The organism is Bradyrhizobium cosmicum (genome assembly GCF_032290525.1).
Lineage (GTDB): Bacteria > Pseudomonadota > Alphaproteobacteria > Rhizobiales > Xanthobacteraceae > Bradyrhizobium > Bradyrhizobium cosmicum_A.
This window is the reverse complement of record NZ_JASXTA010000022.1, coordinates 1-57671: the sequence shown is the minus strand read 5'-3', so window position 1 is coordinate 57671 and position 57671 is coordinate 1. Positions and strand designations below refer to the sequence as shown.

Here is a 57671-nt window from a genome sequence, read left to right as displayed (position 1 = left end):
GCTGATCCTGCCCTATATCGTTGGCGAGAATGCCCGCCATGAGGCGAGCCCCCGCGCTACAGGCTCGAGGATTTGACATCCGAGGAATCAGACCGCCAACGGTGCCGGCGCCCGCACGCAACTCGGGACCATCAATCACTCTCTGCTGTCGATAGAGGCCTTACGAAAGCGCCAGATCGAACTTCTTGGGATCGCATTCATCGGGGAAAGAAATTCTGAAACTGAGAGCGCAGTTTGTGTGACATCACGCGGGTGCGTTGGTTAGGACGGCTTCCCTGGATTTCTCCTCTGACGGCAGACAGCCTGCAGGCTGTCTTCAAGAGCTCGTTTATCCCCGGCGATTTCTAGCCTTGATGCCAAACAAGAGGTAGCCAATTTGGCATCCATTCACGCAGCATGCTCTTGACAACGAAATGACCAAAATTGTGCGTGGCGACGGTGCTTATCTCTACACTGCGCCCATCGAATCACAAATGCAATCTCATCCTGGTGGGTCGTCACCCACGGCCATCGCCATCCGCAAATCGTGAGCGCGATTCAGAAGAACAGGCCGGCAAGCTGAACCAAATTATTTTCGCCGGCCACACGCACGATCCGGCTGAAGAGGTCGCTCGGCTCCTTTTGAACCTCGCACCTCCGCGGCGTCGAACATGTTTTCTACTCGCATAGTAGCTCAGCCAGCGTGGAAGTCGCCTTTGAAGATGGCACTCGGCTATTGGCAAAATACAGGCGAACAGCGAACACGCATCGTTGTCATTCAACACTCCTATCGGGGCGACACCTTGCGATCTCAGTTGGGGCCCGCGGTGTCTTCAACGCGGCGTACGGCCCTTTCCCGTTCGACGTGACCTCAATCCCGTTCTCTGCGAGCGGTCGTGAGCGAGCGACGCTTGATGCGCTTGAGTCAGCATGTCGGAATGAAAATCCCGCGGCCTTTATCGTCGAGCCTCTGGTATCAGGGGCAGGCGGAATGTTGATGTACCAGGCTTTGAAGCTAAGAGAGATGAAGCGGATCTGCGAGGCGTCGGACAGCTGTTGATTGCCGATGAGGCCGGGCTTAGGCCGCACCGGAATATTCGTCGCCTGTGAGCACGCCAATGACGTGCCAGATATAGCGTGCTATTCGAAAGGTCTCACGGGAGGCGCGCTGCCGCTCGCCGTGACACTCTGCCGGGCAGAGATTTTCGATGCTCATTATTCAAATGACCGTACACGCACATTCTTTCACTCGAGTTCGTATAGGCAAAGCCGGTCGCCCATGCCCCCGCCAAGGCTAACCTGTCGTTTGTGGAAAGACCAGGAAAGTCACCGCGCATCGCTGCGTTCGCAACCATCAGAGAGCTGGCAATAAGGCATTCCGCGCCGATCCGCGCTTTGCAAATGTTCGCCGTGCGGCACAATCACAGCACTCGATCTGGAGACGAGAGAGAGACCGGCCATCTCGCAGGCCTCGGTCCGAAGCTTCACGCCGTTAATCTCTTGATGCGTCCATTCGGTAATACGATTTACATGATGCCGCCGTATTGCGTAATAGCAGGAGACCTGGCCGAAATATATGAGGCGTCTGCGACGCTGGCGATCCGCTGACCTGAAGACGCGCGCGGGAGGGCAAGATCCAGGAGTCTGAGCTGCCGTGCGCCTCTCGAACGACTGAGAGAGCCTTGCCATAGACCGCCTACGAAATGGACGATTGTTGCCTCGCACCCTGCAATGGGTGCGGCCGGCCGGGAGACCGCGGGCTTCGCCGGCCGGTCCACAGCGTGGCCGTGTGTTCGTTTTCAATCCGATCGCGTCATGGCGATCGGGTACCGGTTGATCAGTATGGACGCCTGCGCGAAGTTGCCAGGAGGTGATGAAGTTATGCGTCCAATGGTGGCGGCCTGTTGCAAAAGGCCGTTCGTCATTTCGATTGGAGGAGATCGGCCTGGACGGCGGTCCTTATCAAGAGGCGACGCACGCGAAGATGGTGGACACGTCATCCGCGTTCTCGAGTGTGCGGCAACCTTGCGAGCGCTATTGCATCTTTTTATTTCGCTCGCCTGGATCACGGTCGCTTAGGAATGTGCCCGCAGTCCGCCGCAGCCGCGGTTTTGGCGCCATAAGCCAATCAGCAGCCATACGAAATGGACATGCCGCCTTAACGTGGGCTTTGACACGTAGATCGGAGCTTTACAAGGACGTTCACTGTTGCCGCGTGCGTGCATCGTCTCCAGGCCGCCGTTTTGAGTCGCAGAATGTTTGGAGGGTGGAGTGCCAGAACCACATCGCAGAGGAACGTCTTGAAAGAGTTTTTGTTTGCTGATCGCGCAATCATTGAAATTTTGTGCTTTCCAACTTCGCGGTGACGTGCCTTTTCGGCCTCCCTATTGACAGAGACCATTTACTCTTCCAGGGGAAAGCCATTTCCACAGACATGCAGGCCGGGTCAGATCGAACATGAGTCACATTTCGCAGCTGTCAGTTGAGCGCGTCACGATTCCAATTCTGCAACGATTCAAAGAGGAAAGGCGCGCCATCGTCATGACCACGGCTTATGATGCGGTAACGGCACGCATCGCCGATCCTGTGGTCGACGCCATTCTTGTTGGCGATAGCGTCGGCAACGTATGCCTTGGGTTTGATGACACTTTACCGGTCAGCATGGCGATGATGAATCACCACCTGGAGGCGGTCGCGCGGACAAGGCCTCGGGCCATGCTTGTAGCGGACATGCCGTTTCTCAGCTTTCATCTCAGTCCCGACGACACGATACGCAACGCTGGAGGCTTCCTGCAGCGTGGCGCCGACGCCGTCAAGCTTGAGGGAGGGGGGAAGCGTGTCGAGATGATCCGAGCCTTGGTGAATTGCGAAATTCCCGTGATGGGCCATCTTGGTCTCACGCCCCAAAGCGTCAACGCAATGGGTGGCTTCAAGGTGCAAGGTCGGAACGCGGACGATGCCCTACGTCTGCTTGACGATGCGCACCAGCTACAGCAGGCCGGATGCTTTGCTCTTGTCCTCGAAGGTATCCCGGCTGAGCTCGCTGCCCGAGCGACTGAATCTCTGACCATACCAACGATTGGGATCGGAGCGGGTCCAAGTTGCTCAGGCCAGGTTCTCGTATTCCACGACGTGTTGGGGCTCGCAGGAAGCCATTATCCAAAATTTGTGCGTGTCTACGTAGAGGGCCATCAGCTGCTGCAGGAGGGCCTCTCGCGCTGGGCAGCTGATGTCCGTAGCGGAGCATTCCCTGCGGCGCAGGAGTCATATCGGGTTCCGGACGGCTTGCGCGGGGCGATCGCGAACTGGACGCCTCCCAAGTCAAGCTAGTGCAAGGTCCGACATGCAAACGAGCAAGGACGGTCGGGGAACTGCGCGGCGCCCTTGCAGAGGAGCGCCAGTCCGATAACGAGGCGGGATCCGCTGCGACGATAGGTTGGCCGCACAATCGTCATCTAGCCCTGGCCGAAAGCTCGACGACTTCCGTTATCACCGTTAGTGAGCACTTTCCTCGCACCCCGCCTCAGTTGAGACCAAACGAGGATCTCGGCAGATGGTCTCGTGACTTCCCAAACGGTGAGAAGCCGTGCCGCGAAGCGGGCGGGTTCGCCTCTGCGCCAGATGACGGGAGACTTGTCCGGCTTTATTTGAGACCTCCTCGAACCGGCGAACCCGCGAAGCCTCTGCATGCTTGCACTTTCGCGGCGGCGCAAAGTAAGTGTGCAAGCTGTTCCATCGTGCAGCCATTGTCGCATGCATCGGACAAAAGGGATCAACAATCGCGGTCGTGCGCCGCCTGGTCGTGAATCTAATCTTCCCCTTGTCGCCGTTCCGAGACGTGAGAAGCCGACAGGCTCGCGATGAGCCATCGGATCGCCATCTCATCGAACAAGAACGGCCTGGTGGTTGCCGAGGGCCTTTTACTTCGGGCAGCTGCGGGTCTAGGCGGAGATTCGAACGACTGGGCGGTCTCGGGTTCAGTACGGCAGTCGAAGAACCATCTTGCTGAGTGTGAATGGATTGGCTCGATCTGGGTCGAAAACTGGCGGCTAGACGACTGGTACAGCGAAGCTAATCTCACGACACTCGACCGTATTTGGATGGACGGCAATGGGCTGAGTTCGCCGGTCCCATACAACCGAGAGCAATACACGCTCGATGGTGTTGCTCTTATGCCGATCATCGCCTCGACGGCGGCACGCCGCCGATCTGGGCTCGAAAGCTATTCACGGTGTCACAAGTCGATGCTATCGGCACCCTGCCGTACCCAAACGATCAAATGGATACAGCTAGTTCATTGCAGGTTTGGCTTGCGGGCGACCTGAGCGTGCTGGCATTCCAAGGACGAGCTGAGACAGATATGGAACGCCTCGAACGATCGAGCGGATCGTTAGGGCGATCGCAATGATCGCGGCCCCGAGCACACCCGCGATGGTCAACCGAGTCGTGAGATCCCAGAGTTCTCCGAATTGTATGAAATCCATGAGACGGAACACGGTACCCTGGACCAGGTAGAGCAGCAGCGTGGTCTGGCCCAATTCCACAGCGATAAAGCGGGCCATTCGATTTGAATAGCCAAAGCGCCAGCATTGCAGCAGGAGTTCGATAGCGATTGCTGACGCAGCTGCAGAGCCAACAAACATCAGAAGCACGTCTTGAGTTGACCGAAAGTCGTGAATTAACGCAAGATTGTTGTAGACATAGGTGCTCTTGCCCCAAGCTAGAAAGCATACGCAGGTCACTATTAAGAGAAATAAAATCAGGACCGGCTTGTGATGTCGCAATGCACTCGTCCATCGTTCTCTCGATTGAGCAAGCAAGAAGCCGACGCAGAAGAACGGGTAAGTGAATCTGATCAGCGGTGATATGGAGAATGTCGCAGGCGCGAGCACAACCAGTATGGCTGAGCCAATTATGACCGACGATCGGCGGGTCAGCATGGTAGAAATCTTGAGGAGAAGGTAGGAAATAAACGTGGCCCAGATGAACCAGTATGTGCCAGCGAGACCGTTTACCAATTCCAAAAGTCCGCTCGTTAGGTTGGTCGCGCGCCACAACGCCGCTAACTTAGCTGTCTCCATTATTGCCCACCAAAACAGCATCGGCAGCAAGAGCTGCTTCGCACGGTCGCTAGCGGCTCGAGTGAACGGCTTTTGCAGCAGCGACCGAGCAGAAACATATCCGCTAATCGCCATAAAGAGTGGCATGTGAAACATATAGATCGATTTGTAGTACGGCGAATACCAAAACCCGTCGTCTCGGTAGATGACATGCTGGATCAGGTGCCCAACAATCACCAAAACAATGAGTGCACCTTTCGCGAAATCTAAACTGAGGTCTCGATCGTATGCCTCTGTCGTGCGCGAACTGGGGACGATCGTTCCAGTGACGGGTAGCAATGTATCAAACATCTAAATATCTGTTGTTGACGAGCCGGCGGCCCGTTGTCCGCTTCTTCTGCCTCATTTTTGTTCCAAACGAAAGGGGAAGGGGAATAGGCCCAGCTTGTTAGGCCTTCCGAGAACTAGCTGTGGGCCGCGCATGTCTGAATGACTCGGGGAACTTTGTCGCAAAGTCAAGATATCTAATTTGAGACACGGCTGTAGCGGCACGGGCGCGGCATGCTACTTGCAGACGCGTTTGTGGGAGGAAGACTGTCACGCTCAGTCTCCCACTCGGCCCGACGCATGTCAGACCCGGCAGATGCGTCGGGCTTCCTCGGTTGGGCTAGCATAGTTGAGATTTGGTCCGTCACTTTCGTTTGACGCCGAGGTGCTCACGCCAATGGGAGCTTCTGATAACTGAACTCGAGCACGCCAACATTGGGGTTACGGCAGCGTGCTGCGGACGCACGCCGATAAGTGCTCTGCAGTTTTTGAGCAAAAGCCGAGGACCGACCTTTCTGATTGGGAGGCTTGTTCGGTATCGTGTAACTGACGCCGTCAACCGCGCGTGCCTTGACGACTTTCGTCGCGCCATCTGTTAGTGCAGCTCGTGGCTTGCTGTGCTGTGCATCCGCGAGGGCCTTAGTTGGATTGTACTCGCAGGATGACTGATAGCGAACCAGCTCGACCAGAGTCGCTCGCGATTGCGAGGTTTCTATGGTCAAAGGTGCTGCTCGCACCCAGTGTTGTGGACCAAGGAGGGCAGCAGGCGTTCTTCGCGCATCAGCCGACTCGGCGGATCACAGACAGCATTGGCGTTCAGGCGCCACCTCCATAATCATGGCTCGAAAATTCTTAACGTTTCGGCGACAAGAAGGGACTCGCGCCAGTGACTTGTGCGGCGATGCTGTCGTGCAACAGTTCCTCTCGTGTGACTACAAATTTAGCTTCCTCGGGCGGAATTCAACGTTTCGGTCAACGACTCCTCGAATATGTCTAGGCCTTGTCCCAACGTGTCTTGGTCGATCGTAAGTGCGGGCAAGAACTTCACAACCTGATCCCTTGGTCCGCATCGCTCGATAATCAAGCCCTTCGCAAAAGCTTTATGTGACGTCGCCTCTGCGATCTCGGTCGTTTTGCAATCGAAGCCGCATGCCATACCCCGTCCACGAACAGCAAACTTGTTTCCGTGCTGATGCGCGATAGCATCGAGTCGACGCCGCATAAATGCGCCCAAGCGTTGGACCTGTTGCGAGAAAGTCTGGTTACTCCAATAAAGGGTCAAGGCCGCCTTGCCAGAAACGAGTGCAAGGTTGTTTCCTCGAAACGTTCCATTGTGCTCGCCTGGTTCCCATGCGTCGATCGCTTCTTTGATCAAGAGCATCGACAACGGCAAGCCGTACCCACTCAGCGATTTCGACATCACAACAATGTCTGGCGACAAGGCAGCGAACTCAAAACTGAAGAACTCGCCTGTGCGACCACAGCCCATTTGGATATCGTCAACTATGAAAATAGCTCCGACCTCTTTTGCCAAAGCCTGAATTGACTGCAACCATTCCTTACCGGCGACGTTAATGCCTCCCTCTCCTTGCACGGTTTCGACGAGAATGGCGGCGGGAAGGTCAATACCACTGCTCTCGTCCATTAATACCTTTCGCACGTAATCCGCGGGACTGTCAGCGGAGTCAAGATACCCATCATACGGCATGAAAGTTGTGCCGGATAAGGGAATGCTGCTGGCTTTGCGGTAAAAGCGGTTACCGCTCGCAGCTAGCGCTCCCAAGCTGTGGCCGTGATATCCATTCGTGAAAGAAATGACGTTGTGACGCCCTGTGATCTTACGCGAGAGCTTTAAGGCTGCTTCAACAGCGTTAGCTCCCGTAGGCCCCGTAAATTGAAAGCGGTAGGAAAGGTTCCGCTCACGAAGGATGACAGAGCTAAAGGTCTCCATGAATTCGACCTTTGCTGGAGTGGCCATGTCCAAGCCGTGGACGACGCCGTCCGACTCCAGATACTTGCTGATTGCTGCTTTGATCTCCTGATTGTTGTGGCCATAGTTTAGCGCTCCAGCGCCGGACAGAAAGTCAATGACCTTTCGGCCACCCTCAGTCAACATAATCGAGCCGCGCGCCCGACTGAAGACAGCAGGAAAGGAACGTGAGTACGAGCGCACATTCGACTCTAGCGTTTCGACTGTTTTCATTCTGTGCGGCCCGTGTACTCCAGCCATGTGGTCGTCTCCTCGACAAGAAAATCTGCCCGACGAACATGCGCGCGGCCAACATCGTACAAGAGAGTCAAACCGTCGTCTCTCGACGTCCTTTGGGTTGCGCGTAGCGCGTCTGAAAATCAGCTCCAACGATTTACCTGAGAATCGTACGGAACAAAGCTACTATGTCTAGTAGTATCTCCGCATCCAGCGAACGCCACTGGCTAAGGTCGTCTTTCGCGGACAGGCTTGCTTAGCCGCGCCGTGCGGTTAGCTTGCGTTTGGACGAATCTGGAAGGAGAAAGAATGGAAGTAACTTTCATGGTGACCCAAAAGGGTCCGACGCGCTCCCCTCGGTAGCGAAGGCGGGCTTGAGATCGCATCGATCAGGAGCATCAGTGTTACGGCTGCAAGGGATGCGTAAGTTTCGGGTGCTTCAGCCCGCCGAAGGATACGGGGGTGGAACGCTCGAATCTCGCGGTGAAAACTGCGGATCGCTCGCACGTTCAACATGGCCTGCCGCCTTTTGTGAATGCAGCAATCGTCTTGAAGGGCTGCGTGATTTCGCTGTAATTGGCGCGTCATCCTCCCACAGTCCGGGGGCCGGACTTCTCTGGAGCACTCGCAAAAGCCTCGGGTAAATCCTTCTCGGCTATGTCCTGCCTGGCAAGCCGCTGCCGTGGTACTTTCGACCTAAGCTCAGCATCGCCGTTGGTGCGCAGCTTTGTTAGGGCGAGGGGGGCTCGCCTTGTCTGATTACGCGATCATGCCAGTGGCGTGTTTGTCAGGAGCCTTTGCAAGTGCTTCGATGAGAGGCCGAAGGTACTACAATAGCGACAGGAATGCGGCAAGGTGGAAAGGCTATGGTCGCCACCGGCACGAGGTCAGCAGTGGCGGCGGCACGTTGATCGATATCGTAAGTGGAGGGCGCGCGGTGGGGTCGAGACTGCTGCTTTCCCGTCTTTTTACGCGTCCGTTCCGCCACGATGCTCGCGCAGCGCTTCATCGAGGCACGTTATCAACTCCAGACCGACAAAGGGTTTCGCGAAAAAGCCAGCTACACCGGCGCTCAACGCGCGGGCTCGCGTACGATCATCCGCGAAGGCAGTAATCAAGATGAATGGCGCGGCGTGACCCTGGGCCCGCATCTGTTCCAAAAGTTCAAAGCCGCTCATCGAGGGCATCTGCACGTCTGCAATGACACAGGACGTGTTCTTCAATTGAGACGACCGCAAGAAGTCCTCAGCCGACGCAAACGTATGAACGACGTGGCCCTGCGATTTCAAAAGGTTGTTCAGTGCGGCACGAATCGAAGGATCGTCGTCGACAACGGAAACAGTTGAATACCTGGACAAGACGACCCATTTTAGTTGGACGAAGGCGGTGGCAGAAGCATGACGGCCAACTGAAGGGTGCGCGTGTTCGATGAAATTGTAAAATCATACTTAGGTTTGTACCCTGCAACGGTCGGTGCCAATTCCCAGCCTCTCACTCATCCTGATCAAATCGGCTAGCGATCGAGCGCCCATCTTCTTCATCACGTGCCCGCGATAGATTTTTACTGTAATCTCGGCTAGCCCGAGTTCCGCGGCTACCTGTTTGTTCAACAGGCCGGCGGCGACCAGTTTCAAGACATCCTGCTCTCGTGGACTTAGGGCCTCAAACAAGGACTGCAGTCTCCCGATCACCTTGTCTAAACCCCGCCTCTTCCGATCCTGTTCGATAGCTGCGACTACACCATCGAGCAGTTCCTGATCGCGAAACGGCTTGCTGAGAAAATCGATTGCTCCACTCTTCATGGCTTTGACGGTCATCGGAATATCGCCATGAGCGGTGATAAAAATGATGGGAATGTGAATCTTCAGTTTGGCTAACTCACTCTGGAGCTCAAGCCCGCTCGATCCCGGCAGCCTGATGTCAAGCACGAGGCAGCTAGGAACATCAGGAAGCTCGCTCTGGAGCAGTTCCTGGGCCGTTCCGTAAGCAACGACATCTAGACCGATCGAACGAAATAGGTTGACCAGGGATTCTCGCATTGAGAGGTCATCGTCGACGACGAGGACGCTTGGCCTCACCTCCGGCCCTACGACATTTGCGGCTTCCTTCCGCGGTTCAGAGCGCTTGGTCACGATAAGAGCCTCGTTTGTACGATTTACAGTAGAATTGTCCCGTAACAACCATCTTTGATTGGGTGCGCAGCCTTTCGCGCAGGCAAATCTTTGAGATTTCGAGGTGCGTGATTGGTTAGCCATTCGCGCCAGCGTGACCCATTACAGGAAAGTCTAGCAAAAACCGCCCGAGTGGTCGAGAACTGCCTTTCGCGTCTATCCCCCGGCGCGTTGGACCGGCCCCGCGGCATCGATCACATCGATGAACAGCCGATCGAGAAGCACCGAATCCAGGACTTGAGGCGCTTGCTTAGCACGGCGGCGCGTGTCGCCTGGCCTTCGCGAGTGGGGCTGCAGCGGACGACTCATTTTGGGGCTGAAGGATCAGAATGCCCGGCGCCTTGGTAGTTGAACGCAGGCGCGCGAATTGGCGCGATTGTGCTTGTGCACGCGCCGATCCCGTCGGCGTTGCAATCGGCAAGCGGCGTAGACTATCGTACACGTACTAAGGAAAATAGAAACCAGAACGAGTAGTAGCGGCATCAGCACATGAACACTTCTTTTCCGTCGTCAGAGCGCCTGTGAGTTGGGTCTTGGCGAGCTCGGGGAAAGTACCTTGCATCGGCTTCGTACAACCTGACGCAAGGTGCGATTCAAGTCCTTTCCGTCATCATGTTTGTAGGAAATTATGCTCGAGCTCAAGCTGCCGGAGAAACGCTCACATTCGTTCGTCTCGTTGCTTCCTTCACCAGCAAAAGGCCGCTGCATTTGCTCTCCTGCATCAGCCAGACAATCGCTGATCCAGCCAAGAAACATTCTCCTACCAGAATTGGCGGACATCAGGGGGCCGTACCGGGTAGCCTGGAGTTGAAGATTAGCTCTTTGACCTACATAGGAACGGCAAAACTCGCCCCGAGCGGTCAACCTGAAGCCGTTGTCGGACCTGCCAGCTCATCGATACGCTAAGGGCATAAAGCCTCCAGGCCGGGTCATTAAAGGCGGCCCGACGCACTCCGTCGAGAACAAGTGCGTCGGGTTCGCCCACATCGCCAGTACATCCGTGGTGATGCAGCCTCCAATGAAGCAACCAGCGTGGCAAAACTGAGGCTCGCTCAGCAAGGCAGAGTAGTAGTGAGTCCCTGCTTCTTCGTACCTAGCGTCACGTTGTACGATCCTGGTGTAGATCTATCGAATTGGCAATCCGGCAAAGTTCTCGTTGGCAGAGGTTGGATAAATGTTGTCACAGTGCGCGTGGCGACAAGAGGCGTTCCGCTGTTCTTCATCTTAATTGCAATAATCTTCCACCGCTTTTGGGATAGTTTACGCTTTGCTTGAAGCGATTTTAGCAGCGAGATATCTCTCGGATCTATCAGCTTCGCATGGGCGGCGGTCGCCCTCCTGCGAACCGCAGCGAGCGACATTCCGATCAATGATGCCTGTACGGGCGCTTTGTTCGCATCAGGAGTGTCTTTGTCGCGGATCGGTTACTCCATCAATGAGAGCAGAATGATGAGAATAGTTATGGGCGCGGTTTCGCTCACAATGGCTCGTAGATCTGCCCTTGATGCTGTGGTTCAGAGTTGATGACTGCGCGGCGCCTTCCAAAAATGGCGCCAGGACTGAACATCGATCTCGAAAACAGCACTGCGCGTGTCAGCGGGATTTCTAGCCTGTCCCCTGCCAAATGTACCGAGGAGCTCTCTGACAAACGTCGCTGAGAGCATCGTGAATCCTGTACGCGGTTCTCGATGCGATTGCGGCTCCCGCGCTTGTCCCGTTGGTATGGGCTTCGCTGCCTTCCACTCCGCCAAAGCCGGAGGCGCTGCAACCCTCAGACTGCGGATTCCGACGAAGCCGGCATGCATTCCAATTCGAAGCCGGCCGGGTATTCCGATCTGAAGCCGGCCACCCGTGGCGTCGTTCGCATGGGTCTATTTCATGTTGTCGTTGAGGGCTGGGAAGGTCAAGAGACCGGTTGATCTTGAGCGGTTTGCTTCTGCTTTCTGAGGCTCTCTCCTTTGAGTTCGATGCGGTAGGCATTGTGGACGAGGCGATCGAGGATCGCGTCGGCGATGGGCTGCGCGCGGGATTGGGCTGGATCGACACGATCAGGCTGTGACGTATTGGGTGTGTAAGTCGCATCTTGGTTGCCGCGGTCCCGTCATTGGCGGCCTTGATCGGTACTAGCGCACTTCGTGAAGTCCCTTCACAAGCTCGCCCCATATGTGTCAGATTTTGGCTCATCCTTATTGACTGGGCTGGCAAATGCCGCGGGACCCCCTCAGCCGAACTCTGTTCGGCTCAAATGTCGACAGTGACATCCAGGACATCCAGCCCCTGTGGGAGGACGGTGATCGCGCGTTCTGCCGTGCGTGGCGCCAGCAAATCCACGGCAGCAGGGCTGTCGTGCTTGTCGTGCGGCCCATAGCGGAACACCCACCGACGCTCGACCGCCTCGCCCATGAATGTGAGCTGAGGGAGGAGCTAGACGAGGCATGGGCGGTGCGGCCGTTGGAACTCATCCGGGAAGCTGGTCGGACGATGCTGGTCCTGCAGGATCCATGCGGCGAGCCACTGCTAAATTTGCTCGGGATCCGCATGGAGCCCGAGCGCTTCCTGCGCCTCGCTGTTGGTATCACAAAGGCCGTGAGCAAGCTTCACCAGCACGGCTTGGTCCACAAGGACCTGAAACCCGCTCACATTCTGGTCGATTGTCCCGACGAACAGGTGCGACTCACTGGGTTTGGTCTGGCTTCCCGTCTTTCCCGCGAGCGCGTGCCGCCTGACCCTGCCGAGTTCATCGCCGGCTCGCTGCCCTACATGGCGCCCGAACAGACCGGACGAATGAATCGCTCAGTCGACTGTCGCAGTGATCTCTATTCACTTGGCGTGACATTCTATCAGATGCTGACCGGCGCGCTGCCGTTCACGGGCTCAGATCCCTTGGAGTGGATCCATTGTCATATTGCAAGAAAAGCAACACCGCCTGTCGAGAAATCGCAAAACCTCCCGGAGCCAATCTCTCAGATTGTGATGAAACTCCTCGCGAAAACCGCCGAGGACCGCTACCAGACTGCCGCTGGCCTCGAGCGCGATCTGCAACACTGTCTGGTCGTATGGGCCAACCACGGTCGCATCGACACATTTGAGCTCGGCGCAGACGACACACCTGATCGGTTGCTCATCCCCGAGAAGCTCTATGGCAGAGCCCGCGACATCGAGACCTTGCTTGGCTCTTTCGATCGCGCGGTGAAGAGCGGCGCGCCGAGGTTGGTGCTGGTTGCCGGCTACTCCGGCATCGGTAAGTCCTCGCTTGTCCAGGAGCTTCATAAGGTACTCGTACCCTCGCGCGGACTGTTGGCATCAGGCAAATTCGACCAACTGAAACGCGATGTTCCCTATGCAACATTAGTGCAAATCTTTCATAGTCTTGTGCGTCCTCTTCTCAGCAAAAGTGAGGGCGAACTCGCGACCTGGCGGCAAGCGCTCCGGGAGGCGCTCGGCGCGAATGGACGGCTGATGGTCGAATTGATCCCCGATCTGAGCCTGATCATTGGTGAGCAGCCCGCGCCTGCTGAGCTTCCAGCCCGGCAAGCGCAAAATCGTTTCCAGCTCCTGCTTCGCCGCTTTATTGGTGCATTCGCCCGGCGACCCCATCCATTGGTGCTCTTCCTCGACGATTTACAGTGGCACGATGCCGCAACGCTCGACCTGATCGAGGATCTTCTGACGCAGTCGGACCTGCACCTGCTGGTCATTGGAGCTTACCGCAGCAACGTAGTTGATGCAGGCCATCCACTCAAACGCAAGCTCGAGTCCATCAGGAGATCGGACGCAAATCTAGAGGAGATCACGCTGTCGCCGCTCACTGCAGACGATGTCGGGCAGTTGGTCGCGGACACCCTTCGTTGCGGACCAAAACGCGCTGCCCCGCTTGCAAATTTGGTGCATCAGAAAACGATGGGCAATCCGTTCTTTGCCATTCAATTCTTGTCTGAACTTGCCGAAGAGCAGCTATTAACGTTCGATCACGAGCCGGCGCGCTGGCGTTGGGATATCGAGCGCATTCACGCAAAAGCGTACACCGAGAACGTCGTCGATCTGATGCTCGGTAAGCTCATCCGGCTGCCCGACGAAACGCAGGACGCGCTGCAACAGCTGGCCTGTTTCGGCAACAGGGCCGAGACGGCAGAGCTTGCGATCGTGCTCGAAACGTCACAGGCACAGGTGCAGGCGAGGCTATGGCCAGCGATCCGGCAGGAACTGGTCTCGCGCCAGGCAACAGTCTACCGCTTTGTCCACGATCGCGTGCAAGAGGCGGCTTACTTGCTGGTGCCGGAATCCTCGCGCGCTCCTGCCCATTTGCGGATCGGTCGGATGCTTGCGGCACATGTCCCTGCGCACAAACGTGAGGAGGCTATCTTCGATATTGTCAGTCAACTCAATCGAGGTGTCGCGCTCATCGCTTCCGGTCAGGAGCGGGAGCAGCTCGCGGAACTAAATTTAATCGCAGGGCAGCGTGCCAGGGCGTCGGCGGCCTATGCCTCGGCACTGACATATTTCACTGTCGGTGCTGCGCTGCTCGCGCAGGATTCGTGGCAAAGGCGCCACGAACTCGCATTCGCACTGGAAACCAGTCGGGCCGAATGTGAATTCTTGGTAGGCCGGCTGGAGATTGCGGAGTGCCTCCTGTCCGAGCTGTCGAAGCGCGCTTTGAACGCGCCCGAACGAGCGGAGGTCGCATGTTTGCGGGTCGATCTTTACTTGACGCTCGGTCAGCACGGCCGAGCGGTGCTCATAGGTCTCGAATATCTTCGCGATGTCGGGATCGAGTGGTCGCGGCATCCGACGGACCAGGAGACATTAGCGGAATATCAGCGGATGTGGTCACAGCTGCCGGGTGCGATCGAGGAGCTCGCTGGCTTGCCTGAAATGACAGATCAGATCACGCTTGCCACGCTTTCCGTCTTGACGCGCATTCTTCCGGCCGCAGGTTTCACGGACGTGAATTTATCCGCTCTGGTCATCTGCAGAGCCGTCAGCATCAGCCTCGAATACGGCAACACTGATGCTTCTTGCACCCACTACGCATGGCTGGGCCGAATCTCGGCCGGCCGCTTCGGTGACTACGAAGCGGCTGATAAATTTGGTCGTCTTGCGTGCGATCTGGTTGATCGCGGTCAGTTCTCTCGTTTTCGGGCTCCGGTCTATTTGGCGATCGGAGGCAACGTGATCCCGTGGACCAAGCCCCTAAGGGACGGACGAGTGTTGATCCGGCGAGCGCTCGAAGCTGCGAACAGCATCGGCGATTTCATCTATGAGGCGTACAGCTTGGTTCATCTAACCTCAAATATGATGATGGCAGGAGATCCCCTGAAAGAGGTGCAGAACGAGATAGAGAAAAGCCTTCCTACGATACGGAACAGAAAGGTCAAGTTTGCTGCTGATGCCATGACTGCACAGCTCGCAATTATTAGAACCATGCGCGGCCTCACGCGCTCATTCGGTTCCTTCGATGATCAGCAATTTGACGAGCTGGACATCGAACGATCATTTGAACGCAGTCCGGAGCTGTCACCGAGCGAAACCGTCTACTGGATCCGCAAGCTTCAGGCGCGGTTTCTGGCCGGCGATTATCCTGCAGCTATTGCTGCTCGCTCGAAGGCAGAGCCCCGATTGTGGACCATCCCGACAGAGTCCTTGATCGCGGAGTTTCACTTCTATGGCGCGCTGTCTCACTCCTGTTACTGCGACAGGCTGTGTGAAAGCGAACAACAGCAACATCGAGAGATGATTGATGCCCATCACAGACAGCTGCAGATATGGGCCACGAATTGCCCCGAAAACTTTGACAATCGGGCTTCCTTGGTCGCGGCTGAAATTGCGAGGCTGGAATGCCGGGATGCAGACGCAATGCGACTGTACGAACACTCAATCCAGACCGCAGGACGTAACGGTTTCGCCCATCACGAGGGGGTCGCTTGTGAACTTGCAGCCCGCTTTTATGCAGCGCGCGGCTTTGACAGGATCTCCCGGGTTTACCTGCAGGACGCCCGGCATGGCTACCTTCGTTGGGGAGCAGATGGTAAGGTGCGTCAACTCGACGAGCTGAATCCCCATCTCAACCATGAGGAGACCACTCTTGCCGTGAATGGCATGAGGATCGGAGCTCCGGTTGAGCATCTTGATCTGGCGACGGTGACAAAAGTGTCGCAGGCGATTTCCGGCGAGATTGTGCTTCAAAAACTAATCGACACGCTTATGCGGACTGCCATTGAGCAGGCTGGCGCCGAGCGAGGTTTGTTGATTCTGCTGGATGGGGGCGAGCCACGGATCGAGGCGGAAGCCACAACGGTAGCGGATGCGCTGCTTGTAAAGGTGGATGAACAGCCCGTGACTCCGATGGCTCTTCCAGAGTCCGTGCTGCATTTTGTCCTACGTGTCCGCGACAACGTCATTCTCGAAGATGCTGCCGCCCAGCCTTCATTTGCGGAAGACCCGTATATCCGCAAGCGCAAATCGCGTTCTATTCTTTGCCTGCCACTGATCACGCAAGGCAAGCTGATCGGCGCACTTTATCTGGAGAATAATCTCGCCCCGCGCATATTCTCGGCTGCGCGCAACTCGGTGCTGAAAATGCTTGCCTCTCAAGCTGCAACAGCGCTGGAAAACAGCCGGTTGTACAGCGAAGTGCAGCAACGGGAGGCGAAAATCCGTCGCCTACTCGACGCCAACGTCATCGGAATCTTTATCATCCGCAAAGGGGGCGAGATCATCGAGGCAAATCAGGCCTTCCTCACCATGGTTGGATACGACCAAGGGGATCTCCTCGCAGGGCGAGTGAACGGTCTCGACCTGACGCCTCCAGAATGGCACGAGCGCACGATGGATGCTCGGACAGAAGCAAAAAGGACCGGAGCTGTTCAGCAGTTTGAGAAAGAGTATATTCGGAAGGATGGCAGCCGCGTGCCGGTGCTAATTGGCATCGCCGTATTCGATGAGCGACAGGACCACGGTGTTGGCTTCGTCCTCGATCTGACAGAACGAAAGAAAGTGGAAGCTGAAGCCCGTGAAAGCGAACGACTTTATCGCGAAACTCTGATGGGCCTTGCACACGCCAATCGGATCACGACAATGGGACAGCTGGCCGCCTCGATCGCCCATGAGGTGAACCAGCCGATTGCGGCGATCAGCAGCAATGCGGGGGCAGGGCTAAATTGGCTCGGTGCTCACCCCCCAAATCTGGAAGAAGTTCGGCAGACCTTCGGTTTGATTGTCCGTGACAGTATGCGCGCGGGGAACGTGATCCGCCGGATCCGCGCTCTTATGAATAAGGCTCCGATACAAACGGAGCTTCTTGCAATTGACGAAGTGATCTTAGAGGTGCTGGCCCTAGTTGGCGCGGAGCTCGCAAGACATGAAGTGTGGGTGCGAACCCGGCGGCCTGAGGCGTTGCCGCTCGTTCGAGCAGATCGCGTTCAGGTGCGGCAGGTGATTCTCAATCTGATCACGAACGCCATCGAGGCAATGAGCGAGATCAACGAAGGCGAGCGCGAATTACTGATCGCTACCCGGACTGATGGCTCGAATAATGTAGTGGTCGCTTTTCGGGATACGGGTCCAGGACTCGATCCAAACAGCGCAGACCGCGTGTTCGAGGCGTTTTACACCACCAAATCCGATGGCATGGGCATGGGGCTTGCCATTTGCCATTCTATTATTGAAGCGCACGGGGGCCGGATGTGGGCGGGCGCCAATGATCCTCGCGGGGCCGTGTTTCAGTTTAGCATGCCCGTTGCGCCGGAGGGCGTGAATCGGGCTGAACAGGTCTCTTGAACGTCTGAGGCTCGATTTCGATGTCGAGCAGGGGCTCCGGGAGCCCCGATCTTCGTGACAGAAGCGAGCGGCGTTGGGCATTTGAGACATTCGCTTCTTGCTGCCCGTCGGGGAGTGTTGGAGCGAGCGCAAATTGTCGCGAATTGTCAGAAAACTCCGACGCTGCGGTCAGATTCAAGACGCTTCGAGGGCTCTTTGCAAATCACTTGAGCCTTGCAGGCCGTCGAGCGGAATCGGACGAAAGCAGAGAAGGAGTGTTCGCGAGAAATGACGGAAATCGCCATCGAGGAAATGGAGGAAATCCAGGTGATACGGCGGCGTTTACAATAGGTCGTGCGGGTTGGTCATCCTTTCGGAATCAAGTGAGCCACCCGACGGGATTCGATCACGGTCGCTCTTCGACAAGCCCTCAATGAGGCCGGCGCGATCGGCCGCGTTGCGATTCTGGCTCATCTTCCGCGTGCCGTCGAGCCGTGTAATTTGCATTCGCAGACCGACAATCCCCTTAAGCTCCGCTTTAATGAAATTGGCAGGGGTGCCCCAGCAGTTTTTGCCCGAGCGCTCATGCGCATCGGTCACTCGCGTGACCACCTCCAGCAGCCGATCGGCATCATCGAAGAATTCGACCGGCCGGTGGGCATGCACAGCGACATAGTTCCAATCGGTATGGCCCCGCCTCTCTCGTGCTTGGTCACGTACCAGGAGAGGCTGATATAGGCCTGCGACACAGCGAAAATGGCCATGCCCTCGCCGGTCGGTGCCAGCTTCCACTGCGGATTCGCACGCGCCACGTGCGCGTAAATCGTACCCATGGAGCCTTCGCTCTCGTCGAGTACTGCGGGCAGCATCGTTCCAGCAAGCCCTTCGGGAGTGGCGGTGATCAGTGTCGCCGAGCGTGACTCGCGCATCGTCCGTTGAAGGTCGGCGATATCGACAACTTGGAAGCAGGGCGGCGTATACATCGGCGAGGCTCCCCGGCAGCCCCACGGAAGACGGGGCGACACATGATTTGAACTGGAGTACGCCTCATGCTGGATCACAGAAACAGCCAGTTTTGGTGGGTAGTGTCATTCCTCCGCGCGAGCCCCCTGGGCACAGTTAACCTATGGTGCGTCAGAGGTGCAGATCGGAGAGCGGGTTTGCAAGCTGGCCAGCCGTTGCCTTCCACGCGGCGCTTGCAGACGAATTCGGGTTTTCGCGGCGATGACTGCGGCACATGAGCAGCTTCGCCTCAGGGCTTTGAGTGGAACGACCAGAATTGCGGCTGAGCCCTGCCGCATCACCTCCAGTTCGTGTGACTGGCTGTGCTACATCCGCCCCCGGACTGGAGGGACATATCAAAAACAAGGAGATCGCAGCCATTCCGTCGGCGTGATGATTGCCGGTCATGAAATCGATAGGAGGCATCTCTCGTGTGTGTCCGGCACGCGATATATGGGGCCAATCTAGACCATCTATATCCCAAACGAACGGGCCTGACATCCGACGTGCAATCCAGGAACTCGAGGATCCTAGCCGCCCCACCTATCTGTTTCCCGCGCGATGCGAGCTATTCATGCACAACGCGTTCTGGTGTTGGTTGAAAATGCGGAAGCGCCGAAGCGCCTCCCGCCGGTTCATCTAAACTTCACGAGTGACGGCCCATTCGCCCAGGCCAACATGTTGCAGCCTTCAGTATTCTGGAATTGCCAAGCTTATCTCGATCAAACGGTCGTTATCGAGGAGGTTAGAGCTTTTCGGCATCTCACTCGGTCTTTCGCCCAGGATATTTCGAATCTTCATGTTAGGCGGGATCTGTGTTGAACTGCGGGAAAATCGTTTCCGAATGGCTGCCGGTTCGCCTAATCAATCCATCTCGCCGGCAGAAGGACAGTGCTCGATCTGAGATATCTCTGGGGCGCGATGCGTGGACTTTGTCGCTCTGTATCAATGTCCGATCGGTCGTCGCATCCTGTTGAGCTGTCGACTGCGCGTTACGGTGAACCGCGGGAGTCCTGCCTTCATTCTGTCGAGGCTCTCGAAGCATTGACCGCTGCTTTCATCGGCTGTGATCGTTCAATGGCTACCCGGATCCATCGCAGCTGATACCAAGCCTGCGGCCGCACACTACGGCTGTTGCTTAGCATGGCTCCGATATTCCGATCCTGCCTTATTGAGGACGATCTGATGGCGTTAACGCCGCATACTGATGGCCTATTCCAGTTCAGCATTTAAGTTCGAGAGTTCAAGTCCTCTTGCGGATGTTCCGGGTAACAGAGAGAGCATATGCCTATGACGAACACGATGAAGCACATCAAGCGTTCGTTGCGCTTGCTCGGCGGACTTGCTGTCGTCCTCGGCGTCACTTCCGTGCTCGGATCGAACAATGTGCGATCGGAAGCCCCCAAGGGCTTTGGCTCTGCAGCGACGGGCGGCCTTGGAGGCGAGATAGTTCAGGTCAGATCAACCGAAGCGCTGAATCATGAGTTATGTCGTTCGTACAGCTTCGGGCAGTGCAATGACAATAGTCCGCGCGAGATCCAGGTAATCGGAACCATAGACTTTACCGGTACGGAAGGGCAAGGCGAGGGGCAGGGATGCCAATACGGCCGCGCTTGTTCGGCACCTTACAAGAGTGAGTCCCTTCTCCTTATGGATGGCAACGACGCGCATTGCAATGGCAAGGAAAAGACGTTAGTCGGCTTCGACAGGGCCGGCAAGCGCCCGCTGGAAATTGGCTCAAACAAAACAGTGATCGGCGTTGGTCCGAGCGCTACAATCAAAGGGAAGGGGCTGCACCTCAATGGGGTGAGCAACGTCGTTATTCGCAACCTGACCATCAGTGATGTCAATCAAGGCGTGATATTTGCCGGCGATGCTATTGCAATTGCACGTGCCGACCTGGTTTGGATCGATCACAACCGATTTCATAATATCGGGCGACAGATGATTGCCGGCGGCTTTGGCCCTACGACGAATATTACGATTTCCTGGAACGACTTCGATGGCAGCGATACCTATTCCTCCTATTGTAACGGGGAGCACTATTGGAATCTCCTGTTTCTTGGTGTCCCGCAGACGATCACTATTGCAAATAATTATTTCCATGAGATCTCGGGTCGGGCGCCGCACATTGACGGTGCGCACGCCGTTATTCATCTCGTTAACAATTACTTCCACAACACGAATGCGCAACAAAGCGGCGGATTTTTCCATGCCGTGGATGCTGGATCATCTGTGCAAGCACTGGTTGAGGGTAATTACTTTGACAACATTGAAACACCTATAAAGACTGGGAGTGGGCATATCTTTGGTTTGTTAGGCAAAGCCAGCGGAACCATGCAGAACATCTGCCTCACCGTGCTCGGACGCCGGTGCATCGAGAACATCGCCATTCCAGTGCCGCGGTTCAATGGCTTTCGCCTGGATGAAACCGTGGTTCAGTCGTTTGGAGCTCTTCCAAGGTCATGTATTCCTCTTCCATTTCGAGCGGATGATGTTCCGGCCGTGATTACGGCCAGGGCAGGTCCCGGACACCTTGAGAGCCGGTGATGGCTCGTTCGCAGACGCGCTCGAGACTGTGCCGTTTGCCGCAAACGTTGAGCGGAAGGCGGATACTGGACGAGAACGGCACTCGCGGCTGGCTGCCCGACGTTGCACGAGGACCGTAGGGCCTTTCTCTTCGGTGCCGAGCGGTACAATCCTGTCGATTATGCGCCCTATGCCTTTCGCCGCCGACCCGGGGGCTCGTCTCAGAGTTTTACTTTTGCGGGTTCGGATTGGAACGACGATGGGAGACGGCATCGACTTCCTGGCAAACTGTTCGAATTATCATCCAATCCGCTACCTGACCGTCGTTCACGGCTCCGTTTCCGGCTCGCATGGTGCTTGCTCGAGAGTGCCCGTAACGCGAGGTCCGCCTTCGAAACCGAGTGACCTTAACTGCCGTGCGCTCTCGTACGCTTGAAGACTCCGCAAAGCTTGGAGCATTCGCAGTGAAAGAAACAGCTTCGACCGACGGTGTCATTCCACCGACCGACGTCGTCAAGCGCGCAGCGCGCATCGGTGTTGAAATCAGAAATATCAAGCTGTCGGGTGATTTACAGAGCCGAACCATCGCTGCGATCAACAGCTTGCTGCTCGAACACAAGGTGATCTTCTTCCGTGATCAGGGGCATCTTGATGACGTGCAGCGGGAACGGTTTGCTGCTTGTTTGGTACGCATTTCGGTGATGGTGAGCGGCGATTTCACTCGATGGTGAACTCTCGTTTCGTTTGATCGTCAGCAGATATTTCACGCGATCCTGAGCGGCCGCTTCGACCGACATGGTGATCGGTTCAGGGGTTTGAGGCGGCGTCAAGAGTTTGATTGCGGACGTTCTTCTTTCGCATGCGTTCTCCGGTAAGCTGAAGGCGGTGAGCGTTGTGAACGAGACGGTCCGGGATGGCGTCGCCGAGGGTTATGTCGTTGCCAGTGTTCGACGGGGATCTGGCTGGTGACGATGGTCGAGGCGCGACCGTGGCGATCATCGAGGATCTCGAGAAGGTCGCGCGGGCCGGGCGGATTGAGAACCGACAGCCCCAATCGTCGAGTATCAGGAGTTGAACGCGGCCGAGGGTTTTGAGCGTGCGGCCAGAGCGACCGTCGCCGCGCGCGAGGGCGAGAGCCTCGAACAGGCGAGGGGCGCGATGGTATTGGACGCATCCTGGTGCTGATCGGCGCGACGCCGGAAGGCCGCAAGGAACTGGTCGGCTTCACCGATGGCGCCCGCGAGAGTGCGCACGACTGGCGCGATCTGCTGCTCGATCTGAAGCGGCGCGGGCTCGATGCTTCCCCGCGGCCCGTCATCGCCGATGGCGCACTCGGCTTCTGGAAAGCCGCCGGCGAGATCTGGCCGAAAACGCGAGAGCAGCGCTGCTGGGTGCACAAAACCGCCAACGTGCTCGCCAAGTTTTCGAAGAGCCAGCAGCCGAAAGCGATTGCCCAGGCTCACGTCAAGACCGACAAGATCGATGTCCGCTGCATGCGTTTTTCGTGCGCATCCGCGCCCGGCAGACGTCGACTGAATGCCATGATTAGGAGAGACTCATCCATCGCCAAATTCGGTCCGAGAAACTGGGCCATCTCGAGCATTGCCACGCGCTGCATGGCGAGAGGCATCGCCAGACGAGCGCCTATGGCGGCGACGCGCGAACATGCGCCTCGGTGAGAGCCAGGCTATTTCGAGTGATCAACGCATGCGCCACGTCGGACGGCGCTTGCAAGCTGGCGTTTCCGCTCTCGACCTTGCGGTCAAGTGCCAGCGAAAGGTTCAGGTTCTTGCGCAACATCTCATTGTCTGGCTCCGTTGCAAGGGCTCGTTGATATAGCGCTTGTGCCTCACGGTGACGTCCCTCGCTGTCGAGGACCGCGCCTTTTGCGTTCAGTGCACGCAGATCGCCAGGCGCTGCAAGCAAGACGCTGTCCAGTAGCTGAAGCGCCTCATCCGGGTGCTTTTGCGTCAGTAAGGCCCGCACCAAAGGAATCGCCGCATCAACGTTGCCGGGCTGTTGCTTCAAAGCAGCGCGCAGGGTGTCCTCATCGGCATCCCGGAGTAGTGTGTGCGCAATGGGCTCGCGCACGGCAGGATCGACATCCTTGCTAGCTGGCAACTCTGGTCGCGGCGCCTCCCCTACTCGAAGACCCGACTTATCCAAGCTAACGCAACCGCCGACCAGCAGAATGGCGAGCACTGCGAGAAGCCTGGAGCATGAGCCTGGACCAAAAGGACACAGCTGCCGCCCGATTTGTTGTTGCATCATAACGTCCATCACACGATCAACTGCTGTGCTTCATAAACCCGCTGCGGCGACTAACCACGCGGCTCCGCTGACAAATCCTTCTCCTTGGCTGCCGTGAGCTTGACGGATCCAACCGGTTGGATCGTGAAATCGGAGGCGAGATCCTGGTAGGACAGAACAGGTAGATCAATACTGTTGCGGGTGAGAAAACCGCGGACGAAACGCCGGATATCCATTGAACCCAGAATGACCGGCCGGCTTTGACCCGATGCGATGCCTGCATGGATCCGACGGAATTGGGAAAGCAGCTTCTCGGTTTGCGAATCCTCTAAGACCAGGTAGGGGCCGACAGCGGTATCACGCAGCCCTCCACGCACGATCTCCTCAGTTTCCCGCTCGATGATAAAGGCGGCCACGACACGGTGGGCATTGGCATAGCGATGGCAGATCTGCCGACTCAGACCGGAGCGAACATATTCGGTGAGCAGCACGACACTTTTCTCGCGTTCGCTCCATTCGGCCAGCGTCTCCAGCACCAGGCGGGTGTTGCGAATCGGGATGCCCTCGTCCAGTAAGCGGCGCAGGACGTCGGCGATCCGGGGAACCGGCGTCGTGCGTAGCACCTCCTTCACCAGATCGGCGTACTCCTGCTCCATCCGGTCGAGCAATTGACGCGTCTCCTGAATGCCCAGCAAGCGCTGTGCGTACCGTGTCAATGTCGAATGGATGCGTAAGCCGACGAGTTCGCTCGGACTATGATATCCTATTCCGGCGGCTTTGAGAGCCGGCGCATGCTCTTGTTCGATCCAGATCCGGCTTGTGTCCGTCTCCTGCCGAAACGGGATACCGCTCAATTCAATGTTCGCCACGTCATCGTTAAGCATGAGCTGCGCCGGATCAACGAAATCCGCTTCAACGGGGACTCCCTCGACATCCACCCTAAATTGCGACTCAGCTAAGCGCTGATCGAGTTGGGCGGGGATGCGTGGAATGGTGATGCCAAGATCGGCTGAGACCAGCGCCGAAACGCGTCCGATGCATTGCTCGAGCTCTCCTTTGCCGATTGCATGTGTCAGATTGGGGGCGAGGAATAGCGCGATCGGAAGTGCCTCCGTAGGGACGGTTTGCTTCTCGGCTTGTGTTGGGCCCGGGCTCGAACCGGTGACACCGGCGTCCGTTTTGGCAGCTATCTTCCCACTTTGCGTACCAACCTTGAAATAGCTCGCGCCGGCAAAGAATGCGGCCAGGATAACAAATGGAGGCAGGGGGAAACCGGGCACGAGTCCCATCACAAGCAACACGCAGGCTGCCAGCCGTAGTGCTTGTGTGCTCGCTGTAAGTTGGTTGACGATATCGGCACCGAGTTTGAGCCTGGTGGGCCCGTTGACGCGGGTGACGATAGTTGCGGCTGTGATCGACAGCAGCAGCGCCGGAATTTGCGAGATTAGCGCATCACCGATGGTCAGCAGCGTATATTGATGCAGCGCCTCATCGAGCGACATTCCCCTGGAAAGCAGGCCGATGCTGATCCCACCTAGCATATTGATGCAGATGACTATCAGCCCGGCGATGGCGTCGCCTTTGACGAATTTCATAGCGCCGTCCATGGCGCCGTGAAGCTGGCTTTCTTGCTCAAGCACGGCGCGCCGGCTGCGGGCTTCGTGCTGATCGATGTGGCCGTTGCGCAGCTCCGCGTCGATCGCCATCTGCTTGCCGGGCAGCGCATCGAGTGTGAAGCGCGCCGACACCTCTGCGACCCGTTCGGCGCCCTTGGCGAGAACCATGAACTGCACCATCGTCACGATTAGGAATATGACAATTCCGACGGCGATGTTGCCCGATATGACGAAGTCGCCGAAAGTGTGAATGATGCTACCGGCATCACCCTCAGCGAGAATCAGCCGCGTCGTTGCGACAGTAAGCGCCAGACGAAAGACGGTAGAGATAAGGATCACGCCCGGCAAGGACGAAAAGTCGACTGGCGTGTTGAGATGCAGGGCGACCATCAGCAGCAATATGGCCAAGCCAAGGTTGAAGCCGATCAGCGTGTCGATCGCTACGATCGGGATCGGTATGATCATCAGGGCGATCGCCAGAAGCAGAACCAACGCGACCATCAAGTCCGGATGGGCCGGCGCGCGCGCAATAAGGTTGCGTAGGACGTTGGCCATGCGCAGCCCCTATTGTTGTTCGAACCGAGTTGCGCTGCCCCGCAACGAAACATAGCGTGCAAAGGTGGCTCGCGCCTCAGCCATGCGGCCACTCTTGCGCAGGGCGTGACTGCGCAAGAGCATCAGAGGCAGGCGCGAAGACGGCTGGCCGTCAAAAGTGTCCAGCCTATCCAATACCGCGAGTGCTTCATGGCCGCTGCCCTCTGAGACCAGAGCGTAGGCCAGAATGCGCAGCAGGTCGACGTTCTGAGAGCGTTCGTGAGCCACGAATCGCAGCAGAGCCAAGCTTTCGGCGCTGTTCCCGCAAGCAAGGTGGACATAGGAAAGCGCGCAGAGCAACTCAAGCTCCTGTTCAGAGATCAGCGGCACCTCACGGTCTTTGGACACGTTTGGCGGTGGAATACGCGTGAGGTGTTGCCCTCGGTCAACCTCGGCCATTGCTAGCCTTTGATTAAGCCGTTCTGATTCTGCCGGAGCAGAACTAGCCGCCGCAGCTCCTGCTGCAGCACACCGATCCCTTCACGTGACACCGAATCCTCTGGCGCCGCCGACAGCGCAACAGCCAGAGTTTCGAGAAGAAGGCCATGTTTGTCTGCACGCAGAACGTCCCAATGACGTAAGTGCGGCGTGACGAACGAGAGCAGGTTGCCTGCGAGATTGGGGCCATTCAACCGAGCCAGTTCTGAACATGGCGCGGTCTCACCTACTTGGCTGCGCGCCTTGTCGAAATTGACGCGCGAGACTGGATCGACAGAGTCGATCTCCACCGCGGCCTCGATTGTGGCCCCAACCGGCAGTTCCTGCGACGGCCTATCCCGAAAAGTTGGCGCGTGCCTCTTGCCATCATCTACTTGCGCCGCCTCGATCTCGATGCCACCGGCTTGAGAGATGGTCGGCTGAACGGTAGGTGTATGATCGCCGAGGTCGATCCTCTGAAAGGAGGTGCGGGGCTCTACAGAATGCCGGGGCAGCCTAGTCATGATAAAATCCTTCTGACCTGGGAGGGTGAAACTCTAGTAGGGGAGGGCAGCAAGCCGGCCATTCCGGCTCAGCAGCACGCGTCCCTCCTCGATCCGATCGACAGTCCATCCATTATTCAACAGCGCGCCCAAGAAGTACTTTTGATCGCCAATGACGAGATAAGGATCCTTTCCGCGCCATACAGCCTGAACGGCAATTGAGGAGGGGATCTTCTCCTCCTTGACCGCAACTGTGTTGAGGAGCGTAAAAGTGCCACTACTATGGTGATCGAACCGTTGCTGGACGTCCTGCCATTTTGCAACAGAGGCGGGCGTAATGGTGCCGTGAACGGTGACAACATTCGGCCCAGAACCGACTTTGATGTTGAGAAGGCCCGCTCTATCAACCTCCTCCTGCAGCCGTTCGGCAGCTGCATCGGTCGTCAGAGCATCAGGAGCGCTGAGGCCCGGCTTGGGCGCAACGTCTACGGCCGGGAGCGAATCGGTGCTCAGAGCGGTGTCGGTGTGGACGAAAAAAGTTGATGTGCCGATCGCGACAGAGCTTATGAGGACGATCGCAAGCGCCGCAATCGATACACGCCAGCCGTGGATAGAGCCGGCTCGTTTGGAACCCTCTATCGACCAGCGAATGGACATTGCGCCCGCATGAATAACGGCTGGGAGAGCGACAACAACGCGCTCATTTGAGGAAATTGTCTCGTGACCTTCGACGCGGATTTGACTGGCTAGGGCCTCGATCTCAATTGAATCGCAATGTGAGGTGATGCGAAGGTGTTGCCGTTCGAGACCTTGTTCGATGAAGACGAAATCGGCATCGAAGCCGCTGCCAATAAGGATCGATCCAGGCCCTGCCTCGCCAGTCAGCCCGGAATAAAGTCCCGATAGCACTTCGAAATGCAGGCAGTCCGGTTCATGCACAATCGGTCTCCTCAACAGCGAGAGCAGCCGTACGGCAATGCCGTACGGCTGATTTCGAGTTCGCTGACAATTCACACCCGAAAAGTGGGACGACGATGTCGTCCCACTTGTCCGTTACTGCACCCGTTCATCAGCCACCTTCTTGATCGTCGAAAGCGACGTTGTAAGCGTGCGAAGCTGAACATCCCTCTCGGCCGCCTGGGTGCTAACGGCAGTCAGAGCGGCGAGTTGCTTGTCGAACGCTGCCTGTGAGGCGACCTGAGTCATCGCGTCAGCTCCTCCAGCGAGAGCCGCACCAGCCGCGCCACCTGCGGTCGATGTAGTAGTCGCACTTGTCTTGCCGGTCATGCTATTTCTCCTATTTGCCGAATATCGCCGCTTTAGCGGCCCCTATGTCCTGACGCCGTAAGTCCAACATCAGGAATCCTGCTCTGTCTCCGCGATGGCTTCGTCGAAACTCGCTGACGCACTATTCACAAGTTGGAGACCGACGGACCCGAGAGCAGCTGTGAACGCTTGCTGCAAACGCACATTCCGCAAGTTATCGTCCGGACTAGACGCGCCATTTGCAGGGCCGGTTGTACCAGACGATCGACCATCATCATGCGCACGTGGCGCACCATCATTCTCATGCGTGCCGGGCGTGTGCGAGTTGTTTTTGTCGCCGCGGGCCGCATGGAGATCGGTATCAACGTGTACAGCGGCGCTTGACGGAATGCGCATCGCGTTCTCCTATCTTAATTTCGATCATGCCGATGAAGGCAATCTCCACTATCGTCATTGTGCCAGCAGTAGCTTTCGATAACCTGACCAGACTTGGAGAATGCAATAAGTCGACGGGAATTCGTCTCCTTGGGTGCTCCGTATCAACAATCGTATCTGAGCAGTGCTCTGGCGGACACTGGGGGCCAGATGACTTGTGAAGGAAAGCCTTGCTTTCCGGGTAGCGATCGATCCCGCGCTCTGTTTCTTCATAAGGTAGAGCTTCAACGAGCGGACCCGCAGCACCGGGACCGAAGAAGCCAACGTGCTGAGACCGAGGCGCTGGAATAGCTCGCCTGCGAGACGTCACTTCTTTGGCGATTGCTTCTCCTCGGGCGGCGGTGATGCCTCGATCCCATCAAGTACGACCCTGAGGTATTCAGTGCTCAGACGAGCCGGCCGCGAACAGCGATCCCTTAGCCCTGCTACGCCTTAGGGCGATGCGGTCAATCCCACTTCGCGGCGCGGGCGGACGCCTACGCCTCGCGCGGCGGCGCTCGGCGCCTCCCAGCTCTGCATTAGCGGCCTAATGTGCCCTCGGTCTCACATTTGTAAGCCTGCCATTCTCGTCGATGTCGATCCGGCTTTCTCGTGGGCGTCGATAACTTCGGCCTGTCCGATTGGAGCCAGATGCCGGCCTATGCAACTTTCGCAGCCGCGAAATGAAACTGAGGCTGATCGTGTATCGGACCTTCTGCCCACATCGTGGGCCGAAGTTCGACACGACAAAGTGTCTGCGTGCGGGCGGCGGGTTCGAACGTGCAGGCAAAGCTTGCGGGACCTACTGATCGGTAGGTGGTGGCCGGCCAATCGGAGGGCCCACAAGTGCGCATATCTTACAGCACGGTCTGAGGCGGCGCGTCGCTCCAACTAGCTGTTGGCGCCCACAGCTTGCATGCGCTCGGACTCAATGCGTTCCTTCAGCTGGTTCAAGTAATTTTCCGCGTGGGACTGTGCGATCGAAACCGGCAGATTGATGCCAGCCGTCGCGGCTTCTCGAATTGCCTGCTTCATTAAGCCTTCGCGCATGGCTAGCTTGACCTCGGGGCCGCCGAGGCAGCCCACCGCCTGCGACGCAAGACTGATGCCCGCTTCTTCCAACGCTAGCTTGATGTTGCCACCGGTAATGGCAGTGTGAAGAAGAGTTGCTGCTTGCGCCTCGCTCTCGAGCACCATTGACGCGAGATCGGCCAATTCGCCGAGGCCCGGAATAAAGCCGAGTAAACCAACTCCGGTTGCAGCCCAGTCGAGCACCTTCGAGCCAACCTTGAGCACGTCGTCAACGACATGCATGAAAGCGCCGCCGTTTTTCTTAGGAGACTTGATGTCGGGCTGATCAGCGACGCCCATCATCATGTCCGCGGCAGCGGACTGCTCGCGGGCCGTTTGGGCGACATGCGTCTTCAATTGATGCGCGGTGCGGTTCGCAGTCGACATGTTGTCGAAGAAGTGGGTGAAGTCGTTATTGCTGATGTTGCCGGAATCGACCGTATGGCCCCCGCCGAAGTCGAAGAACTGATGGTGGGTTTTGTAGCCTGTGATCGAATTATTCATCAACCCGAACAACAGCGGATCCGAGAGCAGCTGGGAGGCAGCCTGTCGCACGTCGGGGGCTGGACTGTCGTCATCGGCCATGCTCGCTAGCTTGTCCTGTGTCAGGTCGCCCTTCCCGAAAAAAACGCCTTGATTCTTGTTGATCGTGTCCAGCGTATCCAGCTCGGTTTGCGTGAGATTCATCGATGATGACGCAACTTGCAGGAAGTCCTCTTTGTGGACCTTATCTATCGAGCCACCGTACAACTGTTTCCATTCATCAGGGTAGCTGAGAAAGTATTGAGCGGCCGCGAGAACTTGCGGCGGGCATTTTCCGGCTTTTGCCTCGCCATCGACAATCTGCTTAAAATCGGCGAGGCTGAGGTTCCTGGGCAGACTGTCGGAATACCGATAGAGCTCGCGCAATGCATCACTCTCGGTCATAATTGACGGCTGGCCGTCTCCGGTACCGTCGGATGGAATGTAGTTTTGCTGGTAGCTGTGCGCCTGCTGGTCTTGGAATGTGGCAAGCTGTGCGTGATGGCAGGAAAAGCCCGAGAGATCACCTGCCTTGATCTTCCCGCCGCAGTGGCCGTCGCCTTGCGAGCCTATTGCATAGAAGAGCTCAGGATCCTGCTGCAACGCCCCGATCGCCGTCTTCAGATCCGGCGGCGTGGAGGGATCGTTGGCCAAATCTGAAAGGGACTCCCAATCGAGCGGGCATTTGTCTTTGTGACGGTTCAGCACCGACACAATCTGCAACTCGGCGTTGGTCAAGGTGCCGCCGTTCCATGTGATCCTTGAGCTGGGTACAGGCGCTGTTGCAACACTGGCGCTCGCAACAGAGGACGACTCCGTGGTCTGCGCAGGTGCGTCCAAAGCATCGGTGAGAGTCGGAGGCAGGATATGCAGCGCCTCCTGCACGAGCTCCTCCATCAGTTGCTTGTCGGAATCTGGCGGCTCCGAATGATCGCCTATCGCGTCCTTCAAGGAGTAGCTGGCTAGCACCGCCTCGAAGCTTGAATGCTCCGGCAGCGACGAGAGCCCCGGAGCAAGCCCGGACAAAGCGGCGGTTGAATTGGCATTCAGCAATAGGTTGTTCACTGACACTATACATCCTTTGGTGTGAGATAGCGCCACAAGTTGATTGTGTGGCGCAGCCGAGTGCGTGACACAACGAGCAAGAAGCAATGCTACGCGGAGCTCAACGGCTCCTGTCAGGTGCTTCCGGTTGCTCAGTGCGTCCCAGCGCTCAGTTCCGCAACAATCCATCCGCATCGCCGGCTAGTGATTTTCACGCTCCTATGCTACAAGGAACTAGCTGTCGAGAAGCTGACGGTCCGCAAGAATTCGGGATGAGTTATGAAAGACGCCCTTCCGAAAGCTGTGGTGCATTCACAAGACGTGTTTGGCGCTAGCTTCTTGCGTTCGACCGCGGTCCAATTAACTACTCGGGTCTGCGATTGTGTAGATCGTCCTGTTCGCTCGTTCGTGCAAGAACCTCGGAAGGAGTCCTCGGTGTCCTGTGACGAACTCAATGGCCCATAGCCGCCGCTGCGCTTCCGGCACAAAACTGTTAGTGTCTGTTCGATCAGCGGATGAAACATGGTGCCATTCGGCTGTGTGGGAGCACTCAAGATTGTGAAGGTGGGCTGTTGGGAGTCCCTCGTTGCGATGATATCGCGGGTGCTTAAGATCTCGATCTGAGAGCCGGTAGCTGTTTCGCCAACGAAGACCCAGTATTGTTGGCCCGAGTCCGTTCGCCATTTCGAAGCCTGACTTGTGGCGGGCAGCCCCGACGCGACGACGCTCGGGGTTGCGCTGTTCCGGCGTGAGACGGCCTCCGCCGGATCGGCGGCCGGCGTTCGATGATGCCTCGCGGTGCGAAGGTCGAGCTTCGAGCACCCGCTAAATTAAATGATGGTTGAAGTCGAGCGGCTTGCAGTGCGATCAGCTCTTCCCTGATCTGCCCGCGATGTGGGTGAGATTCTGAGCTAAATCTGCTCGGCTGATTGGATCAAAGTCCATCCATTCCTTGTTCGAAAGTGGGAGGCGGCTCGAACCCTTGTTCGAGGAAAGTGCTTTGCATCGCGAACTTGGGAGAGCTGTTCGGAGGCCCCCCGCAGCGAGCTAAACTCGAACTTACGGTTAAGAATGATGCTGCCCACGCTTCGGCTTCGTGCGTCCGTGGCCTGACCTGTACGTCGATCGCGACGCTCCGGGGCATCCCGGTCCAGCCAGTCGCATTCAAGCTGATAGCACTGCCTCTCGAAAGCCGATAGAGCACACACAGACTCCGCGTTGCGTTGCTGTAAGCCGCTCGCTGCATCAACTCATCTCCGGGCTGGACCAGCCGCGTGAACCGCGCTGTGTTAGTGCGACGCCTCGGGCAAAAGAGGGCTCTCCGGTCGTCCATCACGAATGACCATGCTCGACGACCCCCGAAACATCATCAAAACCGATTGCTGCGGCGGCCTTTCGACAATCGTAGGGTTTCGCTGCGCCTGTGCCTCCGCCAGCAGGCTTTTGAGCGTTTGGTCCACAAGCGCGATAAACCGAGGCGGACCAGAAACGAAGACTGGGCCATCTCCTGCTGCAGGTCTCACAAAATAGCGCTCATCCGAGATGTTGAGAGCATCGAGTGCGGCCTTGAATGCTTCGAAGGTGATTGGAGTCAGGACGAGCAAGCGGCTTTGCGCCTCGTGCGCATTAGACAAATAAAGCACCAATCCATCGTAATACCATTGAAGATTGTAGAGCTTGCTTAAGCGTTCGAGGAATTCTCGCGGCGCGAGATCCGGCATTCGCCCGCGAATCCGCCCCTTTACCTCGGTGCTAACATTGATTCGGATATTTAAATTGTTGCCAAACTCCTGCAGTGCAGCAGCAAGGTCCTGGTCCAGAACCGTGTAGCTATAAGGTGCCGATGGCAGCGGCAGGGGAGCGCCGAGCGCTCTAACGAGCCCCAGGAGAATAAAAGCTCCGATATATAAGAGGTTCTTCAAGATGTGCAGCCTCCTGGCTCTGATGAGCACTCCTAGTATTCTTCCGCTAGCGAACAAGCACCGAAATTCGTCACAAAGGTGTAGGCCAGGCTTGATCGTTAGATGACGGTGCTCCTGATACTCGTCAGCTTCTGGTCAGCTCGCTTCGCTAGGGGTGCTTGGCCGTTCACGGTGTCGAACGGCTAATCTCATGACGTGAGAGCAACGATGTCGTCCATGATGCTTGGCGTTACGCCGATCTCCGCCGGTCCGCTCGAATGTCTATCCGAGGCTTGTTCATCGACGCGGGCTCAGTTTCACGAGAGTCTTGCCCAGGTGGGTTCAAATCAAGATGCTGCCTCTTCGATGATCGATAGCACGTTGGCTCCGCCAGTGTCGGAGGCTCAGCGTGCAGGCACGCAGGTAAGCCCCCTTGGCGATCGTATCCTTCAAAATCTTGCTGCAATGCATCGAGGCATATCATTTCCTTCGGCGGTCGGCGGCGAGCCGACTCCTGCGAATGGACCGGCAGCGCAACCCATCTTGCGCTCTCACGAATTCGAGGTGCACCCGGTCGGAAACCTGGAAGGTGCAGACCATTTCGAATCGACGTTGGCGAATCTGCGGGATGTTTACAATAGCGTCACTTACGTTTCGCTCATCTCCAAGTGTACTGGCGCTGCCAGCTCGTCTCTGAACAAGCTGCTCTCGGCGGGCTGACAGCCGTTGATGAGCGTTTTACCGCATAGAAAGATCGGTCGTCCCGCGAGCGTGGGAAGGCGGTTTCATATTCTTGTGGCGTTGCCGGTCTTGCTCTCTCTGGCCGGTTGCAAGGCAGATGTCTATACCAAGGTACAAGAGCGTGAAGCCAACGAAATGCTTGCGCTTCTCCTCAGAAAGGGTGTCGATGCCGTCCGCATTGTCGCCAAGGATGGGACCAGCACGATTCAGGTGGAAGAAAGGCAGCTAGCCTTCTCGATCGACCTGCTGAATGGCGAGGGCTTGCCGCGCCAGACTTTCAAGAACCTCGGGGAGGTGTTCAAGGGATCTGGTCTTGTTGCCTCTCCGGTTGAAGAGCGCGCCCGGTACGTTTACGCCCTAAGTGAAGAGTTGTCGCGCACGATCAACGATATCGATGGGGTACTCTCCGCCCGTGTCCATGTTGTTCTGCCGAAGAATGACCTTTTGCGACAGGATGCAACCCCGTCCTCGGCGTCGGTTTTCATCCGACATGGCTCCAATGTGAGGCTCTCAGCCTTGCTACCGCAGATCAAGATGCTCGTCGCCAACAGCATCGAAGGGCTATCATATGACAAGGTAGCGGTCGTGTTGGTGCCGGTTGAGGGGGCTCAGCATGAGCTGTCGTCAGCGTCAGCAGCTGCTTCGGCTCAACCGGCCAAGTTCATGTCGCGCCCCTTGTTTGCGATCGGGGTCGGAGGTGCGGGTGCCGCGCTGGGTGTTCTATCTTACATGTTGCTGAGCACACGGATGCGTCAGTTCGGTCGATCATCGCGGAAACTTGCAAATCTCGGCGGATCTTCGACCATGTACCCGCGGCCCAAGCCGTCGGCAAAGAATTGAGCTCTGATGCAAAATAGACGGAATGCAGTGTGGGTATCGATGCCATCCAACGAGCCAAATCATTCTCCTCATCCGCATTCCGATCGCCTGCGCGAACTTGCTGCGGTGATGCATCCGAGCCGTTTTGCCGCCCGTCTTGATGCGCTGCTGTCAACGCCCACGGTGCTGCGGTTGCAGAGGAGTGTCAGGCTTCAGGAAAGACTGGCCGAATTGGCGGTAGGCAATGAAGGGGCCTGGAACGGAAGTAACTGGGGCAGGGGCGTTCTGCTCGGCCATGATCCGCATCGCGCCGCCCTGCTCGCTGGCAGTGTCTGGCATGCCCGTTCATTGCTGAAGCTCGTGTCAAGGCGTGAAATGGAAACTCTGATCGGAAATGTCGGTGCGGAAGCACATGCTTTCGGTATCCGAAATTTGTCCAGCGCAGTCGCTACTACATCGATTCTCGATCCGGAACGACTTTCGCAAGGAATTGAACACGACGGATATGCCTGTCTTGGTGCTTGGCTCGATGAAGCTTCAGAACTTGACCGTAAGCGCGTTCTTCTCCGCTTACCTGTGGGGACGGCGGCGGAAGCTCCAGCCACCGAACACCACAGGGCGGCAGGCCAATTGCTGTCTTTGGTGATGGCCCATCTGGCCACGGAGGCACCAACGGCATGACCGACAACGATCAAGCATTGCCAGCAGACCCGCAGATTCGTCTGGTCGGCCCACTTATACCAGCCGCGGAACTCGGGATCTGGTTTGATGCACTAAGGACCCGGGCGCTAGCGGAGCGGTATCTGCGCCAGGTTCGCAGCTGGGCAAGAAAAGCCTATGAGCGCGAGCGGGCGCGTGGCCACTCCGAGGGTCTGAAGACAGGTTCGGACGAAATGGCGCAGCTGGTTGCCCGGGCTACTTGCGAGCTCGCACGCCGAAAAGCTGTGCTGGAACATGAGTTGCCGCAGCTCGTCCTCGATATCTTGGACGACGTGCTGGGCTCCTTCGATCCCGGCGAGATCTTGGTGAGGACGGTTCGTCATGCGATCGATCGAACATATGGCAGTGCGGAAGTATGTCTTCATGCGTCGCCTGTGAACGCCGATGCACTGATCCGCGAGTTCGCAGCGTTCGACGGAAGGAATGGTCGGCCGAAATTTACAATTGACCCGGACCCGGCTCTGACGCCGGATCAATGCGTTTTGTGGAGCGAGTTTGGCAATGTCGATCTAGGGCTTGCCGCGCAGCTGCGTATCTTACGTGTTGGCCTTGCCCCGTCTTCTCAGGAACGCCAGCCGTGACCACGCTACGACGATCCTATGATGATGGGCTTGTCGAAGCGGCTGTGCGCGCCGAGTTGTCATCTGTGAAATCTACAGCAAAGCAGATCGATACGCGCGCAGTGCGCGGACGGATCACACGGGCGATCGGCACGTTGCTTCATGCCGTATTGCCAGGGGCACGTGTTGGGGAACTTTGTGTGTTGCAGGATCATGGCACTGGATGGTCACTTGAGGCCGAGGTCATCGGTCTGCTGCCGAACGGGGTGTTGCTGACGCCGATCGGCGACACGACAGGCCTGTCTAACCGCGCGGAAGTGGTTCCGACCGGGCGAATTCGTGAAGTTTCAGTTGGACCCGATTTGCTTGGCCGCGTGATTGACAGTGCCGGCCGTCCGCTCGACGGCAAGGGCCCAATAAAAGCGGCCCACACTCGCCCGCTCCGCGGCAGGGCGCCCAATCCAATGAAGCGGCGTGGCATCGAGCGGCCGTTTCCGCTCGGCGTTCGCGTGCTGGATGGACTTCTGACGTGCGGCGAAGGCCAGCGGATCGGAATCTATGGAGATGCCGGTTGCGGCAAGTCGACCCTGATGTCGCAAATTGTAAGGGGCGCGGCCGCCGACGTGACCGTCGTTGCGCTTGTGGGAGAGCGTGGACGTGAGGTACGTGAATTCATCGAGCGTCATATCGGAGAGGCTCTCGATCGTACGATTGTGGTCGTTGAGACCTCCGACCGCTCGGCAATGGAGCGGGTGCAATGTGCTCATATGGCGACTACACTCGCGGAGTACTTTCGTGATCAAGGGCTGCGCGTCGTACTGATCATGGATTCATTGACGCGCTTTAGCCGCGCAATGCGCGAAATAGGCCTTGCCGCAGGAGAACCTCCGACGCGGCGCGGATTTCCTCCGTCCGTGTTTGCGCTTCTGCCTGGTCTATTGGAGCGTGCCGGTATGGGTGAGCACGGCTCGATCACGGCGTTCTATACCGTGCTTGTTGAAGGTGATGGCACGGGCGATCCAATCGCTGAAGAATCGCGCGGTATCCTCGATGGTCATATCATTCTTTCACGCGCGCTCGCGTCGCGTGAACATTTCCCCGCCATCGACGTGCTGTCGAGCCGAAGTCGCGTTATGGATGCGGTCGTCTCTGCGTCACACCGAAAGGCGGCATCTTTCTTCCGTGAACTGCTTTCGCGCTACAACGAGGCGGAGTTCTTGATCAAGGTCGGTGAATACAAGCCGGGTAGCGATCCCCTAACTGACCGGGCAATCGCCTCAATCGAGCAGTTGCGGAAATTCGTGTGCCAGGGCCAGGACGAGCCTTCCAATTTTGAGGAGACCGTGACATGGATGTCGCGTCTGACGGCCTGAAACCGGTCGAAGCGTCGAAATTGCGGCTCGTAAAGGACATAAGAGAGCGAAGCGAGCTTCGTGAGCTGTCCAATATCGAAGCCAAGCGCCGCATTGCGTTTGAAGCGGTGGAGCGAGCTTCCAGCGATCTTGCAAGCGCCGAGAAACACCGCGCAAGCGTCGAAGATCAACTCTACCAGGAAATGGCATCTCTCAGTGCGATGTCCGGCACGGAACTCGACCGTCGCTGCCATCTGGTCATTGGACGGTTCACAGCCGAGATCGCATCGAGGCGGGAGGCGCTTGGGCAGGCGCGCATCGCTCAAGAGCAGGCGCAGACGGCGGTTGTTGAGGCCCGGGCTCTCTGGGCCAAGCGTGCGGCGGCGAGCCACAAATGGCGACAGATCGAGCGCGATGTTCAGCGCACGACCGATTCTGGTCTGGAGTTCGCAGCCGAAATCGAAACGGACGATGATCAGTTGCTCCGGTATCAGGGTGCTTCGCATAGCCAAGCGGTAGGCGTTTCAATTTGATGGCTGGCTCTCTGGCGGGACAATGTGGTCGTGTAGAAATCACTTCGGTAGATACCCCGGGTGGACTCGCAGAGTTCGAGCCCTCTCTACTCCTGTCCCACGGTGTGGTCTCGTGGCTCAATGAGATCGCCGCGCCGCGCATCGTTCTGCGGAGCCGCCTTGGCGAAAAGCCGCTATTCATCCGTATGAACCGGCTTGTCTGGCAGGCGGAACCATCGGCCATGGCCATGCTTGACTGCGTATTTCGCGTCGGAGGTGAAACGGCTGTATTGTCCTTGCCTCGCCCGCTTGTGGAGACACTGATTGCGACGGTGCAGCCTGGCCTCACTTTACCTTCCGAGCCTACCCGTTCGCTCCTTCTCGAACTTGCGCTCGAATCCTTGCTCTGTCCACTGGAAGCGCTGCTAGCGCGGGATTTGCAACTTGCCCGGATCGATGAAGCAAGCGCGCACGGCCCTTATCTGGAACTCGAGATCGCCCACGGGCCGCTCGCGGGCAAGGCTCGCCTATTCCTATTCCCGTCCCTGGACGGTCCGGTTCCGTCCGCCTTCCGAATCTTAGGCGAGCTGGTCCGCGAATTGCCGCGCGAGACGCGCGTGCTTTCTCCGGAATTGCCTGTCGTTGTTGCAACGGAGATTGGCTCGCTGCGCGTGTCCGTCGCACTGATTCGTCAAGCACAGGTGGGCGACGCACTGTTGCCGGACGTCATTCCCCTTGCCGGCGGCGAGGTCATCCTCACAGCGGACAGGTTATGGGCTCCGGCACAGGTCACCGGTGACACACTGGTGCTGCGGGGACCGTTCCGCCTGCAACCCCACCCTCTAAAGCGTGCACATATGATGACAAAACGCCAAGCGCAGCAACTGATCCCTCCCTCAGAAGCCGACATCGACAGTGTTGAGATCACGCTTGTGTTCGAATGCGGCCGCTGGTCTATCCCGTTGGGCACGTTGAGAAGCATCAACGAAGGGCATGTGTTCGAACTTGGTCGCCGCTTTGACAGCCCGGTCGACATTCTTGCCAATGGCCAATTGATCGGCTGTGGCGACGTCGTTCGGGTCGGTGAAGAACTGGCCATCAGGTTGCGTGGCAGGTTGGCGGTCAATGATTGACTTTCCACCAAGTATCGTTGCGCTTCTTGCGGTCACGGTGGGCCTCGGCCTTCTGGCTTTGGCAGTCGTCACAACAACGGCGTTCATAAAGGTTTCCGTCGTTCTCTTCCTGGTTCGCAACGCGCTCGGCACCCAATCCATACCCCCGAACATCGTTTTGTATGGCGCTGCATTGATCCTCACGGTATTCATTGGCGCGCCAGTGTTTGAGCAGACCTACAACCGCGTCACCGAGCGGCAACTTCGCTACGAAACGCTCGATGACTGGGTGACCGCCGCCAAGGAAGGCAGCGAACCACTACGCGCTCATCTGAAGAAATTCACCAACGAGGAGCAGCGTACATTCTTCCTGTCGTCGACAGAACGGGTCTGGTCTGAGGAGATGCGCGGCAACGTTACGGCTAATGATTTTGCGATTCTTGTACCCTCCTTTCTGATCTCGGAGTTAAAGCGTGCGTTTGAAATCGGCTTCCTTCTATATCTTCCATTCATCACGATCGATCTGATTGTAACGACGATCTTGATGGCCATGGGCATGTCCATGGTCTCACCAACACTAATATCTGTTCCTTTCAAGCTCTTTCTATTCGTCACGATCGATGGCTGGTCGCTGCTCATGCACGGATTAGTCTTAAGTTACGCAACGCCAGGAGCTTAAGGTGGACGAAGCCAACATACTCACTCACCTCAGCCGATCGCTTGTCCTATTCATGATCTGGGTTCTGCCACCGCTCCTCTCAGCCCTCGTGGCCGGACTGGGCGTTGGCATCATCCAGGCGGCAACGCAGGTCCAGGATCAAACCTTACCGCTCACCGTGAAGCTCGCCGTCGTCGTCGCCGTGCTAGTTCTATTTTCTCCAGTGCTGAGCGCCCCGCTTATTGAACAAGCCCAGCATATTTTCGCTGAGTTCCCCACTCTCACAGCGAAGTATTAGCTAGTGGAAGGCAGGGCAAAGTCTCTGCGACAGTACCGCCAGCTGCCGTCGATGGGGGCCAACCCAGTCGATTATTTGCGGCACTCTCGACTTCTAACATCGGGGCAGGCGAGCGGGGCCTGTTCCATTGGCTGAAGCGAGCGACTAGCAGATCTCAAATGCATGGTTTGTTACCCACCGAGACGCAAACTCTGATCCAGACTGCTATGGACTTCGTTGTTGCGGCCGGCCTAGGTGCGGCCCGCACCCTAGGCATTACGTTAGTGCTTCCCGTATTTACGCGACCGCACATGAGCGGGATGATCCGCGGAAGCTTGGCGCTCGTGATCGGACTGCCATGCTTGGCGCATATCAAGGATGGCCTGCAGACGCTAGATCCAGGCACCCGTATGATCGTCGTCGCGTTCATTGGTCTGAAGGAGATATTCATCGGCCTGCTGTTCGGCATGTTGCTCGGTATACCACTATGGAGCATCCAGGCGGTTGGCGAGATCATAGACACCCAGCGAGGTGTTTCGAGCCAGGTGGACGATCCTGCGACCCGCAGCCAAGTCTCGGCGACAGGTCTTTTTCTTGGGACTGCTGCGGTTACGATTTTCGTTGTGTCTGGAGGTCTGCAGACGATGGTCAGATGCCTTTATGACAGTTATCTCATCTGGCCCATATATCAGCTACTTCCTAACCTCACCCTGAAAGGGGCAATGGAATTTGTAGCGCTCCTCGACCATATCATGCATACGACCCTGCTGGTCTCTGGGCCTGTCACGGCTCTGCTGCTCTTGGTCGAGGTATCGCTCATGTTGCTCGGGCGCTTTGCGCAGCAAATCAAGCTGAACGATCACTCCCCGACCATCAAGAACGTCGCTTTTGGCATCATCATGGTCAGTTACACCGTCTATCTCATCGAATACATGGGCGCGGAGATCATCCAGTTCAACGGCGTGCTGGAGTGGCTCGCGAAGTTCTTGAAATGAACGGTGCGAGCGAAGAGAAGAAGCTTCCCCCAACCCCCAAGAAGCTACGGGACGCGCGTAAGAAAGGACAGAGTCCGCGCAGCGCCGACTTTGTCACCGGCGTCAGCGTTTGCGCAGGTTTCGGCTGCCTATACGTTAGAGCGGGCCAGATTGAAAACGGCTGGCAAGAAGCGGTACGGCTAATCCATAAGCTGCAGGCGCAGCCCTTCAACAGTGCGGTCCGGCAGGCGCTGGTCGGATTGATCGAAATTTCTATTGCGGCAGTTGCCCCAATCATCGGAGCGGTGGTGATTGCGGCTATCCTGGGCAGTGTCCTGGCGAGCGCTGGGCCGACATTTTCTATGGAGCCGCTGAAACCAGGCCTTGAGAAGTTGGATCCCGTCAAAGGGCTGAAAAAGATTGTCTCTCAGCGATCACTTGTCGAGCTCGGCAAGTCGCTAATCAAAGTATCGCTTCTCGGTGGAACCCTTCTTGTTGTTGTGGTCGCAAGTTGGAAAGCGCTGGTGTACTTGCCCGTCTGCGGTTTGGCTTGCTTCGGGTTTGTCTTTTACCAGCTCAAAGTTCTGATCGAGATTGCGGCCGGCGCCTTTCTGATCGGCGGTTTGATTGATCTATTACTTCAGCGCTGGCTTTTCTTGCGCGATATGCGCATGACGCAGAGCGAAGCGAAGCGCGAGTCCAAGGAACAGGAAGGCAATCCTCACATAAAGAATGAACACCGTCGGCACCGGCGCGAGTCGGCGAACGAGTCGCCACTCGGTATTCATCGGGCCACATTGATCCTGACCGGCCCCGCAATGTTGATTGGGCTGCGCTATGTTCGTGGTGAGACCGGAGTTCCGGTCTTGGTCAGCCGCGGTGAGGGCGAACTTGCTTCACGTCTGCTTGGTCAGGCGCGGGCGCTGCATCTCAGCATCGTCCAGGACGATATGTTGACGCGTCAGCTGATCCAAAAGGCAGCGTTGGGGAAGGCTGTACCGATCGACTGCTTCGAGAGGGTTGCAAAGGCGCTCTTTGCCGTAGGCCTGGTCTAGCTTCGCGCGCACGGCCCAAATTGCACTACCGGATCTGCAAACGGCGCGATCACGAAGGAAAGCGAACATTGTTTGCAGGGGCGTCTGCTTATCGCTGACCGACTGACCAGAATTATGAGCCAACATAGCGCTATATGCTGCTTAGGATTGACGAGCCGCTCATGAACCTTCCGAAAGAACTCTGTTCTGAGTTCCATGTTCCAAGTTGCTGTGGTCGGTCGGCGTGATGGTCCTGCGGGCGGGAGAGGGAAGCACCGCACGATCGCCACTGGTTGGCACGACAGCTTCATTGCCCAGAAAGTCGCCGGGATCGTTGACCATGACTCCCAGGTTGTTCTGGATGGAGCAGCCAAGCGTTGGATTGAAAGAGTTGTCGTCTACCGAAGGGCCAACGATCGAAAGCGGTGGACAGATGGGAGGATGTGCTTCGTAGATAGTCGCCTCGATCCTTACCCCGAAATGGGCGGGCAGACTGATGGCGGAATCGGACAGGCGGATATTCCAAGGGGAAACACCCATCGCGCGGGCATCATGGGCCACTTGCGCAATCAGCCTGGGTGAGCCCGTGACATCGAGATGGAGTGCATCCCGCCGACCGCGACTGGCGCTCGCAACGAAGTCCCGCAGACGAGATCTCTCGACGCGACGAACGCCCTGTAGCAGCAAGACGCTTGTCTTCTGCTCTATCCGGATCGCTCGGTCAGCTCGCTCCGAGTAGATCGCAGAACCGTTGGTGCATCCACCTACGCTCGCCGAAATAGCGATCAAGCAATACAGGTGTCGCAAGCTCATGCGCTGTCCTCATTCGATGATAAAGTTGGCGCCGCCGTTAGCGCTTGGTTGTGCCTTGGGAGCATCACGGCCTCGCGGCGAACTTGCCAACGTGTTTGTTAAAGTGCGCCCGGCATCCGAGGGTGGTCCGATGCGGTCAGTGGGCGCGCTCATCTTGCCAGGACTCGATCCTGGTCGCACGATGTAGGGCGTGACAATAATTACCAGCTCCGTCTCCTCCTTCTGAAACGAGGAAGAACGAAACAGCGCACCCAGGATCGGCATATCGCTCAACCAAGGAAAACGGCTAATGTCCGTGTTGAAATTGCGCCGGATAAGCCCTCCGATTGCAAAGCTTTGACCGCTGGCAAGCTCGACGACCGTATTGGCACGCCGCGTGGAAAGACCGGGTATAGACATTCCATTGACGCTGACTTCACCTTCTTTTGACAGCTCGCTGACCTCAGGCTTCACGTGAAGATTGATCTGGTTGTTGCTGAGAACCGTCGGGACGAACTCTAGGCTAATCCCAAATTGACGGAATTGGACCGAGACCTGCCGATTGTCCTGCATGACCGGAATCGGAAATTCGCCGCCTGCCAGGAAACTTGCTGATTCGCCGGACATGGCGGTAAGGTTCGGTTCAGCCAGTACATACGCGAGGCTCTCGTTAGCGAGTACGTCTAGAACAGCACTGACGTTCGCACCGCCAATGCCGTACCCGACGCTTGCCGAGCCGGCTCCACGGGTGGCGCTGGCACCACCAGCTTTGCCACTTTTAAAGCCGAAAACGAAAGGGCCGGTTTGACCCGAGGCAGAGAGGTTAATGCCAAGCTCCTTCAAGGCGGTGCGCGAAACCTCGGCGACTCGCACGCTAAGATTGACCTGAAGTGAACCGGCCACCTGGATCTTGTTGACGACCAGCGCATCCGCACCGAGAAACTGCTCCGTGATCTTCTTGGCGCTGTCGACGAGATCGAGATTTGGTGCTGTTCCGCTAAGAATCGCGCCGCGCGGCGTATAGCTAACTTGGATCGGATAATCCCCGAGCTGCGCCTTCAGCGCGGCACGCAGATCCTCTATAGGTTGTGTGACGACAACGCGAAGCTCGGCTAGCGCCTCGCCATTATCGTTCAAAGCGAACAAGCTGGTCCGCCCCGAGTGTTTTCCAAACACGAAGATGGTCGTGTTCGACGGCGCCTGATAGTCCGCGATCGTCGGGTCGGCAACAAAGATGCTCGCAGCTGGCGCTGGGAGATGAATTGTTTTGCCCTGCGAGGAGGAAAGATTCAGAGTTCCCTGAAGGCTATCAGTAGTCGCGCGTGGCGTCCCCACAGTACCAACCCGCTTTACCTGAGCTGTGGCGGCAAAAGGAGATAGTAGAGCGACCATGCATAGCGCACAAAAAATGCAGGGAAGAGCGGCAGATGTGACGGCGCTCGGCACTCCGCGGCGGCCATGATGAGTGTTAGGAGCGAACTTCAAGGGAGCCTTCGCTTTCAGGTTCAATCGATTGCGCAGGGGGCACCTGCGCCAGTTCAAGTGCATAGCCAACGCCGCGCACCGTTGTGATCCGTACCGTCGCGCCATACCGGCTCAAATGTGTGCGTAAGCGGTAGATTCCAACTTCTAGGGCGTTGGTCGAGACCTCGTCGTCGAACGCATAGAGGCCCTCCTCCAGTGACGCTCGTGGTACGGTGCGGCCAGCGCGGCTGAGCAGATGTTCAAGAATGCACAGTTCGCGCCGGGCGATCCTCAATTGACGATCATCAATTGAAGCTTGCCGGCCGATAGAATCGAAATGTAGATTTCCGAACGTAAGGACGGGCGCTGTCATTTGCGGCGATCGTCGCAAAATGGCTCGCATACGAGCGACGAGTTCATCGATAGATACTGGCTTGGGCAGGAAATCGTCCGCGCCGCCGTTGAAGATCGCGATTCGCCTGCCCAGATCGTTCAATTGGCTGACTACTATGGCGGGAATCGAACATCCCTCGCGTCTCAACTGCTTCAGCCAGTCCAAGCCATCTCCATCGGGCAAAACCAGTTCGAGCAAGACAATGTGATAGCTGGCGCAAGCAAGGGCGGTCTCTGCCTCGTCAAGAATGCGGACTACATCCACGGCAAAACCGCGAACCAACAGCGCTTCCTTTGCAGCGCGCGCAAAATCCGCATCACGATCAACCACGAGAATTCGCATTCTATCGCCTTCGCACATCTGTTCCAAAACCCGAGCGCATTGCGGCCGTAAATGAGGTCTGGCCGATCTCAAGAGCCCGGTCTCGTATGACTGTCCGAAGCCAGGACCAATGGCGGAGATCATGGTCGCCACCGACCAGCGTCACCCGAACTGGTTCAGCCTGTTGGCGACTGCGGCGTCTCGCCCGGGATCGCACGCATTGTCGGCGACGCTCAAGATGCCACTTCTGGCTGGAAGAGTGCCTAAATCGCTTCAGGACATCGAGGGCCATAGCAGAACGCTGGCGCATCCGTATACCCGCAGTTACTGCGGTCATTGACCCGCTGAGGACAGTATCGATACTGCCGGTCTCCGAGCCCGAAGCAAAAGCGCACGAGACAATGGCCTGAGCTCTGCCTGAATAGACACTAGGCGACGACATTTGAAGCTCCCAAATTGAATGGTCTGCGTCGGTCTTGCAGCGCTGTCGATCTGATGGACCGCCAAGTTGCGACAATGCAAGTTGCCCGAAGGCAGATTGCGCCTCTGCAGACCAATGAGCCAACAGACTGCTATGGTCAACCAACGACCGATCTGGCTCGGGCTGGAGGAAGGCTCCCTCCCGACGCGGTGAGATAAATTAGCGAGTGCCAGCAGTCGCCATATTCAGTCATGTCTGACGTCCCCGATACTGCAGTCAGGCTGCTGATGTGGCCGCGGAAGCAATAGGAAGTGAATCAGCAATCGATTCGGCCGCATGTCGGCGCCGTCAACTATCTGGTTTGAGCGGCTGCGCCGCATGCAATTCATCTCTCGGCGCAAACGGTAACGGAATGGTATCGAAGTTGGTCTAGGCGCGACAGGGGACGGACGGAGGCAGTCCGCCTTGCTCTCGATCCGCTCGCAGTTTCCGGCTGCAACTGGGCAGCGGCTAATCGTACGCCCTGTTGCATAAGAGATCTTTGCGACAGGCCTTCGGCAGGAGGGATGCTCGAAAAGCCTCATGGAGCCGAGCGGCGCGATGTTATAGCCTTCAGACATTCGCAATTGTTGCCTAACTGTCAGCAAGTGTTGAAGCGACCGATGCCGCGACTTGTCGCAAAGCCTACAATCTGACGCTGGGTGCGATTCAAGTGCCTTTGAGAGTGATTGATCGAATACCATTTCCCTTGCGGGGGCAGCGAACTGCGACAAACCCGGGCGAGTCCATCGACTGGCACACGGTGCTCGACCTAGTCAGCTCGTGTGTCAAAACTCTGTGCGCCCCCACGAACGCTTTGCGCATGATATTCCTGAATGCTCCTTGCAGCAGCGATTGCACTATGGGCCGTCAGGTAAAATCGACAAAATCCATTGTTTTTGTGGACCGCATCCAAGTGCCGCTAGATCATGGAGCGGAGCATCAGCGCATGCTGAGGCTCACGAACGAAGCTATCTATAAACATGAGCCGACTGCTTCATGCGCATTCCAGGGATGGTGATCAGGCGTTCCAAGCGATGGTGATCACGGATTCCGGATGATGGCGATCACTGGAGACGAACACGACTGACGAGTTTATGTGTGCTGGAAACGGCCTCCTCGTCAAGGCTGGCGGGTTGGTTCGAAGATCGTTCCGGCGGTCCATGGGAGGGCCCCGTGCGCGGCGCGGAGTGCCCCCACGAGCGACGCAGCGACGCGCGCGGGAGGGGCCCGTGGGCCGGCGGAACGATCGTGTGCGAGGTGCTCACGGCTTTTTCTTTTCACCGGCTTGGCGCCGCAGACTGTCGCCTTTGAGCTCGATGCGGTGGGCATTGTGAATGATGCGGTCCAATATCGCATCGCCGAGGGTGGGATCACCGAACACGTCAGAGTACCCCTATTCTCGAGCGGGTAGTGTCTCACGTCACGATCACTGACCCACATCATTTTCTGTTCGGGCACCGGCTCGAGGTGCTGAAGGAGCGGTCGGGGCGCGGTCCGGCCTACGTCGTTGTCGCGCTGCCGGACGGCCGGCCGCGGGCGGTTCGGATCGCGTCGACGGATCTTGTCGAGACGATAACTTCTGGCCCGAACGCCGCCGATCTGCCGCGCATCAGCGCACGTACGCTGATCCCATTGATGCAACATTTGAGCGCGAGTCTGAGCCTTCTTGACAAGAAGGTGATTCGCGATGACCCACCGACCGCTTCTAGGTCGCGTTGCGTATCGACCCATGCCGACGTTGGCAAATCTACCCGGCCGTCCGACGGACGACATTCCGCGCCTGTGGCCGAATCTGTCCACCGCGACGCAAACTCAGATCGCTCAAATCCTCGCCACGCTGCTGCGGCGGATGCAAGCGGCTCCCGGCACGCCCGGAAGGGGACTGGGTCGTGCTGATCAGCTTGAACGTCGCTGACGAGCGGCTCACGACTGCGCACCGAGCCAAGTTGGCCTATGTTTACGTGCGGCAGTCATCCGTGAACCAGGTGCGCCAGCATCAGGAGAGCACGGAGCTGCAGTACCGCCTCGTCGATCGCGCCATCGGTCTGGGCTGGCCGCCGGAGCGCGTCCAGGTCATTGACGAGGATCTGGGCAAGTCCGGTGCTGGCGGTGTGGATCGTCATGGCTTCCAGAAGCTCATTGCCGAGATCGGTCTTGGCAACGCCGGTCTTGTGGTGAGCCTGGACGCTTCTCGCTTGGCCCGCAACAACCGGGACTGGCATCAGTTGCTCGAACTGTGCTCGGTGTTCGGTGTGCTCATTGCGGATGGGGAGCGGCTTTACGATCCGCGCGCCTACCACGACCGCCTGCTGTTGGGCTTGTCCGGCATCATGAGCGAGGCGGAGTTGCATCAGCTTCGGATGCGCCTTCACCAAGGGGAACGCCAGAAGGCGGCGCGGGGCGAACTGCGGCTGCCTCTGCCAGCCGGGCTCGCCTATGATCGCGCCGGCACGATTATTCTCAATCCTGATGAGGAGGTACAGGCCCGTCTTCATCTCGTTTTTGCCAAATTCCAGGAACTGCAAAGCGCCCGCCGTGTGATGCGGTACTTGGACCGGAACGGATTGTCCTTGCCGGTTCGGCCGCTGCTTGGACCAGCTCCACACGAGACCGTCTGGCGTGTGCCAGATAGTGCACGCGTCCTTAGTATCCTTCAAAATCCGGCTTATGCTGGGGCGTATGTTTATGGCCGCCGGCAAAAGGATCCGAGCCGATGCCAAGCGGGATCGCTGACGGGAACGGTCAAGGTGGCGATCGCCGACTGGGCGGTTTGCCTCCGCGCTGCTCACCCGGGTTATATCAGCTGGGAGGAGTTCATGACCAACCAGCGGCGACTGGCAGATAACGTCGCCCACTTTGAGGCAGGACACGCTGGCGTGCCGCGCAAGGGGGCAGCCCTGTTACAAGGAATTGCGATCTGCGGCCGTTGCGGACGGCGCATGAGCATGCGCTACACTGGCTCGAATGCCGACTATCCGGTCTATTGCTCCGGTCGGATCGGGATCAGGAAGGCAGTGCACTGTGCCAGGAAGTCCGGGCCTTAGCGGTTGACGCCTTGGTCCAGCGGGTGGTCCTCGACGCTCTGCTGCCGGATCAGATTGAGATCGCACTCGCGGCGGCGAACCAACTGGAGCAGGAGAGCCGCCAGCTCGAGCGCCAATGGGCGCTTCGCGTAGAGCGCGCCCGCTACGAGGCCGAGCGCGCTCGACGTCAGTATGACGCCGTAGAGCCCGAGAACCGTCTCGTGGCGCGCTCACTTGAGCGGGCTTGGGAAGAGAAGCTGCGTGCCGTCGAGGCGGTCGAGCAGGAGCATGCGCGTTGGCGCGGGCAAGAGCCGCTTCTGATCGGCCCGGTGGAACGCGCAGGGCTACAAGCACTCGGCGAGAACCTGCCGCAGATTTGGAACGCGGCCACCACGTCGGCAGCCGATCGCAAGCGCATTTTGCGATTTGTCATCCGCGAAGTCGTTCTTGATCAGAAGCGGATCCGAGGTCAGGTGTGGCTCAAAATCGTCTGGCAGACCGGCGCAACCAGCGAGCATCACGTGCAACGGCGCGTTCACACCTACCGCAATTACATCGACATTGATCGATTGCGGCAGCGGATCGTCGATTTGAATGCTGAACATAAAATGGATGCCGAGATCGCGGCAATACTCAACCAAGAAGGCTTCGTCGCGGCCCGAGGCTGCGCCTTCAAAGGCGAGAACGTCTGGCTGTTGCGCACCCGCTGGGGCATTCCCACCGTCAAGATCAACGGCGTGGACCAGAATCCAATGCGCTGGCCCGACGGCAGCTTCTCCATTCAGGGGGCAGCGGCTGAGCTTGGATTAACCGCGCAAACAGTGTTCGATTATCTTGCGCGCGGATTGCTGACAGGTCGTCAGTTAGCCAAAGGTCAGCCATGGCAGATCGAGCTCTCAGACGAACAAATCAGTCAGCTTCGTCATCGGGTACGACGCACCAAGCGGTCGAAGAAGGAGGCATCATGAAGTCATCGGCTCGGCAATGACGTCATGCCATTGCGACCCGGGGACCTGACTTGTGATTAACAAGGATCCCTTATCGTAGCGATCGTCGACGATCTCAAGCAGATCGCGGCGTTGGTCGGCGGTGAGCGGTTCGGGGCCCCAGTCGTCGAGGATCAGGAGATTGACGCGCTCGAGGGCCGCGATCAGGCGGGCCAGACGGCCTTCGCCGCGCGCCTGCGCGAGATCTGCGAACAGGCGGGGTGCCCGCTTGTAGAGCACGGAGAAGCCGTCGCGGCAGGCTTTGTTGCCGAGTGCACAGGCAAGCCAGGACTTGCCGGTGCCGGTTGGACCGACGATGACCAGGTGGTTGGCCTCACGGATCCATTGGCAGGTGGCGAGGGTTTGGAAAAGCGAACGGTCGAGACCGCGGGCGGTGCGATAGTCGACGTTCTCGACGGCGGCCGCTTGACGGAGCTTGGCGCTGCTCAAGCGGCGCGCAAGGCGGCGATTGTCGCGGGCAGTGACCTCGCGATTGACGAGGAGGCCGAGCCAATCGGCGTGCGGCATCTCGGCCGCCTCGGGATTGTTCTGCAGTTCGACGAAGGTGTCGGCCATGGCGGCAAGGCCGAGGGCGCGCAAGTACCTCAACCGAACCCGCCGGAGTACTTGCGTCTGTTAACACAAAAAGCGAGTTCGCGCGCCTCCCAATCCTGATGGGGGAGCTTCGCTCGTGTTTCCGTTATTCTACATCGACAGGGGCCGCGCCAAATTCCCCCTCACTCCGTCCGTAACAGAATGTCCGATTTATGACGATCGTGAGCTCTCGCGAGCCCGAGCCATGGACATGCGTCACACATTGTCACTGTACGGCCCAAGCTCGTTGTCTTTCGACGGAGCTCGCATGCGAACTCTAAACAGCGCACCCAGCCGAGCAACCAAAATTGCACACCAATGTCCGGGAGACAATCATGACAGCCTTATCGGCAGAGAACGCTTGCGAGAAGGCTGATATCCCTCTGAGCCGCCTTGATGTAAGCGAGCCCAAGCGCTTTCAGGATGATACCGTTTGGCCTTGTTTCGAGCGGCTGCGAAGGGAAGATCCCGTCCACTATTGCGAAGACAGCCCATACGGTCCATATTGGTCGATAACAAAATATCGCGACATCATAGCCGTGGACTCAAATCACACGGTATTCTCGTCAGAGCGAAGCGTCACAATTGTCGACCCGCCGGAGAAGTATTGGACACCCAGTTTTATTAAGATGAGTCCTCCTGTCCATGCTCAGCAGCGTAAGACTGTCAGTCCGATAACGGCATCGGAGAACCTAGCGAAGCTTGAAGGCTTGATCCGCTCGCGGGTTCAGAAGATTTTGGACGGTTTGCCGCGCAATGATACCTTCAACTGGGTCGACAGGGTCTCGATCGAGTTGACGACTCAAATGCTAGCCACGCTGTTCGATTTTCCATTTCAGGATCGACGCCTGCTGACCTATTGGTCGGACGTAGCCGCCTTGACTCCACAAATGGGCCACCAGATCGACAGCTGGGAAAAGCGAAAGGTGGTGCTGTCCGATTGCCTGGACTATTTCACACGGCTTTGGAGTGAACGGGTGAATTCCGAACCGCGCGCTGACCTGATCTCGATGATGGCGCATTCGCCGGCGACCCGAAACATGGAGCCGCGCGAATTCCTGGGCAACCTCATTCTGCTGATTGTTGGAGGTAACGATACTACGCGCAACTCAATTACCGGTGGCGTCTTCTTCATGAGTCAAAATCCGTCCGAACTGCGAAAACTCCGCGATGATGCTTCGCTAGTGCCCGGGGCGGTATCCGAGATTATACGATACCAAACGCCTGTCGCGCACATGCGCCGGACCGCTGTGGACGATTTCACGATAGGCCACAAGCAAATCAGGCGTGGCGATAAAGTTGTGATGTGGTATATCTCTGGCAACCGAGACGACGAGGTCATTGCGAGCCCCAACAGCTTCATCATTGATCGAGAAAATGTACGACAACATCTCTCATTTGGATTTGGGATTCATCGTTGCGTGGGTAGGCGTCTTGCAGAGCTGCAGCTGAAAATTCTGTGGGAGGAGATGCTGAACCGATCTCTGGAGGTAAAGGTGGTCGGCGAACCGGAGCGAGTTGAATCTAATTTTGTGCACGGTTATTCCGCACTGCCGGTGCAAATTCCAGGTTAGTCTCGGTTGCGAGCGACATTCAACACTGGTCGTGCAGAACCGGCCGTTAGAACCACGGCCTTGTGGAGACCAGTTGTCTGGGTAAGTTGACCGGCGTTGCGTTACGGGCTTGTGGTTCTTTCGAAGATTGCGGACAGGCCACAGCGTCGTTATCCCGAAGACCTTGGCCGGGCGTTGCGATACTCGTCACGCCGCCGATTGTCGCATCGTTGTTACTGGAGAGCTTGGCGTGCGCTCGCATACCCTCCAGCTCGACGGTCCAGAGAGTGGCTACTCTGGCGCAGCGGAGGCATCCCGGCGAACCATCCCCCCGTCCACCAGTCGTCCGGTTATAACCCTGCGAGAAGCCGGGCGGGGGCGCTCCAAGGCGTAAGTTTGCAACTGCAGCAGCGCCGTTAAGTCCCGACACACCAGTCCGCTTTACGGCTCTTCTGGTGATTCTAGCCGAGCTTGTAAGGAAGGCGGGGCTAATCAATGGGTGTACTGACGCGAACGCGGCAAGCCTTTTCTCTGGGCGACGCCACTGATCGGCTCGGCCGTTCGCCGCTCGTCGAGCAATTCCGGATGCTACGGAAGCAGATCCCGGTTCTCTACGCTGTCCTGCTCGTGGACAGCATCAGCATCGGGCTGATCCTCCCGAACACCGTCAATTTGCGCGCGCCCGTCGCCTTGTTGGTCTTCACGTGATGCGTGGGCACCGCCTACTGCCTCGGCAGGAGCTATCGCCAAATCTTGGTGGAGGCCGGGCCGGTCAGGCGGCGGCGGTTATGGGCTAACGGTCGGTCGGCTTGGCGATGACCTCGATCCCGTCGTTGAATGTCACACCAAGAACGAGTTTTGGCAACTGGTTGTGGCCATCGAGACGGCGCCAGCTTTTCTGCGTGCCCTCGACGAGTTTGAAGACCATCGCGAGCGCAGTCCTGTTCGACAGACAACCCTTCGATCGGATGGTGCGGTGGCGCACGGTGGCGAAGGTGCTTTCGATGGGGTTGGTCGTCCGCAAGTGTTTCCAGTGCTCGGCCGGGAAGTCGTAGAATGCCAGCAGCGTATGCCGATCCTTGGCCAGGCAGTCGACGGGCGTGTCGTAATTCAACGCGTAGCTTATCTCGCGAGCATTGGTGCTAGACTTCAGCGCCTGTTTGGCGACCGGGATCTTTCAACTTCAGCCTGCTCCTGCGCTGGTTCGAGAATCTTTTGCGCGTCTTGCTCAAATTCCTGCGCGCCCGGCTCGGCCGCATCATCCGGGACATTCGCCGCAAGATCGAGGGCAATCCCACGCTTTGGCGCAGTTCGACGCCCTCGCGTTGGGCCAGCCACGTCGCCGTTGCCACAGGCGCAATGGCGGCGACCATCGCCGAAGTCGGTCGGCAGGTCGAGCAAGCATCCACCATGGCCGTCGCCTCCATCGAAGGCTTCTACAATCGAACCCGTCTCCATTATATGTCGCCCCGATCGAAATGGAGCTAAAAAGCAGCTTAACCGTGTCCACTTTTCGGGGAAGATCACTCAAGAGGTGCCCGGAAACGCCGCGGCGTGATCGAGATCGAGCTCGGTGACGGCAAGCGTGTCAGCGTTGACGAAATGTCGACGCTGACGCGTTGGGGCGGGTCCTCGATGTTCTGAGCCGGCGATGATCCCGATACCGAGCGGCGTCAGGGTCTGGATCGCGACCGGCCACACCGACATGCGCCGCGGCATGCAAGGCCTGGCTTTGACGGTTCAGGAGAGCCTTAAGCGCGATCCTCATGCCGGCGATCTCTATATCTTCCGTGGGCGTCGAGGCGATCTTGCCAAGATTCTTTGGCATGATGGCATCGGCCTGTCGTTATATGCCAAGCGCCTGGACCGCGGAAAGTTCATCTGGCCCTCGGCGTCATCCGGCGCGATATCGATCTCAGCGGCGCAGATGGCTTATATGCTGGAAGGGATCGACTGGAGAAATCCGCAACTGACATGGCGACCGCAGAGCGCCGGCTGAGCGAAATAAAATAAGGGACGACACGCATTTTAGGACGCCACAAATCACTGAATTTGTGATTCTCCCGTTTGCATGGATACTCCTCGCGACGCTCTTCCCGAAGACATAACCGCTCTGAGAGAGGCGTTGGCGAGCGAACGCGCGAAAGCTCTGGATATCGCAGCAGAGCTTGCGGTCGCCCTTGCGAAGGCATCGGAAGACAGTGCGCTGATTGCCCAGCAGAAGCTGCAGATCGCCAAGCTGCAACGCCAGATCTACGGGCAAAGATCGGAACGCTCGTCTCGGCTGATCGACCAGTTGACGCTTACGTTTGAAGAGCTGGAATCCAGCGCCACCGAAGACGAGCTTGCGGCCGAAAAAGCCGTCGCCAAGACGACGACTGTTCGCGGATTACGCGCACGCGGTCCGAACGGAATACCTTCCCCGACCATCTTCCCCGCGAGCGCGTTGTGATCGATCCGCCGACGGCGTGCGAATGCTGCGGCGGCAGTCGCTTGCGCAAGCTCGGCGAAGACGTGACCCGGACGCTGGAATCGGTGCCGCGTCAGTGGACGGTGATCGAGACGGTGCGCGAGAAGTTCTCTTGCCGCGACTGTGAGAAGATCAGCCAGGCACCGGCAGCGTTCCATGCCGTGGCAAGAGGCTGGGCTGGCCCAAGCCTGCTGGCGATGATCATGTTCGAGAAGTTCGGCCAGCACCAACCCCTGAACCGCCAGGCTGAACGCTATGCGTTGGAAGGCGTGCCGATCGCGCTGTCGACGATGGCCGACGCCGTGGGGGCGGTCTGCGCGTCGCTCGATCCGCTCCTTCGCCTTGTCGAATCTCATGTCATGGCAGCCGAACGCCTCCACGGCGACGACACCACGGTGCCCGTGCTGGCCTTGGGCAAGTGCGATGTCGCTCGATGCTGGGTCTATGTGAAGGACGACCGCCCCTACGGCGGCGCAGATCCGCCAGCGGCAATGTTCTATTACTCGCGCGATCGAAGGGTCGAGCACCCGCAGGCACATCTGGCCAACTATAGCGGCATCCTGCAGGCCGACGCCTTCGGCGGATACACCAAACTCTACGAGCCCCAGCGAAGTCCTGGGCCGATCAGGGAAGCGGCCTGTTGGGTCCATGCCCGGCGCCCGTTCTTCGCCATGGCGGATCTTGAGGAAAACGCGCGGCGTAAGGCTGCTGGCAAGAAGGAGATCGCCCTCTCGCCAATTGCGATCGAGATCGTGCGCCGCATCGACGCTCTGTTCGAGATCGAGCGCTCTATCAATGGCCAAAACGCCGACCACCGAAAGACTGTCCGCCAGGCGCAGAGCGCGCCGCTCGTCGCCGATCTGGAAGCCTATATGCGCGAGCAGTGCGCCAAGCTCTCCCGCGGTCACGACCTGGCCAAGGCCATGAACTACATGTTTAAGCGCTGGGGCTCCTTCACACGCTTCCTCGACGATGGCCGCGTCTGCCTCTCGAACAATGCCGCCGAAAGAGCGCTGCGCGGCATCGCATTGGGCAGAAAGTCGTGGTTATTCTGTGGGTCTGACCGCGGAGGGCGCCGAGCCGCCGCCATGTATAGCCTCATCTTCTCTGCCAAGATGAACGACGTCGACCCTCAGGCTTGGCTCGCCGATGTACTTGCTCGCATCGCCACCCACCCCGCCCACAGGCTCGATGAGCTGCTGCCCTGGAACTGGAAGACTGCGCAACAGCAAGGCCTTGCGGCGCAGGCGGCTTGATGGGGCTGTCAACAAAGTCAGCCACGTGTTCACTCTCAGCCATGTCGCTGAGATGCTCGGTGAAGACGAGGACTGGCTGTTCGAGGTCGCCGAAGAAATGGACACCGAGGATGGCCAGCTATGGGTCGTCGGCGTCGGTGCAGACGGGGTGATGGCGTTCACCGATGACGGGATCGAGAACCTCAAAGAGCTGATCGCAACCCACAAGGACACCCCCAGCATCATCGAAAAACGCCGCCAAGCGCTCGCTGCGATCATGAAGCCGAAGACCGAAGAGTCCAACGAAATCTAACCGCTAACCGGATAGATCAGCGCGCTTGCGGCCTACAGCGCATGGTTACGGCGATCTATCACATCCTGAAACGCGGATGCAACCCAACCAGCCTCGCCACGACGGCCGCCAGAAAGGACTTGAAGCCTACGTAGCGTCAGGTTGTACAGTCTAAATCATACAGGCGGTCATCGTCTCAGAAGTTTCGTGATCGCAAGCAGTGGTTGCAATGTCTCGAGTTCTAAGGTGCGCGCGAGTCTGTTGCTGCGCAGGCCGAGGCCCGTCCTCGATGCGACCAGGGCGAATCATCGTTCTCTCCGCCTTTGTTGTTGTCCTCGATGCCATCGTCGACCGCGCCGAAAAGCGGCTCGTGGTCTGGCGGCCCGCGCCTGCCCACGAACCCTGGTAACGCTCTCCCAACAGCCACGGAGGTTCGCATGCACGTTTTGACACGAATGATGCTGGTCATGGCGCTAACCGCTTGCTCGGTCATTTCGGCGCTAGCCGCCGAGCCCGAGACGGCCAGGCCAAATTGAGGATCGCCGTGGGGTCACAGATCCCCAACTATATGCCTCTCGAGCTTGGCGTAAAGCTTGGGCCGTCTCGGGGCGATGGCCTTGACGTTACCGTCGAGAACTTCCAAGCCGTTGGCTCAAAAACTCTGCAGGCGCCGGTCGGCAGCTCGATGGAGGGAACGATCGGCTTCTACGATCACGCCATTCAGATGCAGGCGCGGGGCCGGCGCTCGGAAAACCTCTGGAGCTCGCTACCTCCGACAAAATTTGGACCCAAGTCGTTGCTGCGCGTGCCTGACCTATGTGGGCAGGACAATGGTTGATGACATCGACAAGGCTCTTGACTGGGAGGGCAACCGTCTTGACTGCGCTTCGTGCGAGCATCTCGCACTGAACGGAATCGGCGGATGCCGGCTCAAGCACGCCTGCGTCAAAGACCGTTATCCACGCGGTATCGAGAGGTTCTTCGAGTGCAATCCGGATCTCGCCGACGGCTATCTCAGCCATCCGCATTTTGAGGTAAGGGCAATCGCGGCGAAGTTTGCCAGTGTCTTTCTGCTGCCGTCGCTGCTCGATGATCCTAATGAAAAAGTGCAATTGAATGCGATGCTTCGCTTGCCTAGACGCAACATGTTGCAATTACGGAAGCATCCGAATCCCGAGCTGAGGAAGCGGGTGGCGAGCCTGCTCGACGGTGAAGAATTACTGCCCATGGCCTCAGACGAATATTACTATGTTCGCCTTGTCGTCGCGAGTCGGATCGAGCCTATGCTGCTCGGCCGAATGGTGGACGACGAGGAAGCCCAGGTCCGCCGTGTTGTGGCACAGCGCATTCCAAACGAATGGTTGCTTCGCATGATTGACGATCGTGAGGCGTTGGTGAGACTGGAGATAGCCCGAAGACTATCTGTGCAGCTTGTGTCGCTGCTGCTGCATGATCCTGACTGGCGCATTCGCCTCGAGGTCGCAAGCCGTGCGCCAGCGGCTCGGATCTATAGCCTCGTCAATGACCCGTATAGTCTCGTGCGCGAAGTCGCGAGCTCGCGGATTGCAGGAGACTGCCGCTGAGCTCGATACCGCGCCGGCTGACGCCGACAAGCCGATCAACCTGTCGCGTATGCCTATTGCACCATGCCGAGGATTTGACCAGATCGCCGCGGCGTCCTCGGAAGATGTAGAGATCGCCAGCGTGCGGATCACGCGTCAGGATCTCCTGAACCGTAAGAGCCAGGCTTCGTATGGCGGGACGCACGTCGGTGTGGCCAGCGGCGATCCAAACCCTGACGCCGCTCGGAATCTGGATCATCGTCACCGCAGCAGCTCAAGAACTCACTGCAGCACCTCAACGGCCCTGTCACGGTCGACTCAAACGCGACAGCCGCCGCCAAGCTCGATCTCCATGACTCCAGCCCTTGCACGCTGCGCAGGTGGGGAAGAGGACGATTGTCGCGCGTTGCTTGAGATCGGACGTGATCTCGACGGGAACGAGAGCTGGCACGGAATCGCCGCCCAGCCGACCCTGGCGCGCTTGTCGACTTCAAGTGAACAGCAGGCTGTGAGCCAGCCTGTGCCGGCGCGCGCGACGCCGCAGACCTTGCGACTTCGACAAGGTGAACTTTCTCATCGTAACTCCCTCGCCATCGTCGTCGACGCTCAGCGCCCAACCCATCGACCTGTTAAATATCGCGCTCCATGCGCAACCGCTCGTGCAAACGAGCAATCTCCGCCGCGCTGTCTGTCCAGGGCAGCGTCGCCTGCGTCGTGGGGCGCCGCGCCGCCGCGGTCAGCTCCAGCCGGCCCACGTCGTTCTCACCCAGCGTGTAACACGGAGTCGCGCAGGCCAAGTTCCCTCCACCGATGCGATCGAGTGGCCGCCCGATGCGACCAGATGGATGGCTTGCCGGTTGTAGTCGTCCGGAAACGAGCGGAGTTGAGGTGCTTCCATCTGACACCTCGTGGCTCCGAGCCCACTACAGGTGCCAACAATTCGAGGAGGTTCACTAAGTCAAGGCTCTTAGAGCGTGGCTGTATCAAGGAGAGGCGCAGCGCAGGTACCGTTTCCTAGCCTGGCAGCCGGTTGCCCGAGCTCAGGGTCTCCGCAACTAGCTAGCACTACTTTGGCAGAATGTGTTTGCGCCACTGTTTTTCAAGGATTTGCTTTCGGCAATATGGGCACTGCTGAG

At 57.8% G+C, this 57671-nt stretch carries 42 protein-coding genes and 9 pseudogenes (1 of these 51 running past the window's edge); 28 read left to right on the top strand and 23 right to left on the bottom strand.

Features of this window, described 5'->3' with window-relative positions:
- The 4 genes and pseudogenes from QSV46_RS31295 to panB all read left to right on the top strand — a co-directional run.
- Positions 1–143: pseudogene (locus tag QSV46_RS31295) on the top strand (aminotransferase class I/II-fold pyridoxal phosphate-dependent enzyme); its annotated part reaches 939 nt to the left of the window's first position; the annotation flags it as partial.
- A pseudogene (locus QSV46_RS31290) lies at positions 110–348 on the top strand (AAA family ATPase); the annotation flags it as partial. The pseudogenes QSV46_RS31295 and QSV46_RS31290, both read left to right, overlap by 34 nt.
- Before the next feature lie 65 nt (positions 349–413).
- Positions 414–1587, top strand: a pseudogene (locus QSV46_RS31285) (aminotransferase class III-fold pyridoxal phosphate-dependent enzyme).
- A gap of 849 nt (positions 1588–2436) precedes the next feature.
- The gene (gene panB / locus QSV46_RS31280; RefSeq protein ID WP_314960689.1) at positions 2437–3309 is read left to right on the top strand and encodes a 3-methyl-2-oxobutanoate hydroxymethyltransferase; all 873 of its coding nucleotides are present in this window, start codon (positions 2437–2439) and stop codon (positions 3307–3309) included.
- Positions 3310–4268: 959 nt separating this feature from the next.
- Here the strand turns inward: panB and nolL are convergent.
- The 5 genes and pseudogenes from nolL to QSV46_RS31255 all read right to left on the bottom strand — a co-directional run.
- Positions 4269–5390 (bottom strand): nodulation factor fucose acetyltransferase NolL, encoded by a 1122-nt coding sequence (gene nolL / locus QSV46_RS31275; protein WP_314960686.1) that lies wholly within the window; start codon positions 5388–5390, stop codon positions 4269–4271.
- 916 nt (positions 5391–6306) lie between these two features.
- Positions 6307–7569, bottom strand: a complete 1263-nt coding sequence (gene ectB / locus QSV46_RS31270) for a diaminobutyrate--2-oxoglutarate transaminase (RefSeq protein ID WP_314960773.1) — start codon at positions 7567–7569, stop codon at positions 6307–6309.
- Positions 7570–8540: 971 nt separating this feature from the next.
- Positions 8541–8930 (bottom strand): response regulator transcription factor, encoded by a 390-nt coding sequence (locus tag QSV46_RS31265; RefSeq protein WP_314960684.1) that lies wholly within the window; start codon positions 8928–8930, stop codon positions 8541–8543.
- Positions 8931–9020: 90 nt separating this feature from the next.
- Positions 9021–9704 (bottom strand): response regulator transcription factor, encoded by a 684-nt coding sequence (locus QSV46_RS31260; RefSeq protein ID WP_314960683.1) that lies wholly within the window; start codon positions 9702–9704, stop codon positions 9021–9023.
- A gap of 1942 nt (positions 9705–11646) precedes the next feature.
- A pseudogene (locus tag QSV46_RS31255) lies at positions 11647–11757 on the bottom strand (ATP-binding protein); the annotation flags it as partial.
- 191 nt (positions 11758–11948) lie between these two features.
- On the opposite strand from QSV46_RS31255, the gene QSV46_RS31250 reads away from it, so the two are divergent.
- Positions 11949–17519: an AAA family ATPase gene (locus QSV46_RS31250; RefSeq protein WP_314960681.1), complete on the top strand. Its 5571-nt coding sequence runs from the start codon at positions 11949–11951 to the stop codon at positions 17517–17519.
- Positions 17520–17863: 344 nt separating this feature from the next.
- Here QSV46_RS31250 and QSV46_RS31245 read toward each other — a convergent pair.
- Positions 17864–18481 (bottom strand): annotated as a pseudogene (locus tag QSV46_RS31245) (FMN-binding negative transcriptional regulator).
- 1321 nt (positions 18482–19802) lie between these two features.
- Between QSV46_RS31245 and QSV46_RS31240 the strand changes: the two are divergent.
- Positions 19803–21050 (top strand): polysaccharide lyase family 1 protein, encoded by a 1248-nt coding sequence (locus tag QSV46_RS31240; RefSeq protein WP_314960679.1) that lies wholly within the window; start codon positions 19803–19805, stop codon positions 21048–21050.
- Positions 21051–21493: 443 nt separating this feature from the next.
- A pseudogene (locus QSV46_RS31235) lies at positions 21494–21724 on the top strand (TauD/TfdA family dioxygenase); the annotation flags it as partial.
- Between the two features lie 112 nt (positions 21725–21836).
- Here QSV46_RS31235 and QSV46_RS31230 read toward each other — a convergent pair.
- Positions 21837–22175: an ATP-binding protein gene (locus tag QSV46_RS31230; RefSeq protein WP_409997229.1), complete on the bottom strand. Its 339-nt coding sequence runs from the start codon at positions 22173–22175 to the stop codon at positions 21837–21839.
- Positions 22176–22201: 26 nt separating this feature from the next.
- Between QSV46_RS31230 and QSV46_RS31225 the strand changes: the two are divergent.
- Positions 22202–22477 (top strand): annotated as a pseudogene (locus QSV46_RS31225) (transposase); the annotation flags it as partial.
- Between the two features lie 196 nt (positions 22478–22673).
- Here the strand turns inward: QSV46_RS31225 and QSV46_RS31220 are convergent.
- From QSV46_RS31220 to QSV46_RS31185, 8 genes are all read right to left on the bottom strand, one after another.
- Positions 22674–23231, bottom strand: a complete 558-nt coding sequence (locus QSV46_RS31220) for a tetratricopeptide repeat protein (RefSeq protein ID WP_314960676.1) — start codon at positions 23229–23231, stop codon at positions 22674–22676.
- A gap of 119 nt (positions 23232–23350) precedes the next feature.
- On the bottom strand, positions 23351–25450 hold the full coding sequence (sctV, locus tag QSV46_RS31215) for a type III secretion system export apparatus subunit SctV (RefSeq protein ID WP_314960675.1): 2100 nt from the start codon (positions 25448–25450) through the stop codon (positions 23351–23353).
- 9 nt (positions 25451–25459) lie between these two features.
- A complete protein-coding gene (locus QSV46_RS31210) occupies positions 25460–25888 on the bottom strand; it encodes a histidine kinase (RefSeq protein ID WP_314960674.1) in 429 nt (142 codons plus the stop codon).
- A gap of 2 nt (positions 25889–25890) precedes the next feature.
- Positions 25891–26430, bottom strand: coding sequence for a hypothetical protein (locus QSV46_RS31205; protein ID WP_314960672.1), 540 nt, complete (start codon positions 26428–26430; stop codon positions 25891–25893).
- Between the two features lie 33 nt (positions 26431–26463).
- Positions 26464–27348, bottom strand: coding sequence for a hypothetical protein (locus tag QSV46_RS31200; RefSeq protein WP_314960670.1), 885 nt, complete (start codon positions 27346–27348; stop codon positions 26464–26466).
- Between the two features lie 114 nt (positions 27349–27462).
- On the bottom strand, positions 27463–27696 hold the full coding sequence (locus QSV46_RS31195; protein WP_314960668.1) for a hypothetical protein: 234 nt from the start codon (positions 27694–27696) through the stop codon (positions 27463–27465).
- A 1284-nt stretch (positions 27697–28980) separates the two neighbouring features.
- Complete coding sequence (locus QSV46_RS31190) at positions 28981–30753, bottom strand: HrpF/NolX family T3SS translocon protein (protein ID WP_409997225.1); 1773 nt, start codon at positions 30751–30753, stop codon at positions 28981–28983.
- 1262 nt (positions 30754–32015) lie between these two features.
- Complete coding sequence (locus QSV46_RS31185; protein ID WP_314960666.1) at positions 32016–32648, bottom strand: nodulation protein NolW; 633 nt, start codon at positions 32646–32648, stop codon at positions 32016–32018.
- A 207-nt stretch (positions 32649–32855) separates the two neighbouring features.
- Between QSV46_RS31185 and QSV46_RS31180 the strand changes: the two genes are divergently transcribed.
- The 11 genes from QSV46_RS31180 to QSV46_RS31130 all read left to right on the top strand — a co-directional run bounded on the left by QSV46_RS31180 (position 32856) and on the right by QSV46_RS31130 (position 41407).
- Positions 32856–33347 (top strand): nodulation protein NolB, encoded by a 492-nt coding sequence (locus tag QSV46_RS31180; protein ID WP_314960664.1) that lies wholly within the window; start codon positions 32856–32858, stop codon positions 33345–33347.
- Between the two features lie 9 nt (positions 33348–33356).
- Positions 33357–34208 (top strand): type III secretion system inner membrane ring lipoprotein SctJ, encoded by an 852-nt coding sequence (gene sctJ / locus QSV46_RS31175; RefSeq protein WP_314960663.1) that lies wholly within the window; start codon positions 33357–33359, stop codon positions 34206–34208.
- A gap of 6 nt (positions 34209–34214) precedes the next feature.
- The gene (locus QSV46_RS31170) at positions 34215–34868 is read left to right on the top strand and encodes a nodulation protein NolU (RefSeq protein WP_314960662.1); all 654 of its coding nucleotides are present in this window, start codon (positions 34215–34217) and stop codon (positions 34866–34868) included.
- Positions 34865–35488 (top strand): type III secretion system stator protein SctL, encoded by a 624-nt coding sequence (gene sctL / locus QSV46_RS31165; RefSeq protein WP_314960660.1) that lies wholly within the window; start codon positions 34865–34867, stop codon positions 35486–35488. Before QSV46_RS31170 ends, sctL begins: the two co-directional genes overlap by 4 nt.
- On the top strand, positions 35485–36840 hold the full coding sequence (gene sctN, locus QSV46_RS31160) for a type III secretion system ATPase SctN (RefSeq protein WP_314960658.1): 1356 nt from the start codon (positions 35485–35487) through the stop codon (positions 36838–36840). Before sctL ends, sctN begins: the two co-directional genes overlap by 4 nt.
- Positions 36816–37352 carry a hypothetical protein gene (locus QSV46_RS31155; protein WP_314960656.1) on the top strand — a complete coding sequence of 179 codons (537 nt, stop codon included), beginning with the start codon at positions 36816–36818 and terminating at the stop codon, positions 37350–37352. Before sctN ends, QSV46_RS31155 begins: the two co-directional genes overlap by 25 nt.
- Positions 37352–38464 carry a type III secretion system cytoplasmic ring protein SctQ gene (gene sctQ, locus QSV46_RS31150; RefSeq protein ID WP_314960654.1) on the top strand — a complete coding sequence of 371 codons (1113 nt, stop codon included), beginning with the start codon at positions 37352–37354 and terminating at the stop codon, positions 38462–38464. Before QSV46_RS31155 ends, sctQ begins: the two co-directional genes overlap by 1 nt.
- The gene (sctR, locus tag QSV46_RS31145; RefSeq protein ID WP_314960652.1) at positions 38457–39122 is read left to right on the top strand and encodes a type III secretion system export apparatus subunit SctR; all 666 of its coding nucleotides are present in this window, start codon (positions 38457–38459) and stop codon (positions 39120–39122) included. Before sctQ ends, sctR begins: the two co-directional genes overlap by 8 nt.
- 1 nt (position 39123) lies before the next feature.
- Positions 39124–39399 carry an EscS/YscS/HrcS family type III secretion system export apparatus protein gene (locus QSV46_RS31140; protein ID WP_275173712.1) on the top strand — a complete coding sequence of 92 codons (276 nt, stop codon included), beginning with the start codon at positions 39124–39126 and terminating at the stop codon, positions 39397–39399.
- A gap of 158 nt (positions 39400–39557) precedes the next feature.
- Positions 39558–40373, top strand: a complete 816-nt coding sequence (gene sctT, locus QSV46_RS31135; RefSeq protein ID WP_314960649.1) for a type III secretion system export apparatus subunit SctT — start codon at positions 39558–39560, stop codon at positions 40371–40373.
- Positions 40370–41407 carry an EscU/YscU/HrcU family type III secretion system export apparatus switch protein gene (locus QSV46_RS31130; protein ID WP_314960769.1) on the top strand — a complete coding sequence of 346 codons (1038 nt, stop codon included), beginning with the start codon at positions 40370–40372 and terminating at the stop codon, positions 41405–41407. Before sctT ends, QSV46_RS31130 begins: the two co-directional genes overlap by 4 nt.
- A gap of 159 nt (positions 41408–41566) precedes the next feature.
- On the opposite strand, the gene QSV46_RS31125 is transcribed toward QSV46_RS31130, so the two are convergent.
- From QSV46_RS31125 to QSV46_RS31110, 4 genes and pseudogenes are all read right to left on the bottom strand, one after another.
- Positions 41567–42199: a CpaD family pilus assembly lipoprotein gene (locus QSV46_RS31125; RefSeq protein ID WP_314960647.1), complete on the bottom strand. Its 633-nt coding sequence runs from the start codon at positions 42197–42199 to the stop codon at positions 41567–41569.
- Between the two features lie 9 nt (positions 42200–42208).
- Positions 42209–43570, bottom strand: coding sequence for a type II and III secretion system protein family protein (locus tag QSV46_RS31120; protein ID WP_314960646.1), 1362 nt, complete (start codon positions 43568–43570; stop codon positions 42209–42211).
- 76 nt (positions 43571–43646) lie between these two features.
- A complete protein-coding gene (locus QSV46_RS31115) occupies positions 43647–44378 on the bottom strand; it encodes a response regulator transcription factor (RefSeq protein WP_314960644.1) in 732 nt (243 codons plus the stop codon).
- Positions 44379–46081: 1703 nt separating this feature from the next.
- Positions 46082–46201, bottom strand: a pseudogene (locus QSV46_RS31110) (ATP-binding protein); the annotation flags it as partial.
- Positions 46202–46709: 508 nt separating this feature from the next.
- On the opposite strand from QSV46_RS31110, the gene QSV46_RS31105 reads away from it, so the two are divergent.
- Together QSV46_RS31105 and QSV46_RS31100 are read left to right on the top strand one after the other, a co-directional pair.
- On the top strand, positions 46710–47864 hold the full coding sequence (locus QSV46_RS31105; protein WP_314960642.1) for a recombinase family protein: 1155 nt from the start codon (positions 46710–46712) through the stop codon (positions 47862–47864).
- 11 nt (positions 47865–47875) lie between these two features.
- On the top strand, positions 47876–48811 hold the full coding sequence (locus QSV46_RS31100) for a hypothetical protein (RefSeq protein WP_314960640.1): 936 nt from the start codon (positions 47876–47878) through the stop codon (positions 48809–48811).
- Here QSV46_RS31100 and istB read toward each other — a convergent pair.
- Positions 48806–49429 (bottom strand): IS21-like element helper ATPase IstB, encoded by a 624-nt coding sequence (istB, locus tag QSV46_RS31095; RefSeq protein WP_314960639.1) that lies wholly within the window; start codon positions 49427–49429, stop codon positions 48806–48808. The genes QSV46_RS31100 and istB overlap by 6 nt on opposite strands.
- Before the next feature lie 329 nt (positions 49430–49758).
- On the opposite strand from istB, the gene QSV46_RS31090 reads away from it, so the two are divergent.
- Together QSV46_RS31090 and QSV46_RS31085 are read left to right on the top strand one after the other, a co-directional pair.
- The gene (locus tag QSV46_RS31090) at positions 49759–50997 is read left to right on the top strand and encodes a cytochrome P450 (RefSeq protein WP_314960638.1); all 1239 of its coding nucleotides are present in this window, start codon (positions 49759–49761) and stop codon (positions 50995–50997) included.
- 474 nt (positions 50998–51471) lie between these two features.
- Positions 51472–51684, top strand: a complete 213-nt coding sequence (locus QSV46_RS31085) for a hypothetical protein (RefSeq protein ID WP_314960637.1) — start codon at positions 51472–51474, stop codon at positions 51682–51684.
- A gap of 85 nt (positions 51685–51769) precedes the next feature.
- On the opposite strand, the pseudogene QSV46_RS31080 reads toward QSV46_RS31085, so the two are convergent.
- Positions 51770–52096: pseudogene (locus QSV46_RS31080) on the bottom strand (transposase); the annotation flags it as partial.
- Positions 52097–52191: 95 nt separating this feature from the next.
- Here QSV46_RS31080 and QSV46_RS31075 point away from each other — a divergent pair.
- The 5 genes from QSV46_RS31075 (at position 52192) to QSV46_RS31055 (ending at position 56556) form a co-directional block, all read left to right on the top strand.
- The gene (locus QSV46_RS31075) at positions 52192–52464 is read left to right on the top strand and encodes a hypothetical protein (protein ID WP_314960635.1); all 273 of its coding nucleotides are present in this window, start codon (positions 52192–52194) and stop codon (positions 52462–52464) included.
- 163 nt (positions 52465–52627) lie between these two features.
- The gene (gene tnpB, locus QSV46_RS31070; protein ID WP_314960633.1) at positions 52628–52975 is read left to right on the top strand and encodes an IS66 family insertion sequence element accessory protein TnpB; all 348 of its coding nucleotides are present in this window, start codon (positions 52628–52630) and stop codon (positions 52973–52975) included.
- A gap of 72 nt (positions 52976–53047) precedes the next feature.
- Positions 53048–54702 (top strand): IS66 family transposase gene (gene tnpC / locus QSV46_RS31065; protein WP_314960631.1). Its coding sequence is split into 2 segments (ribosomal slippage): positions 53048–53366 and positions 53366–54702, totalling 1656 coding nucleotides; the frame shifts between segments, so codons are not numbered across the junction.
- A gap of 52 nt (positions 54703–54754) precedes the next feature.
- A complete protein-coding gene (locus QSV46_RS31060) occupies positions 54755–54994 on the top strand; it encodes a hypothetical protein (protein ID WP_314960630.1) in 240 nt (79 codons plus the stop codon).
- Between the two features lie 809 nt (positions 54995–55803).
- Entirely contained in the window at positions 55804–56556 is a 753-nt protein-coding gene (locus QSV46_RS31055; protein WP_314960628.1) for a 4Fe4S-binding leucine-rich repeat protein, read from the top strand.
- Here QSV46_RS31055 and tnpB (QSV46_RS41470) read toward each other — a convergent pair.
- A complete protein-coding gene (gene tnpB, locus QSV46_RS41470; protein WP_409997228.1) occupies positions 56492–56794 on the bottom strand; it encodes an IS66 family insertion sequence element accessory protein TnpB in 303 nt (100 codons plus the stop codon). The two genes, QSV46_RS31055 and tnpB (QSV46_RS41470), sit on opposite strands and share 65 nt — an antisense overlap.
- 370 nt (positions 56795–57164) lie before the next feature.
- Positions 57165–57290 carry a hypothetical protein gene (locus QSV46_RS31050; RefSeq protein WP_314960626.1) on the bottom strand — a complete coding sequence of 42 codons (126 nt, stop codon included), beginning with the start codon at positions 57288–57290 and terminating at the stop codon, positions 57165–57167.
- Positions 57291–57671 lie beyond the last annotated feature (381 nt).

Bases quoted from the DNA above. Each gene is read 5' to 3' on its own strand.
- QSV46_RS31125 (WP_314960647.1), bottom strand. From the start codon at position 42,199: ATGAGCTTGCGACACCTGTATTGCTTGATCGCTATTTCGGCGAGCGTA.
- nolL (WP_314960686.1), bottom strand. From the start codon at position 5,390: ATGTTTGATACATTGCTACCCGTCACTGGAACGATCGTCCCCAGTTCG.
- sctV (WP_314960675.1), bottom strand. From the start codon at position 25,450: ATGGCCAACGTCCTACGCAACCTTATTGCGCGCGCGCCGGCCCATCCG.
- QSV46_RS31155 (WP_314960656.1), top strand. From the start codon at position 36,816: ATGGATGTCGCGTCTGACGGCCTGAAACCGGTCGAAGCGTCGAAATTG.
- sctR (WP_314960652.1), top strand. From the start codon at position 38,457: ATGATTGACTTTCCACCAAGTATCGTTGCGCTTCTTGCGGTCACGGTG.
- QSV46_RS31115 (WP_314960644.1), bottom strand. From the start codon at position 44,378: ATGCGAATTCTCGTGGTTGATCGTGATGCGGATTTTGCGCGCGCTGCA.
- QSV46_RS31195 (WP_314960668.1), bottom strand. From the start codon at position 27,696: ATGACCGGCAAGACAAGTGCGACTACTACATCGACCGCAGGTGGCGCG.
- tnpB (WP_409997228.1), bottom strand. From the start codon at position 56,794: ATGATCCAGATTCCGAGCGGCGTCAGGGTTTGGATCGCCGCTGGCCAC.
- sctT (WP_314960649.1), top strand. From the start codon at position 39,558: ATGCATGGTTTGTTACCCACCGAGACGCAAACTCTGATCCAGACTGCT.
- panB (WP_314960689.1), top strand. From the start codon at position 2,437: ATGAGTCACATTTCGCAGCTGTCAGTTGAGCGCGTCACGATTCCAATT.
- QSV46_RS31250 (WP_314960681.1), top strand. From the start codon at position 11,949: ATGCCGCGGGACCCCCTCAGCCGAACTCTGTTCGGCTCAAATGTCGAC.
- tnpB (WP_314960633.1), top strand. From the start codon at position 52,628: ATGATCCCGATACCGAGCGGCGTCAGGGTCTGGATCGCGACCGGCCAC.
- QSV46_RS31205 (WP_314960672.1), bottom strand. From the start codon at position 26,430: ATGACTAGGCTGCCCCGGCATTCTGTAGAGCCCCGCACCTCCTTTCAG.
- QSV46_RS31085 (WP_314960637.1), top strand. From the start codon at position 51,472: ATGGGTGTACTGACGCGAACGCGGCAAGCCTTTTCTCTGGGCGACGCC.
- QSV46_RS31240 (WP_314960679.1), top strand. From the start codon at position 19,803: ATGAAGCACATCAAGCGTTCGTTGCGCTTGCTCGGCGGACTTGCTGTC.
- ectB (WP_314960773.1), bottom strand. From the start codon at position 7,569: ATGAAAACAGTCGAAACGCTAGAGTCGAATGTGCGCTCGTACTCACGT.
- QSV46_RS31130 (WP_314960769.1), top strand. From the start codon at position 40,370: ATGAACGGTGCGAGCGAAGAGAAGAAGCTTCCCCCAACCCCCAAGAAG.
- QSV46_RS31180 (WP_314960664.1), top strand. From the start codon at position 32,856: ATGTCGTCCATGATGCTTGGCGTTACGCCGATCTCCGCCGGTCCGCTC.
- sctJ (WP_314960663.1), top strand. From the start codon at position 33,357: ATGAGCGTTTTACCGCATAGAAAGATCGGTCGTCCCGCGAGCGTGGGA.
- sctL (WP_314960660.1), top strand. From the start codon at position 34,865: ATGACCGACAACGATCAAGCATTGCCAGCAGACCCGCAGATTCGTCTG.
- QSV46_RS31120 (WP_314960646.1), bottom strand. From the start codon at position 43,570: ATGGTCGCTCTACTATCTCCTTTTGCCGCCACAGCTCAGGTAAAGCGG.
- QSV46_RS31170 (WP_314960662.1), top strand. From the start codon at position 34,215: ATGCAAAATAGACGGAATGCAGTGTGGGTATCGATGCCATCCAACGAG.
- QSV46_RS31055 (WP_314960628.1), top strand. From the start codon at position 55,804: ATGGTTGATGACATCGACAAGGCTCTTGACTGGGAGGGCAACCGTCTT.
- QSV46_RS31090 (WP_314960638.1), top strand. From the start codon at position 49,759: ATGACAGCCTTATCGGCAGAGAACGCTTGCGAGAAGGCTGATATCCCT.
- QSV46_RS31210 (WP_314960674.1), bottom strand. From the start codon at position 25,888: ATGGCCGAGGTTGACCGAGGGCAACACCTCACGCGTATTCCACCGCCA.
- QSV46_RS31060 (WP_314960630.1), top strand. From the start codon at position 54,755: ATGCTCGGTGAAGACGAGGACTGGCTGTTCGAGGTCGCCGAAGAAATG.
- sctQ (WP_314960654.1), top strand. From the start codon at position 37,352: ATGGCTGGCTCTCTGGCGGGACAATGTGGTCGTGTAGAAATCACTTCG.